The sequence below is a fragment of the Clostridium sp. AM28-20LB genome (assembly GCF_003480665.1).
In the GTDB taxonomy this organism is placed as follows: Bacteria; Bacillota; Clostridia; order Lachnospirales; family Lachnospiraceae; genus Otoolea; species Otoolea fessa.
The window spans coordinates 1-57,671 of sequence record NZ_QUJN01000001.1; the positions used below are offsets into that span (position 1 = coordinate 1).

Annotated in this window: 54 protein-coding genes and 1 riboswitch (1 of these 55 running past the window's edge); of the genes, 50 read left to right on the top strand and 4 right to left on the bottom strand. The window is 49.7% G+C overall.

Annotated features, from left to right (window positions below; all coding sequences use genetic code 11):
* The 3 genes from DW739_RS00005 to DW739_RS00020 form a co-directional block, all read left to right on the top strand.
* A partial coding sequence (locus tag DW739_RS00005) for an IS200/IS605 family accessory protein TnpB-related protein (RefSeq protein ID WP_243023700.1) occupies positions 1-582 on the top strand: 582 nt, incomplete at its 5' end.
* 169 nt (positions 583-751) lie between these two features.
* Positions 752-1,432: a hypothetical protein gene (locus DW739_RS00010; RefSeq protein WP_118522387.1), complete on the top strand. Its 681-nt coding sequence runs from the start codon at positions 752-754 to the stop codon at positions 1,430-1,432.
* A gap of 341 nt (positions 1,433-1,773) precedes the next feature.
* Positions 1,774-3,048, top strand: coding sequence for a hypothetical protein (locus DW739_RS00020; protein ID WP_118467379.1), 1,275 nt, complete (start codon positions 1,774-1,776; stop codon positions 3,046-3,048).
* Between the two features lie 103 nt (positions 3,049-3,151).
* Here DW739_RS00020 and DW739_RS00025 read toward each other — a convergent pair whose 3' ends face one another.
* A complete protein-coding gene (locus tag DW739_RS00025; RefSeq protein ID WP_118684547.1) occupies positions 3,152-4,492 on the bottom strand; it encodes an MATE family efflux transporter in 1,341 nt (446 codons plus the stop codon).
* 300 nt (positions 4,493-4,792) lie between these two features.
* On the opposite strand from DW739_RS00025, the gene DW739_RS00030 reads away from it, so the two are divergent.
* Positions 4,793-5,518, top strand: a complete 726-nt coding sequence (locus DW739_RS00030) for a DUF6198 family protein (RefSeq protein WP_243023701.1) — start codon at positions 4,793-4,795, stop codon at positions 5,516-5,518.
* 89 nt (positions 5,519-5,607) lie between these two features.
* Complete coding sequence (locus DW739_RS00035) at positions 5,608-6,348, top strand: L,D-transpeptidase family protein (protein ID WP_118684549.1); 741 nt, start codon at positions 5,608-5,610, stop codon at positions 6,346-6,348.
* 140 nt (positions 6,349-6,488) lie between these two features.
* A riboswitch (TPP riboswitch) is annotated at positions 6,489-6,594 on the bottom strand.
* Positions 6,595-6,638: 44 nt separating this feature from the next.
* On the opposite strand, the gene DW739_RS15010 is transcribed toward DW739_RS00035, so the two are convergent.
* Positions 6,639-7,439, bottom strand: coding sequence for a hypothetical protein (locus DW739_RS15010; protein WP_243023702.1), 801 nt, complete (start codon positions 7,437-7,439; stop codon positions 6,639-6,641).
* A gap of 185 nt (positions 7,440-7,624) precedes the next feature.
* Here DW739_RS15010 and DW739_RS00045 point away from each other — a divergent pair, with 185 nt between their 5' ends.
* From DW739_RS00045 to thiI, 28 genes are all read left to right on the top strand, one after another.
* On the top strand, positions 7,625-7,807 hold the full coding sequence (locus tag DW739_RS00045; protein WP_107001618.1) for a hypothetical protein: 183 nt from the start codon (positions 7,625-7,627) through the stop codon (positions 7,805-7,807).
* A 174-nt stretch (positions 7,808-7,981) separates the two neighbouring features.
* Positions 7,982-9,610 carry a response regulator gene (locus tag DW739_RS00050; protein WP_107001617.1) on the top strand — a complete coding sequence of 543 codons (1,629 nt, stop codon included), beginning with the start codon at positions 7,982-7,984 and terminating at the stop codon, positions 9,608-9,610.
* Positions 9,610-11,409, top strand: a complete 1,800-nt coding sequence (locus DW739_RS00055; RefSeq protein WP_118742438.1) for a sensor histidine kinase — start codon at positions 9,610-9,612, stop codon at positions 11,407-11,409. Before DW739_RS00050 ends, DW739_RS00055 begins: the two co-directional genes overlap by 1 nt.
* Positions 11,410-11,440: 31 nt before the next feature.
* Positions 11,441-12,415 carry a substrate-binding domain-containing protein gene (locus DW739_RS00060; protein WP_107001676.1) on the top strand — a complete coding sequence of 325 codons (975 nt, stop codon included), beginning with the start codon at positions 11,441-11,443 and terminating at the stop codon, positions 12,413-12,415.
* Between the two features lie 24 nt (positions 12,416-12,439).
* Positions 12,440-13,468, top strand: coding sequence for a galactose ABC transporter substrate-binding protein (locus DW739_RS00065; protein ID WP_118570223.1), 1,029 nt, complete (start codon positions 12,440-12,442; stop codon positions 13,466-13,468).
* Between the two features lie 247 nt (positions 13,469-13,715).
* Entirely contained in the window at positions 13,716-14,807 is a 1,092-nt protein-coding gene (locus DW739_RS00070; RefSeq protein WP_181357250.1) for a substrate-binding domain-containing protein, read from the top strand.
* A 112-nt stretch (positions 14,808-14,919) separates the two neighbouring features.
* A complete protein-coding gene (locus DW739_RS00075) occupies positions 14,920-16,428 on the top strand; it encodes a sugar ABC transporter ATP-binding protein (RefSeq protein ID WP_107001613.1) in 1,509 nt (502 codons plus the stop codon).
* A 14-nt stretch (positions 16,429-16,442) separates the two neighbouring features.
* Positions 16,443-17,435 (top strand): beta-methylgalactoside transporter, encoded by a 993-nt coding sequence (locus DW739_RS00080; protein ID WP_107001612.1) that lies wholly within the window; start codon positions 16,443-16,445, stop codon positions 17,433-17,435.
* 377 nt (positions 17,436-17,812) lie between these two features.
* Positions 17,813-18,100 carry a hypothetical protein gene (locus DW739_RS00085; RefSeq protein ID WP_227589388.1) on the top strand — a complete coding sequence of 96 codons (288 nt, stop codon included), beginning with the start codon at positions 17,813-17,815 and terminating at the stop codon, positions 18,098-18,100.
* 52 nt (positions 18,101-18,152) lie between these two features.
* Positions 18,153-18,425 (top strand): hypothetical protein, encoded by a 273-nt coding sequence (locus DW739_RS00090; protein WP_107001611.1) that lies wholly within the window; start codon positions 18,153-18,155, stop codon positions 18,423-18,425.
* The gene (locus tag DW739_RS00095; protein WP_107001610.1) at positions 18,409-18,687 is read left to right on the top strand and encodes a DUF4160 domain-containing protein; all 279 of its coding nucleotides are present in this window, start codon (positions 18,409-18,411) and stop codon (positions 18,685-18,687) included. Before DW739_RS00090 ends, DW739_RS00095 begins: the two co-directional genes overlap by 17 nt.
* Positions 18,688-18,723: 36 nt before the next feature.
* Positions 18,724-19,197, top strand: a complete 474-nt coding sequence (locus DW739_RS00100; RefSeq protein ID WP_117795066.1) for a CYTH domain-containing protein — start codon at positions 18,724-18,726, stop codon at positions 19,195-19,197.
* Between the two features lie 47 nt (positions 19,198-19,244).
* Positions 19,245-19,907 (top strand): phosphatase PAP2 family protein, encoded by a 663-nt coding sequence (locus DW739_RS00105; RefSeq protein WP_182427913.1) that lies wholly within the window; start codon positions 19,245-19,247, stop codon positions 19,905-19,907.
* A 47-nt stretch (positions 19,908-19,954) separates the two neighbouring features.
* The gene (locus DW739_RS00110; RefSeq protein ID WP_022359228.1) at positions 19,955-20,509 is read left to right on the top strand and encodes a DJ-1 family glyoxalase III; all 555 of its coding nucleotides are present in this window, start codon (positions 19,955-19,957) and stop codon (positions 20,507-20,509) included.
* A 199-nt stretch (positions 20,510-20,708) separates the two neighbouring features.
* Positions 20,709-21,995 (top strand): trigger factor, encoded by a 1,287-nt coding sequence (tig, locus tag DW739_RS00115; RefSeq protein ID WP_022359227.1) that lies wholly within the window; start codon positions 20,709-20,711, stop codon positions 21,993-21,995.
* 249 nt (positions 21,996-22,244) lie between these two features.
* A complete protein-coding gene (clpP, locus tag DW739_RS00120) occupies positions 22,245-22,826 on the top strand; it encodes an ATP-dependent Clp endopeptidase proteolytic subunit ClpP (protein ID WP_022359226.1) in 582 nt (193 codons plus the stop codon).
* 43 nt (positions 22,827-22,869) lie between these two features.
* Complete coding sequence (gene clpX / locus DW739_RS00125) at positions 22,870-24,168, top strand: ATP-dependent Clp protease ATP-binding subunit ClpX (protein WP_117795072.1); 1,299 nt, start codon at positions 22,870-22,872, stop codon at positions 24,166-24,168.
* A 141-nt stretch (positions 24,169-24,309) separates the two neighbouring features.
* Entirely contained in the window at positions 24,310-26,631 is a 2,322-nt protein-coding gene (gene lon, locus DW739_RS00130; protein WP_118472498.1) for an endopeptidase La, read from the top strand.
* Positions 26,632-26,652: 21 nt separating this feature from the next.
* A complete protein-coding gene (gene yihA, locus DW739_RS00135) occupies positions 26,653-27,258 on the top strand; it encodes a ribosome biogenesis GTP-binding protein YihA/YsxC (RefSeq protein ID WP_107001606.1) in 606 nt (201 codons plus the stop codon).
* Positions 27,259-27,833: 575 nt separating this feature from the next.
* The gene (gpr, locus tag DW739_RS00140; protein WP_118472448.1) at positions 27,834-28,835 is read left to right on the top strand and encodes a GPR endopeptidase; all 1,002 of its coding nucleotides are present in this window, start codon (positions 27,834-27,836) and stop codon (positions 28,833-28,835) included.
* A gap of 88 nt (positions 28,836-28,923) precedes the next feature.
* Entirely contained in the window at positions 28,924-30,150 is a 1,227-nt protein-coding gene (gene spoIIP, locus DW739_RS00145; RefSeq protein WP_118742440.1) for a stage II sporulation protein P, read from the top strand.
* A gap of 178 nt (positions 30,151-30,328) precedes the next feature.
* The gene (lepA, locus tag DW739_RS00150; protein ID WP_022359720.1) at positions 30,329-32,143 is read left to right on the top strand and encodes a translation elongation factor 4; all 1,815 of its coding nucleotides are present in this window, start codon (positions 30,329-30,331) and stop codon (positions 32,141-32,143) included.
* The gene (gene hemW, locus DW739_RS00155) at positions 32,143-33,399 is read left to right on the top strand and encodes a radical SAM family heme chaperone HemW (RefSeq protein WP_118684557.1); all 1,257 of its coding nucleotides are present in this window, start codon (positions 32,143-32,145) and stop codon (positions 33,397-33,399) included. Before lepA ends, hemW begins: the two co-directional genes overlap by 1 nt.
* Before the next feature lie 92 nt (positions 33,400-33,491).
* A complete protein-coding gene (locus DW739_RS00160) occupies positions 33,492-34,253 on the top strand; it encodes a TSUP family transporter (RefSeq protein WP_118492080.1) in 762 nt (253 codons plus the stop codon).
* A 131-nt stretch (positions 34,254-34,384) separates the two neighbouring features.
* Positions 34,385-35,341, top strand: a complete 957-nt coding sequence (prmA, locus tag DW739_RS00165; RefSeq protein ID WP_118742441.1) for a 50S ribosomal protein L11 methyltransferase — start codon at positions 34,385-34,387, stop codon at positions 35,339-35,341.
* 2 nt (positions 35,342-35,343) lie between these two features.
* Positions 35,344-36,078, top strand: coding sequence for a 16S rRNA (uracil(1498)-N(3))-methyltransferase (locus DW739_RS00170; protein WP_117795082.1), 735 nt, complete (start codon positions 35,344-35,346; stop codon positions 36,076-36,078).
* Between the two features lie 31 nt (positions 36,079-36,109).
* Entirely contained in the window at positions 36,110-37,264 is a 1,155-nt protein-coding gene (locus tag DW739_RS00175) for a cysteine desulfurase family protein (protein ID WP_117795084.1), read from the top strand.
* A gap of 80 nt (positions 37,265-37,344) precedes the next feature.
* Complete coding sequence (gene thiI, locus DW739_RS00180) at positions 37,345-38,523, top strand: tRNA uracil 4-sulfurtransferase ThiI (protein ID WP_107001598.1); 1,179 nt, start codon at positions 37,345-37,347, stop codon at positions 38,521-38,523.
* 154 nt (positions 38,524-38,677) lie between these two features.
* Here the strand turns inward: thiI and DW739_RS00185 are convergent, their stop codons facing one another.
* Positions 38,678-38,908 (bottom strand): HPr family phosphocarrier protein, encoded by a 231-nt coding sequence (locus DW739_RS00185; protein ID WP_022359725.1) that lies wholly within the window; start codon positions 38,906-38,908, stop codon positions 38,678-38,680.
* Positions 38,909-38,999: 91 nt separating this feature from the next.
* Here DW739_RS00185 and mtaB point away from each other — a divergent pair, with 91 nt between their 5' ends.
* A complete protein-coding gene (mtaB, locus tag DW739_RS00190; protein ID WP_118742442.1) occupies positions 39,000-40,316 on the top strand; it encodes a tRNA (N(6)-L-threonylcarbamoyladenosine(37)-C(2))-methylthiotransferase MtaB in 1,317 nt (438 codons plus the stop codon).
* A 126-nt stretch (positions 40,317-40,442) separates the two neighbouring features.
* Here mtaB and DW739_RS00195 read toward each other — a convergent pair whose 3' ends face one another.
* On the bottom strand, positions 40,443-41,201 hold the full coding sequence (locus DW739_RS00195) for a tRNA threonylcarbamoyladenosine dehydratase (RefSeq protein WP_118467410.1): 759 nt from the start codon (positions 41,199-41,201) through the stop codon (positions 40,443-40,445).
* Between the two features lie 703 nt (positions 41,202-41,904).
* On the opposite strand from DW739_RS00195, the gene cysK reads away from it, so the two are divergent.
* The 16 genes from cysK to DW739_RS00275 all read left to right on the top strand — a co-directional run.
* Entirely contained in the window at positions 41,905-42,840 is a 936-nt protein-coding gene (gene cysK, locus DW739_RS00200) for a cysteine synthase A (RefSeq protein WP_107001595.1), read from the top strand.
* Between the two features lie 272 nt (positions 42,841-43,112).
* The gene (locus DW739_RS00205) at positions 43,113-44,282 is read left to right on the top strand and encodes an ATP-binding protein (RefSeq protein WP_107001594.1); all 1,170 of its coding nucleotides are present in this window, start codon (positions 43,113-43,115) and stop codon (positions 44,280-44,282) included.
* A gap of 110 nt (positions 44,283-44,392) precedes the next feature.
* Positions 44,393-44,656, top strand: coding sequence for an IreB family regulatory phosphoprotein (locus tag DW739_RS00210; protein ID WP_022359731.1), 264 nt, complete (start codon positions 44,393-44,395; stop codon positions 44,654-44,656).
* A 107-nt stretch (positions 44,657-44,763) separates the two neighbouring features.
* Positions 44,764-45,201 (top strand): Holliday junction resolvase RuvX, encoded by a 438-nt coding sequence (gene ruvX, locus DW739_RS00215; RefSeq protein WP_118293431.1) that lies wholly within the window; start codon positions 44,764-44,766, stop codon positions 45,199-45,201.
* Positions 45,202-45,257: 56 nt separating this feature from the next.
* Positions 45,258-45,560 carry a DUF1292 domain-containing protein gene (locus DW739_RS00220; protein WP_107001592.1) on the top strand — a complete coding sequence of 101 codons (303 nt, stop codon included), beginning with the start codon at positions 45,258-45,260 and terminating at the stop codon, positions 45,558-45,560.
* A 34-nt stretch (positions 45,561-45,594) separates the two neighbouring features.
* Positions 45,595-47,262 (top strand): ribonuclease J, encoded by a 1,668-nt coding sequence (locus DW739_RS00225; RefSeq protein ID WP_022359733.1) that lies wholly within the window; start codon positions 45,595-45,597, stop codon positions 47,260-47,262.
* A 30-nt stretch (positions 47,263-47,292) separates the two neighbouring features.
* Positions 47,293-47,706, top strand: a complete 414-nt coding sequence (locus tag DW739_RS00230) for an aminodeoxychorismate lyase (protein WP_117795094.1) — start codon at positions 47,293-47,295, stop codon at positions 47,704-47,706.
* Positions 47,693-48,334: an O-methyltransferase gene (locus DW739_RS00235; protein WP_022359735.1), complete on the top strand. Its 642-nt coding sequence runs from the start codon at positions 47,693-47,695 to the stop codon at positions 48,332-48,334. The genes DW739_RS00230 and DW739_RS00235 overlap by 14 nt, the downstream gene beginning before the upstream one ends.
* 14 nt (positions 48,335-48,348) lie before the next feature.
* A complete protein-coding gene (locus tag DW739_RS00240; RefSeq protein WP_118467416.1) occupies positions 48,349-49,587 on the top strand; it encodes a U32 family peptidase in 1,239 nt (412 codons plus the stop codon).
* A gap of 34 nt (positions 49,588-49,621) precedes the next feature.
* Positions 49,622-50,434, top strand: coding sequence for a YdcF family protein (locus DW739_RS00245; protein WP_107001589.1), 813 nt, complete (start codon positions 49,622-49,624; stop codon positions 50,432-50,434).
* A gap of 113 nt (positions 50,435-50,547) precedes the next feature.
* Positions 50,548-53,466 (top strand): insulinase family protein, encoded by a 2,919-nt coding sequence (locus DW739_RS00250; RefSeq protein WP_118742443.1) that lies wholly within the window; start codon positions 50,548-50,550, stop codon positions 53,464-53,466.
* 26 nt (positions 53,467-53,492) lie between these two features.
* Positions 53,493-54,410, top strand: coding sequence for a GTPase Era (gene era / locus DW739_RS00255; protein ID WP_022359739.1), 918 nt, complete (start codon positions 53,493-53,495; stop codon positions 54,408-54,410).
* A 20-nt stretch (positions 54,411-54,430) separates the two neighbouring features.
* Positions 54,431-55,078, top strand: a complete 648-nt coding sequence (gene recO / locus DW739_RS00260; RefSeq protein ID WP_022359740.1) for a DNA repair protein RecO — start codon at positions 54,431-54,433, stop codon at positions 55,076-55,078.
* 30 nt (positions 55,079-55,108) lie between these two features.
* The gene (locus DW739_RS00265) at positions 55,109-56,134 is read left to right on the top strand and encodes an acyltransferase (protein ID WP_118742444.1); all 1,026 of its coding nucleotides are present in this window, start codon (positions 55,109-55,111) and stop codon (positions 56,132-56,134) included.
* Between the two features lie 155 nt (positions 56,135-56,289).
* On the top strand, positions 56,290-56,949 hold the full coding sequence (locus DW739_RS00270; RefSeq protein WP_107001586.1) for a hypothetical protein: 660 nt from the start codon (positions 56,290-56,292) through the stop codon (positions 56,947-56,949).
* Positions 56,950-57,044: 95 nt separating this feature from the next.
* Positions 57,045-57,671: the 5' portion of a glycine--tRNA ligase gene (locus DW739_RS00275; RefSeq protein ID WP_107001585.1), read on the top strand. The gene runs 762 nt beyond the window's last position; 627 of the gene's 1,389 nt are visible here — the first part of the coding sequence; its start codon is at positions 57,045-57,047; its stop codon lies off the right edge, out of view.

Sequence of the window (57,671 nt, forward strand, 5' to 3'; positions counted from 1 at the left end):
CATGTGCTTGGCAGAATCCGCCGTTTTCAGAGAGAACATTCCTCCAGACAGGTCCAAAGCCGATGGGATTATGCAAAAAGGCTGAATATGGAGCTGTCCCGCAAAATAGCTGCGGAGATCACGAAATATGCCGCAGAGTATCAGGCAGATGTAATTGTTTTTGAGTATCTGGAAATGCAGGGAAAAATATCCGGAAAAAAGAAACAAAAGCTTCATTTATGGAGAAAGCGGGATATTCAGAAACTGTGTGAACATCAGGCACATCGGAACAGAATTCGTGTGTCCAGGGTCAGTGCCCGGAACACCAGCAGGCTGGCCTGTGACGGAAGCGGAGCGGTAGTAAGAAATCAGGAGAACCATAGCCTATGTACCTTCCGGACGGGAAAACAGTACAACTGCGACCTGTCAGCATCCTATAATATTGGAGCGAGATATTTTATACGGGAACTTTTAAAACCCTTGCCGGAAACGGGAAGGTCTTCACTGGAGGCAAAAGTACCTGCAGTGAAGCGTAGAACCTCATGTGTTTATGCAGATTTAAGAAAGCTTTATGTAGAAGTAAACAATTTAAAAGCGGCATAAACGCAGGCAGATATACAGCGGACTACCTGTAATGTGGAAACCAGCCGTATCCGGCATGGGAAAAGTGCGTATCCGCACAAATTCTAAGTTACTGGCGTATCCGCCGATATTTAGTCTTGCCGTTTAAAACGGCTGAGAAGCACGTGACTTTAGCCATGTGAGGTTCACTTTGTATGAACATCAGTCAACCTGGAATCCGAATATGCCGCTGCGTTTTCTGATTTATGTGACGAAAGAATACCAGATGCTCATTCGGAATCAAACGCTGTATGCGTCAACGCTGGTAGAATTGCCGACCCCACACTTTGTTGTATTTTACAATGGAGAAGAGGAGCGGGAAGCGGAAAGTGTTCTGAAACTGTCACATTCATTCTGCCAGAAGGCGGATGAACCAGAGCTGGAATTGATAGTGAAGGTATTGAATATTAATCTGGATAAAAAACAGAGGATTTTGGAAACTTGCTGCCTGTTGAAAGAGTATATGCTTCTGGTTGACAAGATTCGTAAATATGCGGCAGAGTATAAGGACATAAACCGGGCGGCAGAGCAGGCTGTGACGGAATGTATTGAGGAAAATATACTGGCTGATTTCCTGAGAAAGAATCGAACGGAGGCGATAGAGGTGTGTATTTTCGAATATGATGAGAAACGGGAAAAGGAATTGATTCGGAAGGCAGAGTATGCGGAAGGTAAGAAGGAAGGATTAAAGGAAGGTCAGAAGCAGGGTGAAGAACGAGTGTTTGGAATTTATAGATTATATCGAGATAAATATACAGAAAACCAGATTGCAGAACAGATGAAAATAGATGTGGATGAAGTTAGGAATATTTTGGAAAAGTTTAAGGAATAGGTGCGGCGGTTGGTTATACATATGCTAATATTATCATTGAACCGCAAAATCCGGATAATGGCATTATCTTTGAATTTAAGCATTCCAAGGAAGTGTCAGGATTAGATAAGACCTGTGAAAGAGCGCTCAAGCAAATCAGAGATCGAAGGTATTCTGAGTATCTGAAAAATGATGGTCGCCATAATATAATGCTTTATGGCATCGCTTTTTACAAAAAGAGATGTAAAGTAGTGGTTGAGAAACTGAAAGAAGCATAATGTTGATCAGCCCGCTTACTATAATCGTATACGATTTGTAGGTGGGCTTCTTTTTTGATGCTATGTCAATAGTTGGGAGAGAGTATGAAATTTCTAAAGATAAGTGCAAAATTATGTTTGATGCTGCTTGCAAGTCTGTTTGCAGGCATATTTTTACTATGGTGCGTATTTTTGCTGCCGGATCGTTTGACCCAGACGCATGCAGCCCGATCGGCGGAAACATTTTCTTATGAAGGGATAGGTGCGGCGGTTGGTTATACATATGCGGATCAGCTGGATAACTGGACGGATGCGCTTATGATTGGAAATGCCTGTTATCAGAAAGAAGATGCCAGTGCGCTGAACCGCGCGGCTGCAGCCTACCGACCAGATTATCAGAATGGAGATCCGATTACTTCGTTAGATGCATACGTGAAGGCGGAGGAGGACGTTGGCAGTATTGCGTACCCGCGTTATTGGCATGGCTATCTGGTGGCGCTTAGGCCGCTTTTGATGGTAACCGATTATTTGGGTATACGGTCAATTAATACAGTCTTTTTTGCGGTTACAATATTATTACTGGTGTTGGTTATAATAAAAAGAAAACAATATCAGTTGTTCCTGCCGTTGGGGATTACGATTTTATTTTTGCGTCCATTAGCGATTATTCATTCGCTGCAGCTTTCGACGGTATTTTACCCGACGATGCTGTCGGTTATTGTGTGTATTTATTTTCAGAAATGGATGTGCAGGGAGGGACATTTTCTTTATCTGTTTTTGATGAATGGGATTGTGATTGCATACGCGGATTTGCTTACATATCCGGTCGCTTCATTAGGGGTATTACTGACTGTTTTTATGATGATTCAGGAAAAAACGGCGCCTGCAGAGAAGATTCGGCAGATTGTGGCTGGTTCAGTCGTTTGGGGATTTGGCTATTTTGGCATGTGGGCAGGAAAATGGCTGATTTCTTCGATTATTTTACGTCAGAATGTTTTGGCAGATGCCGTTTCGCAGGCACAGGTCCGCGTTTCCAGCAGCTATGGAGAAAATCATTTTTCCAGAGTGATGGTATTTATGCGGAATATAGGTGCCGGATTTATAGGTGTTCTGGTATTAGCGGCGGTTGTCTTTCTTCTGTTGACGATTTTTATGCTGTGGAGAAATAGACAAAGCCTGCATGTTCGGAGTGGCTGGCGGGAGCTCTTCCTATGTATGTTGCCATATCTTATGATTTGCCTGATTCCGTTTGCCTGGTATAGTGTGTTTGTGAATCATTCTTATATCCATATCGTGTTTACATACCGGGCACTGGCAGCAGCGGTGTGCGCGTGGAGTGGAATGTGCATGGTAAAAATGGAGTTTGTGTTTTATAGATAGTAGTGTGCTAAAATTTTAGGAGCGGGTAAAACGCGAAAAAGAGCTTTAAACGAAATAAGGATGGAAGAAATCACCCCCAAAGTAAATTCTTCCATCCTTTTTCTTACTCTTTTACAATTCGAAACTCCCTCCATTTTCCGCTCCGGTAGCGCATCACAACTACGAAGCAGGCGATCAGCCATGCGGGCGGCATGCTCACATAGTAGCAGCGGAAGCCAACCGGGGTGAGCGCCAGCAGGAAGGAGAGCGCGAGGCGGATGCCCAGGTTGATGAAGCCGGAAGCTGCCGGGATCTTGACATCGCCTGCACCCTGCAGAAAACCGCAGGTGATGTTGGTGATCGTGCTGGTCCAGATGAAGAACATCAGGATGTCGAGATGTTCCTTTGCGCGCCGCAGGGACTCTCCGGTGATGTTGAAGATCTGGAGAAGCGGCCGGTCAAAAAGCAGAACTACGATACTGATGGAGATACTGATCAGGACGCCCATCAGGATGGTGGTGCGGTAGCCGCGGCGGGCACGGTCCAGTTTTTCAGCGCCGATATTCTGTCCGGCGAAGCTGGAAATGGCGACGTTAAAGCTCTGGGACGGGATGTGCGCGAGCTGTTCGACCTTCAGCATGGCAGCGTAGCCCTCGATGCTGGGAGCGCCGAAGGAGTTGATGAGACGCTGCAGGATGAGGAAACCGATCGAATTGACGCCCGTCTGCAGCATGATCGGAATACTCAGGCGCATCAGCAGCGCCCCCTGTCCCTTCCAGGCGCAGAGATAACGCCGTTTCGGCAGCAGATCCGGGAAAATATGCCGCAGATACAGGAAACTGGCGATGGCGGAACCTGCCTGTGCGATCACGGTCGCGGCAGCCGCGCCAGAGACGCCCATATGAAAGATGGAGATAAACACACAGTCCAGCACAATGTTCAGGGCGGCGGAGATCATCAGGAAAATGAGCGCGCCGCGCGAATCCCCGTGTGCCCGCAGGATGCCGTAGGTGACATTGTAGAGCAGCTGGAAAATAATTCCGCCGCTGTAGATCAGAAAGTATGCCATACTGTCGAAACGCATTTCTTCCGGTGCCTGCAAAAAGCCGAAAATAACTGGACGGGCTGCCAGAAAGCAGGCGGCAGTTAAAAATATACTTGCGATCACGGCAATCAGATAGGAGACGGAGATGGATTCCTGTATATCCGTCTCTTTTTTGGCACCGAAATACTGGGCGACTGCGATGTTGACGCCGGCACCGATGGAGGTGCAGATGGCGGTCAGAAGCCAGGTCATGGAGCTGGTCAGTCCGACGGCTCCAAGGGCGGTCGCGCTGATGAGGTTTCCGACGATCACGCTGTCAGCGAGGTTGTACAAAACCTGCAGCAGGTTTGCCCCCATGATGGGCAGGGAAAAGAGCAGGATGGAGGACCATTCCCGCCCTTCGGTCATATCTTTTTTCATATGTATAAAACTCCTTTGATACAGCTAAAATCATGAGTTTAGTGTAGCATAGGGGATGGAAAAAGTAAAGAGAACGGAAAGTGCTGTAAGATAATCTGGTGGCAGCAGAAATTTGTCGTGGGTTCAATGGGGCGCAATGGTAAGATGTAGGCTGTGATTGTAGAATGTAGGCAGGCTGGAATATTTATTTCGTAAGAAAATTGGAAGATTTAGAATACAGGAAGCGCTTGTCAAGTGGAAAGAGGAGGATCTATAATAGAATAGGTTTAACAAATATTAAGAAAAAGAGATGAGGAAATCTTGAATCACAACATGGAAATGACGGAGAAACCGACGGGAAGCGGGGCAGCACGGTGGGGCTTTTATCTGATGGGGCTTCTGATTCTGGCGATGGGGCTTACACTCAATACCAAAGCAGGACTCGGAGTGTCGCCGATTATTTCACTTTCGTATGCAGCGTCCGTGATCTGGAACCGGAATTTTGGTGATATGACCTTTGTCCTGTATGGTATCTTTGTCTTGATTCAGGCGGCGATTCATCTGCGGGAGAAAGGAGAAGCAGGACGCAGCTTGCTTATGAAAGATGCTCTGCAGTTTCCATTGAGTATTGCATTTACAAGATTTCTGAATGTATTTTCAGCGTGCATACCGCCGCTGGAAGAATGTGGACCGGCGGCTTCTGGACTTTTAGGACGCCTGGGAGTGCTGATGCTTGCCCTGATTTTTACAGGCATCGGCGCGGCGATGTCCCTGTCAATGCGGCTGGTGCCAAATCCGGGCGATGGTCTGGTGCAGGTGTTTGCAGACACCTTTGGAATCGACACAGGTCTGATGAAGAACTGTGTCGATGCAACCTGTATCGTTTTGTCACTGCTCATGGGGCTTTTGTTTGCGGGAAAACCGGTGGGAATCGGCATTGGAACGGTCTGTGCTGTCATGCTGGTGGGGCGCGTGATTGCGCTGTTTCATCATATTTTTGGAAAGGCGATGCTGCAGGCGGCTGGACTGGAAAGTGGCAGGAACTGACAGAGTGTGTGGAAAAAGGTGTGCGAAAGATAAAAGCAGCCGATTTTTGAGTGAAATTCAGATACATAAAATAATAGGAGATAAATAAGATGAAATTGAGAATGAAGCGGAAAGCAATGGTAGTATTGGCAGCAGGCATGTTGATGAGTGCGGCAGCTCCGGCGGCTGCGATGGCGGCGGAGAAAGCGACAGGACCGGCGCTTACGGCAAGCTACAACGGGGATGTAAATACACTGGAGGCGGCGAAGGATGCAACGCAGCTGATTGTGGTGATTGGCAACCGCCAGGATCCGGCGAAGAGCCGTCTGGACTGGTATAAACGCGATGCAGATGGAAAACTGGTGCAGGTGATGTCGAAAGAAGCGGTCAGCGGCATGAACGGTATCACGATGCAGAAGCAGGAGGGCGATAAGAAGACGCCGGCGGGTGTGTACCGCTTTACGATGGCATTTGGCCTGAAGGCAAATCCGGGAACGATTCTGCCGTATCACCAGATTGTGGACGGCGATTATTATGTGGATGACGGAAACAGCCAGTATTATAACAAGCTGGCAAATACGAAGCAGGTACAGAAGGACTGGAATTCGGCGGAGGATCTGATGGCGCAGGCGCCGCAGTATAATTATGGCCTGGTACTGGATTATAATCCGGAGTGTATACCGGGAAAGGGATCGGCGATCTTTCTGCATTGCCCGAAGAGCTGGAATAATACGGGAACTTCCGGATGCATCAGTATTCCGGAGGAAGATATGAAACAGGTTGTGTGCCAGGTGGATACCGGGACGAAGATTGTGGTGGTGCAGGATGAGAGCGATTTAGCAAATTACTAATTAGATAGGCTGTGAGAGTCAGATCTCATTTGGGGATTTTTATCTGGAAGCAGATAGGAACCCCCAGATGAGTTTTTTTGTTTCATAGGACATAATTTCCTAATGAAACCCAAAAACGCCGGACAATATCCGGCGCTCAGGTGTCTCAAAATATCTGTCCCTACGTTGGCATTATCCAAATCAGGTTTTGGGTCGGAACTTTTGGTTCCCTTTCAGCCTGCATCACAAGCTCCCCATTATCGAAATGAATTGTAGCATGATTTGGAAAAATAGCAGTGGCAACTCTGGTTTTATGATTTATTTGCCCCGCCCATCTGCTGGCTCAGCATCCGCAGCATTTCCGCCTGCCGTTTCTGCGCTGGGGGCATTTGGTCTGTCAGGATCGAAAAAAGAGTGTCCATTTCTGAGGTTGAGAATTGCGGGGAACCGTTGCTGCCCCGGAGACTCATGAGAAGCGGCAGAAGCTTGTCTTGCGGCGTGTTTCTTGCCTGATCGGCTAACTGTTCCATCTGTTTTATTTTGTCTGGATCCATGGAGCGGAGTCTCGGATCCTGTTTCCAGTTTTGAAATTCCATAGTGTGTGCCTCCTGTCTGTTTGAAGTGGATGTGCCAGATGCACGGTCTGTGGGTTTTTTCTGTCTGCGGGAATATTCGGCTTGCGGGTAAAGAACAGATGCCGGAACTGCATCAGAATTGGGTGAATCATTCTGGATATCTTGCGAAGTCGGAAAGGATGCTGTCTGCGGCATATTTTGCCAGTAGGATTCATAGAGGCGGGAACCTTCGATAAAATTTAAGACCAGATCGATCGAACTTTGCTCTTCCTCTGTGCCATACGGCTTGATCGCTTTCAGCATATCAACCGGCGAATCCTTGTCGCGTTCGCCCACCGAGCAGATTCCGATCTCACCGTCGGCCGGATCAGCAAATAGCTGCATCGTCTTTTCTAGTTCGCGGAATTTCACAAACAGGGAGAAAAAACGCTGTTCCGGGATGTGAATATAGGGAAGCGCCGCCTTGACAAGCTGCATATGTGGGAGTGAGGTCAAGCGGTCTAACTCGGTCATTTTGAGAGAAACATCTTGGTTCACGAAAAAAACCTCCCAAATCTTTGTCTCAATATATGCAGATGAGAGGAAAAAAAGACGTTTTGGTTCACGGGTAGGCACTTTTGGAACCGAAAAAGAACGGGAATGTTTAAAGAAAAAAAGCTCCGGGACAGGAAAAACCACATATAGTATATTATAAAAAATAAGAAAGAAAAGGATTCAGAGCTATGAACACCCGGCTGATCATTGATGGAAATGCCGTTTATGAAATAGATGAAGACTGTCTCGCCTGCCGCGGACGGCGGACTGGATGCAGACGCTGTGTGGAACCGGGTTCCCGCACCCGGGGACGAAGCACGCCTTTACAGAAATTGGAACCTGCCAGTGAAAAATCACAAACTCACAAATAAAGAAAGATGTGGTATAATGTAAAGAAAGAAATTCCCCTCATTCCAGCCTGCCCAGCCACTTCCTCATGAGGTGTCAGGGAAAGCTGGAATGGGGATACCGTAGCAGAGCTCCAGAGTCCTAAGACAAACTGGCTCACAACAACATTGCATCAGGAACTGAAAGGACGAATCCATATGAACCCATATAAAATCATGCTGGTAGATGACGAGGAGGAAGTACGGACAAGCATCATACGCAAAATCGACTGGCAGGATGCCGGATTCGAGGTGATCGGGGATGCGGAGAACGGGAAGGAAGCGCTGGAAAAGATCGAGCAGAATGAGCCGGATGTTGTGCTGACAGACATCCGGATGCCATATATGGACGGGCTGGAGATGGCGGAGAATATACGGCAGAGATATCCGTCCATCAAGATCGTGATTTTTTCTGGTTTTGATGAATTTGAGTACGCCAAAAAGGCGATCAAGCTCAATGTGATCGAATATATTTTAAAGCCGGTCAATGTCGAAGAGCTGACGGCGATTTTAAAGAAAATCAAGAAAAATCTCGATGAGGAGATCGAGCAGAAGCGGAATGTTACCCTGCTTCGGGAAAGTTATATCAAGAGTCTTCCGGCGATCCGGGAACATTTTTTGAATGACCTGATTCACGGCGGCATGGAGGAAGCGCAGATTGAGGAAAAACTGAACGAATATGCGATCGACGTTGCGGGTGCGGTCAAATGGGTGATTGCGGCGATCCATCTGGAACCGGATGAGAAGGTGGACAAGGCAGTTTCGCTGCATCAGCAGCGGGAGCTGATTCCGATTTCCGTCCGCAATCTGATTGAGGAAAAACTGGAAGGGCAGTACCGTTTTATTGTGTTCCACTCTTCCTTTGAGACGATCCTTCTGGTGGCGATCGACAAAGACAATACGCAGACCGGACTGATTGCCCTGCTGGGCGATATCTGCAAGGAGACGAAGAAAATTCTGGAGGTATCGGTTACGATCGGCGTGGGTGAGAGCTGCAGTTCGCTGACGGATTTAAGCCGCCCGTGCCACACGGCACTCAATGCGCTCGGTTACCGTGCGATCACAGGTTCCGGCGGTGTGATCTGCATCGGCGATATGGAGCCGTCCGGGCATGAAAAACTCCGGTTCGACAGCCGGATGGAGTCGGAGCTTATAGCGGCAGTCAAGTTTGGACCGAAGGAAAAGATCCGTTCCGTGATAGACGGGATTGTGAGCCGGATGGAGGATGCGCGGGTGCATTACCGCCAGTATCAGGCGTATGTGCTTGCGATCATCAATGTGCTGACACAGCTCTCCCAGCAGTATGATCTGCGGATCAGCGAGATGTTTGGCGTGGAAAATGATTATTTCGAGATTCTGGGGCGCGTCCAGAAGATGGAGAATGTCCGCCCGTACCTGACCGAGGTGGCGCTCAAGATGAATGCCGGAATGGAAGAAGAGCGGAGCAATACGACAAAAAACGTGATCCGCGAGGCGAAGCAGTACATTCAGGACAATTTTCAAGATCCGGATCTGTCGGTGGAGAAGATCTGCCGCCATCTGCATATGAGCCCGGCGTATTTTTCAACGATGTTTAAGAAGGAGACGGGACAGGCGTACATCGCCTATCTGACCGATGTCCGGCTGGGGCGCGCGGTCGAGCTTCTGATGGCAACTGACGACAAGACGTATATCATCGCGGAAAAGGTCGGCTACCCGGAGCAGAACTATTTCAGTTACGTATTTAAGAAAAAATTCGGTGTTTCCCCGACGCGGTACCGCACGGCACACCGGAGCGGGGAGGCATAATGGGTAAAAAAAGGACGATCTGGAAGAAAAAGCTCTTTGACGATGCCAGCATCCGGTCGATGATCTTTATCTATTTTACGATCACGGCGCTGGCGGCGAGTGTACTGATCTCCCTGTCGCTGTACCAGAGAATGTCACGGCAGGTCACGGAAGTAGTACAGGAGGAGAGCCAGAACCTGATCGCGCAGGTGGGGCGCTCTGTGGAGTCGTATCTCCGCACGATCATGAAGCTGTCCGACTCGCTTTATTATGGCACGATCAAGAATGCCGATCTGTCGAGCCAGTCGCTTGGAAGTGAATTTACGCTTCTCTACGATAATAATAAGGATAATGTGGAGAATATTGCCCTGTTTTCGGAGGATGGGGCGCTTCTGGAGGCAGTCCCGGCGGTGCGTCTGAAAAATGAGGTGGATGTGACGCAGGAAGAATGGTTCCGGAGCGCCTTAAACCGGACGGAAAACCAGCATTTTTCCCTGCCGCACGTACAGTATGTGTTTGACAATGCGGAAAATCAATACCGATGGGTCATTTCGCTATCGCGGGCGGTCGAACTGACACACGGAACCTCGACCTCGCAGGGCGTCCTTCTGGTCGATATTCGCTATTCGAGCCTGGAACAGCTCTTTGGCGGCATCACGACGGGGCGCGGCGGTTATTTCTATATGATCAGCGGAAATGGCGAGATTCTTTACCACCCGCAGATGCAGCTTCTGGATTCCGGCTGGGTGCAGGAGAACAATGGACAGGCAGCCGGCTATTCGGACGGAAATCATGAGGAGATATTTGCCGGAAAAAAGCGGATGGCGACGGTCAAGACGATCGGCTACACAGGCTGGAAGGTGGTCGGGGTGACGCCGGAAAATGCCGTGTCGCTCAACACGATCAAAACCCGGCTTTTTATCGTATTTGTCATTGCCCTCATTTTGTGCATTCTGGCTCTGATTAACTCTTATATTTCATCGAGGATCACGAATCCGATCCGCGAGCTGGAAAAATCGGTCGGCGTCCTGGAGGCGGGCAATTTAAGCGCATCGGTGTACATCGGCGGTTCGTATGAGATCCGCCATCTGGGAAAATCGATCAGTGATATGGCGGGTCAGATCCGCCTCCTGATGCAGGATATTGTGCGTGAGCATGAGGCGAAACGCAAGCAGGAGTTTGATACGCTGCAGTCGCAGATCAATCCGCATTTCCTCTATAATACGCTCGATATCATTGTCTGGATGATTGAAAATGAGCAGAAAACGGAGGCGGTCAAGGTGGTGACGGCGCTGGCGCGGTTCTTCCGTATCAGTTTAAGCCGCGGCAAGAGCTTAATTACTGTGAAGGATGAGCTGGAACACGTCCGGAATTACCTGATGATCCAACAGATGCGGTTTAAAAATAAGTTTACTTATACGATCGAGTCAGATGATGAGGTTTTGGAACTTGCAAGTTTAAAACTGATGCTGCAGCCGCTGGTGGAGAATGCGATCTACCATGGCATGGAATATATGGACGGCGACGGCGAGATCTTCGTGCGCGCCTGGCAGGAGGAAAAAGAGCTGTATCTGGAGGTGCGGGACAATGGGCTTGGCATGACGGAGGAACAGGTCGAGAGCCTCTTTACCGATACGGCGCACGTGGCATCCAAGCGCGGATCCGGCATCGGGGTACGCAATGTCAACGAGCGGATCAAGCTGTATTTCGGCGCGGAATATGGTCTTTCGATCGAGTCGGAGCCGGATGAGGGAACCACGGTGAAGATTCATCTTCCGGCAGTGCCTTACGAGAAAGTGCTGGAAGAGAAGAAAGTGTAAAAGTGGGGGCGACAGATCAATGCGATATGGAGTGAGAAAAAAAAAGGAGCTGGTGCTCTGGGGAATCCTGTGTGTGGGACTTATTTTGCTGTATCTCCTTTCCTCCACGGATTGGATCATCAAGGAAAAAGAGGTGGAGGTCTACCCGGTGTCCCTGATTATCAGCGATACTTCGGATGATGATTACGTCAACTTCCGCAAGGGCGTGGATCAGGCGGCGGTTGAGTATAATGTAGATGTCAGCTTTATTACCCTGTATGAAAAGGATAATCTGGCACAGCAGATGGAGCTGGTGCGCCGGGAAGCGGCAGACGGTGCCGGGGCAGTGATACTGGAGCCGGTTGATGAGCTGGAATGCCGCCAATATCTGGAAGAAAATACATATGGAACGCCGATTATCCTGCTGGGTGAATTATCACCGGATGAGGAGGTCAAGGGGGCGGTTCATATGGACTGGACGGCAGCCGGGAGAAAGCTGGGCGAGGCGATTACGGCGGAACAGAGCCCCGATCTTCCTGTTTGGATCTTTGCAGATAACCCATATATCGGCAAGGCGGGGGAGATGAAGCAGGGGCTGACGGAGGTGCTGGAAAAACAGGGCTTTTCCTATACCATTGTGCCGCGCGGCACCGATGATACTTACCGTTCCGTCATTGAAAAAACAGTTTATCCGGGCAGCGGCACGGCGGTGGTGGCGGCACTGGATTTCGCCAGCACAGCGGAGGCGGCGGAGATTGTCGGCGGAAGCAGCGTGTACGGAAAATACATTTCCGGGCTATACGGCGTCGGGATGATGCCGTCCCTGCTGGATCAGCTTGACAAGGGGACAATCCGGGGGCTGGTGGTGACAAACCAGTTTGACGCGGGCTATTTTGCGGTCAAAAAAGCAGTGCAGGCGATTGAAAAAGAGCAGGAGAGAAGCCAGCTTTCATTGGAATCCTACTATATAGAGAAGGATGAGCTGCGCTCGAAGAAATATGAGAAGATGCTGTACCCGATTGATTAAAAATCCGGGAGGGAGTATAGAAAGATGAAAAAAAACGGAAAAAGCATTCAGATGGCGCTGGCACTTCTGGCAGTGGGCACACTTCTTTTAAATGGATGCAGCGCGGCAAAACCGGCAGAAAAAAAGAGCATCCGTATCGGTGTAACGCTGTACCGGGGCGAGGATGCCTTTATCAACAATATCCGTTCCAGCCTGGAGGAAAAGGCGAAGGAATATGAGCAGCAGACGGGCATTAAGGTCAATCTGGAAATCATGGATCCGAAGGGAAACCAAAATACGCAGAACAGCCAGGTAGATCGTTTCCTTTCCCTGGAATACGATGCGATCTGCGTCAATATGGTGGATCGCTCAGCAGCATCGTATGTCATCAACAAGGCGATGGATGCCGGGACGCCGGTCGTATTTTTCAACCGCGAACCGGTCGAGGAGGACATGAAACGGTGGGAGCACCTCTATTATGTAGGGGAGGACGCGCGGGAATCGGCGGTTCTGCAGGGAGAGCTTCTGGTGGATGCGTATCAGGAAAATCCGGGCAGTCTTGATTTAAATGGGGATGGAACCGTGGGATATGTGATGTTGGAGGGCGAGCGCAGCCATCAGGATTCGCTGATCCGGACAGAGTGGTCGGTGCAGACGATGCGCGACGGAGATATTCCGCTGGAAAAACTGACCGGTGGTTCGGCAAACTGGGATCGGAGCCAGGCGGCGGCGCTGATGGAACAGTGGATCCGCCAGTTCGGGGATGCGATCGAGGTGGTGATCGGCAACAACGATGAGATGGCGCTCGGAGCTGCCGAGGCGCTTGAACGCGCCGGTGACACAAGGGGCGTCAAGGTGGTCGGCATCGACGGAACCCCGCAGGGAATCGAGGGGCTTAAGAGCGGAAAACTGTATGGAACAGTCCAGTGTGACAGCGACGAGTATGCAGAAGTGATTTTTGAGATAGCTGCCGCTGAGGCACTTGGTCAAAATGTACAGGAAAAGGTCGAATTAGAGGAAGGAACCTATTATCAATGCAGTCAGAAAGCGTTGACTGTTGCTGATTTACCATAAAATCCCACAGTTTCACACCGGAAAAACAAGAATATGTGAATAAAATCACAAAGGATCTAAAAAAATTTTATATAAGAACCAAGAAAATTATATGGAAAAGTGTACAAACGATCCGTATAATAAAGGTGTCGATAAGAAAAAATGACGAATCGGCGAAACTGTATAATGTGTGTATGCGGAAAATTTAACTGTTCGGTGGATCCGGACAGCGCAAACGGATACGCAAGTTTAAGGGAGGACAAACATTATGAAACTGAAAAAAGTAGCAGCACTTGGTTTGGCAACTGCAATGGCATTTTCCGTAACTGCTTGCTCCAGCAAACCGGCAGAGACAACTGCAGCGGCAGAAGAGACAACAGCAGCAGCTGACGCAGCAGAGACTGTTAAAGAAGCAATCGAAGGAAAAGATCCGGCAGAAGTTAAAGTTGGTATTTCTATTTACCAGTTCGCTGATAACTTCATGACACTGTATAGAAACGAACTTCAGAAATATTTAGTAGATGAGCTTGGCTTAAAGGCAGAGAACATCTCCATCATGGATGGTAAGAATGACCAGTCCGAGCAGATGAACCAGATCCGTAACTTCGTTACTCAGGGATTTGATGTTATGATCATCAACCTGGTTCAGGCTTCTTCTGAGCCGGATGTAACCAACATCTGCAACGAAGCAGGTATCCCGGTTGTTTACATCAACCGTGAGCCGGATGCTGAGAGAGAGCAGGCTTGGGTTGACGACGGCATCAAAGCTACTTATGTAGGTGCTGATGCTAGACAGTCCGGTACATATCAGGGTGAAGAGATCGCTGAGCTTGAGAACAAGGGTGATGCAGACGGCGACGGCGTTGTTCGTTACATCATGGTTCAGGGTGATCCGGAGAACGTAGATGCTCAGTACAGAACTGAGAAATCCGTTGAGGCTTTAAAGGCAGCTGGCGTAGAGGTTGAAGAGCTGACCAAGCAGCGTGGTGATTGGGATCAGACAAAGGGTCAGGAGATCACTGCTAACGCTCTGTCCCAGTACGGCGACAAGATCGATGTTGTATTCTGCAACAACGATGCTATGGCTCTTGGTGCTCTGCAGGCTATCGAGGCAGCTGGAAGAACTGTAAACAAAGATATCTACCTGGTAGGTGTTGATGCTCTGGTTGAGGTTGTTGAGAACGTTATGAACGACAAGATGACCGGTACCGTATTCAACGATTACTTCGGACAGGCTCATACAGCAGCTGACAAAGCTCTTGATTTCGTAAACGGCAAAGATGTTGACAACGTATACATGGTAGACTATGTAAAGGTTACAACTGAGAACGCTGGCGATATTCTGGAAATGATTAAATAATTGTAGCTGTTCAGAGAAGGACGGTTATGAACATATCACTCCCCTGCGGGGGAGTGAATAAAGTGTCGGGTGTGCAGATGGCACACCCGATTTTATGAAAGGAGAGAATGGGATGGCAGAGTACAGATTGGAGATGCGCGGGGTATCGAAAAGCTTCCCTGGCGTAAAAGCTCTGGACAAGATAAACCTCAAAGTACGTCCCGGCACCGTCCATGCACTGATGGGAGAAAACGGCGCTGGTAAATCCACCTTGATGAAATGTCTCTTTGGTATTTATCATATGGATGAAGGTGAGGTATATCTGGATGGAGAAAAAGTGGAGATCCACAATCCGGATGAAGCCCTTCACAGAGGACTGGCCATGGTACATCAGGAGCTGCAGCCGATACCTGAGAGAACGGTAGCAGAGAATATGTACACCGGTCGTTATCCAACCAAGAAATTTGGTCCGATTCAGGTCATCGACCATAAAAAGATGTTTGAAGAGACAGCAAAATGGCTGGACGATGTTAAGATGCCGTATAACCCGAAGGCAAAACTGGGAACCATGTCCATCGCCCAGATGCAGTCTGTCGAGATTGCCAAGGCTGTATCCTTAAATGCCAGAGTTGTAATTCTGGACGAGCCGACTTCCTCCTTGACGGATAATGAGGTAGAGGCGCTTTTCCGCATTGTCCGTGACCTGAAATCACGAGGCGTATCCCTCATCTATATTTCCCATAAGATGGCGGAGATTCGTGAGATTTGTGATGATATTACCATCATGCGAGACGGCACCTATGTTGGTTCCTGGCATATGGACGAGATTTCGGATGATGAGATCGTCAAACAGATGGTTGGTCGTGAGCTGACCAATATCTATCCTCCGAAGAATGATACAAAAGCCGGAGAGGTACTGCTGGATGTCAGAGGATATTCCAGTATCCATGATCGTTCCTTCCAGGATTGCTCCTTCACCCTTAGAAGAGGCGAGATTCTTGGATTCGGCGGTCTGGTAGGTGCTCAGAGAACGGAACTGATGGAAGGTATCTTCGGTATGCGTCATATTAAATCCGGAGAAGTTTATATTAAGGGTAAGAAAATGAACATTAAGCGTCCGCAGGATGCAATCCGGGGCGGTATCGGTATGATTACCGAGGACCGACGCGGAACTGGTATTCTGGGATGTCTGTCCATTGCAGATAATGTATCAATTTCCTCCCTGGATCAGTATTTACACTATGGTATCAAACTGAATAAGAAGAAGATTGAGCAGCTTGTCAAGGATAACGTGGCAAAGCTTTCAATCAAGACGCCGAGCAGTAAGACACTGATTCAGTCACTTTCAGGCGGTAACCAGCAGAAGGTTCTGATTTCCCGCTGGCTGGCCAACAACCCGGATATCCTCATCATGGATGAGCCGACCCGTGGTATCGACGTTGGTGCCAAGTATGAGATCTACCAGATCATGATTGACCTGGCAAAGCAGGGCAAAGGTATCATCATGATTTCATCTGAGATGCCGGAGCTGATTGGTATGTCGAACCGTATCCTTGTCATGTGTAATGGTCACATTACCGGTGAGGTACAGGGTGAGGAAGCAACTCAGGAGCGTATCATGAGCTACGCGACTAAGTTCTAAAGGAGGAAGAGAGAATGGATAAGAAACAACTGAATGTAAAAGATATATTGATCAATAACGGTATCGTTATTCTGATCCTGTTGATGGTTCTCTTTGTTGGTGTGACAAAACAGAACTTCTTCAGCCGTAGCAACTTTAGCAACATTTCCATCAACGTAGCATGCCGTTTCATCATCGCAGTCGGCGTATCCGGCTGTCTGATTACGAAAGGTACCGACCTTTCTGCAGGACGTCTGGTTGGACTTTCTGCCTGCCTGGCAGGTACTCTGCTCCAGAAGAGTGATTACAGCGGACATTTTGAACTTACCAAAGGATTTGGCGAGCAGAACGTATGGCTGATTCTCCTTATCTGTATTGCTATCTGCTGTGTATTTGGTCTTATCAATGGTATCGTAGTTGCTTACCTGAATGTACCGGCTTTCATCGGTACCCTGGGTATGCAGATGATCGTATACGGTATCAACCTGGTTTACACAAAATCCGTTCCGTTAGGCGGTTATCGTCAGGAGTATACCATCATTGCAAATGGTAACTTCTTCGGTATTCCGTACCTGTTCATCATTGCATTTGTCATCGGCGCGATCATGTGGTTCGTATTTAACTACACCCGCCATGGTAAATATATGTATGCAATCGGCGGCAACGAGGCAGCAGCAGAGGTTGCTGGTGTAAATGTTAAGAAAACCAAGATCATCATCTATGTAACAGCTACTGCACTGTATGCTATCGCAGGTTTCCTTCTGGGAGCTAAGTCCGGTGGTGCCGGTGTAAATACCGGTAACGGTTACGAGCTGGAGGCTATTGCAGCTTGTACCATCGGTGGTGTATCTGTAAACGGTGGTATCGGACGTATCTCCGGTGTTATCATCGGTGTACTCGTATTCGAGTTCTTAAAGACCTGTCTGCAGTTCCTTGGCATCGACCCGAACTACCAGTATATCGCACAGGGTATCGTTATCGTTGTTGCGATTGCACTGGATATCCGTAAGTACATTGCGAAGAAGTAATAAGATTAACTGTGTTCTGACGAGAATGTATGTATCATATGAAAAGTCGTCGGGAACCGTACATAAATATTGAAAACAAATCCGAAACTCCCTCTCCATGGATGCATGGCGGGGGAGTTTTTTATATAATGGGAGAATCCGTTGGAATCTCCTATTATATAAACAGCCCTGCCGGGCAGGATTTTTTCTTGTATAAATCTGAAAAGTTGTAATCGGCAGGGGGGATGGTGGAGAAGATGGCGTGCCAGCGCTTGCTTTGACAGTGACGGAAAAATATTTTTGGATTGCCTGAACTTATTTTTATGGATATAATAAGAGAAGAGGCTGTTTCAGAGTGAGCAGCAGAGAAAACAAGCCATATTCTGAAAGGAACAAGGATGAGCGAAAACGAAATGCTGGAAAAGAATGAGACGATAAAAGAAACAGTGAGCGAAAAACTGGAGACGGCGAAAGAAGCGGCAGAGGAGACGGCAGATAAAACTCTGGAGGAACTGGAAGCGGAAAATGAAAAGCTCCGCCGGGAGCTGGAACTCATGAAAGAAAAGACCATCAAAGAGCGCATCTATGACCATGTGCATGTCTCTGTGCGGACGATGGATATTTTTATCGGCGTGATGGTGGTACTGTTTGTGGTGGTTGTGGTGATGGGGATGCTGAATAAGTAGAAAGCAGCCGTGGTTAAAACTGTTTTGAGGATAAATGAGAGGAGGAAGAAAGATGATGTACCCATTTATGACCTTAAATGATGATACGGAAATTACCCATTCTGAAATGCGGGCAGATGGCAGGGTTAAAGTTTATATAGAAACACCCGATGAAAAAGATGGATTTCACAATGCGATATGCTATTTGCCAGATTACAAGTGGGAGAATATAAATGGTTATTCAGATATGGAAATGAGTTATTTCAAGAAACTGATTCGGGAAAATGCACACTTGATTATGGAGTTTTCACAAGAGGGAGGAATTCTGAGTGCCGCAAATTTTTAGGATTGGACCATATATTGTATATTTTTGGTCGAATGAAAATGAGCCGCTGGAACCGGTGCATGTCCATATTGCAGAGGGAAGAGCAACTTCAAATGCGACAAAAGTGTGGATAACCAGTACGGGCAAGGCATTGCTCAGCCACAATTCTTCCAAAATATCAGCCCAAATTTTGAACAGTATGATTCGGGTGATAGAGGCCAACAGTGAAGAAATTATAGAAAAATGGCTTTCTCATTTTGGAGAAATACGGTACTTTTGTTAAGACTTTTTAAGAAATATAAAAAGGACAACTAATTTTATGGAAATCGAACGCAAATATTTAATTAGTCACATTCCATTTGATATAGCCGGATACCCCTTCCACCAGATCGAGCAGGCATATCTAAGCACTGCCCCGGTTGTGCGTGTCCGTCAGGAGGATGACACCTATTATCTGACCTACAAATCCAAAGGACTGATGGCGCGGGAGGAATACAATCTGCCGCTGACGAAGGAATCCTATGAGCATCTCCGCTCGAAGGCTGACGGCAGGATTCTGACGAAAAAGCGTTATCTGATTCCGATGGAAGGAACGGAGTACACGATTGAGCTGGACATTTTTTTAGGTGAATATGAGGGATTGAAGCTGGCGGAGGTTGAATTTCCAAGTGAGGAAGCCGCACTTGCCTTTGTGCCGCCGGAATGGTTCGGGCGCGAGGTGACGTTTACGGGCGAGTACCAGAACAGTCGTCTGGCGCTAGCGGAAAACCTGGTATTAAAAACGAAAGAATAAAAACGAAAGAACAATACAAAGGTATACTATTAATGATAAAACAAGTAATGAATTGGATCAAAACGCACCGCTACTGTCTGGCAGGACTCTATATGCTGGTGTTTCTGTCAGGATTTTTTCTGCTGGAGCTGCATGAACCATCGGATGTTCATATTATACACTGTGCGGTCGATGACCTGATACCGTTTAATGAATGGTTTGTACTGCCGTATTTTCTGTGGTACGCGTGGGTGCCGGTGTTTATGATTTATTTTATGATCAAGGATCGGGAGGCATATCTGAGACTTTGCTTTGTGATGTTTGCAGGAGCAACCTTTTGCTTATTTGTCTACCTGCTGGCACCAAACGGTTTAAATCTGCGGCAGGAGATCACATCACAGAATTTCTGCGCGCAGATTGTGCGGTTTCTGCGGAGGGTGGATCCGCCGAACAATGTCTGCCCGTCGATCCATGTATCGAGCACTGTGGCGGTACATCTGACGATCTGCCACGCGGCAAGTGTGCGGAACAAGAAACCGATCCGTACACTTTCGTGGATTGTCACGATTCTGATTTGTCTTTCAACCATGTTCATCAAACAGCATTCGCTGGTCGATGTGCTTTGTGGCTGGATTTTGAGCCTGATTCTTGACGAGGCGGTGAATGTGTGGGTACTAGTAAAGGCATTTTCAAAAGGAAAAATGATTGCTTTGTGGAAAACAAATAAATAATTTAATATAAAAAGTGTTATAAAAACAAAGAAAAGGAGGAAATAATCATGGCTGTAGTATACGCATTTTTAGCAGATGGACTGGAAGAAGTGGAATGTCTGGCAACGGCGGACGTGCTGATCCGCGCGGGTGTGAAGGTAAAACTGGTTTCGATTACGGGTAAAAAAGAGGTGAAGGGCGCACATGGATTTGGCATTCATGCAGACACCCTGCTGCATGAGATTGATCCGATGAAAGCGGATCTTCTGTTCCTTCCGGGCGGTATGCCGGGAACGAAAAATCTGATGGCGTGCAAACCGCTCTGCGATGCACTGGTGCAGGCAGATGCTGCTGGAAAGCGCCTGGCAGCGATCTGTGCGGCTCCGAGCATTCTGGGGCAGCTGGGGCTTTTGAAGGACAAGAAGGCAACCTGCTATCCGGGCTTTGAGGATGCCCTGACCGGTGCGAAGCTGACGGGTGCGGGCGTTGTGACGGACGGCAATATCACAACGGCGCGTGGACTTGGATATGCGCTGGATCTGGGAATTGAGCTGGCATCGCTCTTAGTCGATCGCCCGGTAGCATTACAGGTCAAAGATTCCATTCAGTATGACCAGGTGTAGTTTCAACTAAAAAACACACAGAAAATACATCAAAAATGGCATAAAACCCACCTAAAACCACTCATAAACCCGCAAAAAGTGAACGCAAAATTATATTTTCCGCTAGTATTTAGCACGCAGATATGCTATAATGCTATCTTGAAGTGTAACGCCCGGTAGAATGGCGGTTCACATATAGAAGCAAGGAGGACCCCTTAAAATGAGTTTACAGGTAGAAAAATTAGAGAAGAACATGGCAAAGCTGACCATCGAAGTTCCGGCTGAAGAGTTTGATGCAGCAATCAAAAATGCGTACAACAAGAACAAAAACAAATTCAGCATCCCGGGATTCCGTAAAGGTAAAGCACCGTTAGCTATGCTGGAGAAGATGTATGGCGCTGGCATTTTCTATGAGGATGCAGCAAACGAAGTGATCGACGCATCTTATCCGAAGGCAGCAGAGGAGAGCAAGGAAGAGATTGTTTCCACTCCGGAGATCAAAGTAACTCAGATCGAAAAAGGTAAGGCATTCATCTACGAGGCAACCGTAGCTCTGAAACCGGAAGTAACTCTGGGCGAGTACAAAGGCGTAGAAGTTAAGAAGGCAGAAGCTGTTGTGACAGACGAGGATGTAGAGAACGAGCTGACTGCAGCACGTAAGAAAAACGGCAGACTGATCGACGTAGAAGACGGCGCAATCGAGGACGGCGACAACACTATCATCGACTTCACCGGCTACATTGATGACAAGACATTTGACGGCGGCGCTGGTACAGATTATCCGCTGGTAATCGGTTCCCATTCCTTCATCGAGGGCTTTGAGGATCAGTTAATCGGCAAGAAAAAAGGCGAGACCTGTGACGTAAACGTTACTTTCCCGGCTGAGTACCATGCAGATGAGCTGGCTGGCAAACCGGCTAAGTTCGTTGTAACCATCAAAGAAGTTAAGAGAAACGAGCTTCCGGAGCTGAACGATGAGTTCGCAAGCGAAGTATCTGATTTCGATACTCTGGATGAGTACAAAGCAGACATCCGCAAGAAACTGCAGGAGAAGAAAGAGCAGGACGCTAAAGTAGAGAACGAGAACAACGTAATCGAAAAAGTAGTTGAGAACGCTCAGATGGAACTGCCGCAGCCGATGGTTGACACTCAGGCAAGAGAGATGGTAGAGAACTACGCTCGCCGTCTGCAGAGCCAGGGCTTAAACATCAACGATTACATGAAATATACCGGCATGACACCGGAGAAGCTGATGGAGCAGATGCGTCCGGAAGCAGAGAAGAGAATCAAGACCAGACTGGTTCTTGAGAAAGTAGTTGAAGTTGAGAACGTAGAAGTTTCCGATGAGAAGCTTGACGAGCAGATCAACGAGATCGCAGCATCCTATAAACTGGAAGGCGCTAAGCTGAAAGAAATGATGGGTGAGCGCGAGAAAGAGCAGATCCGTGAGGACCTGAAAGTTCAGGCAGCGATCGATTTACTGGTAGAGCAGGCAAAGCTTGCTTAATCAAACCGATAAAAGCGAATACTGAAATACGGCAGAATTCTATGGTGTCCTAAGGCATCATAGAATTTTGTATTACTGTTCACAGGCAGGCACTTTTGGAACCGAAAGTGCCGTGCGATAACATAGTGGCAGCAGATTTTGCTGATTTGTAATGCGAAGCATCAGCAAAATCCTGTTACAGTTTGCACGCGTGTGAACTGTAACAATTTTTGCCATAAACATTCATTCTCAATTATAGGAGGAAGAATCATGAGTTTAGTACCTTATGTCCTTGAATCCACCAGCCGCGGCGAGCGGACGTATGACATTTACTCCCGTTTGCTTAAAGATCGTATCATTTTCCTGGGAGAGGAAGTAAATGATGTGACAGCCAGCCTGGTTGTAGCACAGCTTCTGTTCCTGGAGGCAGAGGATCCGAATAAGGATATCAGCTTATATATCAACAGCCCGGGCGGTTCTGTTACCGCAGGTATGGCGATCTATGACACGATGAATTATATCAAATGTGATGTATCTACCATCTGTCTGGGTATGGCAGCCAGCATGGGCGCATTCCTGCTTTCCGGCGGTACCAAAGGAAAGAGATATGCACTTCCGAACGCAGAAGTGATGATTCACCAGCCATCCGGCGGCGCGAGAGGACAGGCAACCGAGATCCAGATTGTAGCGGAGAATATTCTTCGTACCAAGAAGAAATTAAATGAGATTCTGGCAGCCAATACAGGCCAGCCGTATGACGTGATCGTGCGTGATACAGAGCGTGATAATTACATGACAGCAGAGCAGGCGAAAGAGTATGGTCTGATTGATTGTGTCATTACCAACCACTAATTAGATTTCTGGATGGAATAATAGAAAGGAACAAGGTGGAAGTATGCCAGGCAGAACAGACGACAAAATACGCTGCTCATTTTGCGGCAAGACACAGGATCAGGTTAGAAAACTGATCGCTGGCACAGATAATGTATATATCTGCGATGACTGTATCGAACTCTGCTCGGAGATTCTGGAAGAGGAATTTGCCGATCAGGAAAAAGGACCGGATTTCAGCGGAATCAACCTGCTGAAGCCGAAGGAAATCAAAGAATTTCTCGATGAGTATGTCATCGGACAGGACGACGCCAAGAAGGTGCTCTCCGTAGCGGTTTATAACCATTACAAGAGAGTTATGTCCAAGTCCACGCAGGATGTAGAGCTTCAGAAGAGCAACATCCTGATGCTCGGACCGACCGGTTCCGGTAAGACATACCTGGCGCAGACGCTGGCGAAGATCTTAAATGTACCGTTTGCCATCGCGGATGCGACCACTCTGACCGAGGCTGGATATGTCGGCGAGGATGTAGAGAACATTCTCTTGAAGATCATCCAGGCGGCTGATTACGACGTCAGCAAGGCAGAGTACGGCATCATTTATATTGATGAGATTGATAAAATTACGAAGAAGTCTGAAAATGTATCTATCACCCGCGATGTATCGGGCGAGGGTGTACAGCAGGCGCTTTTAAAGATTCTGGAAGGAACCATTGCCAGTGTTCCGCCGCAGGGCGGCAGAAAGCATCCGCAGCAGGAACTGATTCAGATCGATACGACCAACATCCTGTTCATCTGCGGCGGTGCATTTGACGGTCTGGAGAAGATCATCGACAGCCGTTTAGGTGCCGGTTCCATCGGATTTAACTCCGATATTGTGGATCGCAAGCATCAGGATATCGATGAGCTTCTGAAACAGGTAATGCCGCAGGATCTGACGAAGTTTGGTCTGATTCCGGAGTTTATCGGTCGTGTGCCAATCACGGTATCGCTCCAGACGCTCAATGAGGAGGCGCTGGTCCGCATTTTAAGAGAGCCGAAGAATGCCCTGATCAAGCAGTATCAGGCGCTTCTCGATCTGGACGGCGTGAAGCTGGAGTTCACGGATGATGCGCTGATGGCGATCGCCCACATGGCAGTCGAGAGAAAGACGGGAGCCAGAGGACTTCGTTCTATCATGGAGTCCCTGATGATGGATACCATGTATGAGATTCCGTCCGATTCCACGATCGGCATCTGCACGATTACCAAAGACGTAGTCGAGGGAAAGAGTGCGCCGGAGCTGGTATATCGCGACAATACGGTGCCCCGCAAGTCTTTTACAGGACGTTCTAAGAAAGACAGAACCGGCGAGATTGCGTAAATGTAAAGGAAAATAAATGCAGCAGCTTGAGAATGGCGGCTGTTAATGGGGTCTGTGAGATGGCGAACTGCCATAGGCAGACCCCTGTTTTTCTTTTCACAGGAAATAACGATACATTTGATTAAGAAAGATAAAGGTGTTATGGAAGATAAGAAACTGACAATGCCGATGATCGCGCTGCGCGGACTGACCGTGCTGCCGCAGATGACGGTAAATTTCGATATCATCCGGGATAAATCCATCGCGGCGGTGGAGCAGGCGATGGTGGGCGATCAGCGAGTATTTCTGGCGACGCAGAAGCAGCCGGATGAGGTGATCCCGGATATTGACGGGATTTTTCAGGTAGGAACGATTGGCTACGTGAAACAGCTTGTCAAGATGCCGGGCGGCATGGTGCGCGTCACGGTGGAAGGGCAGGAGAGAGCCGAGCTTCTGGAGATGGAGAAGGGCGAGGCATGCTGCACTGCGATCGTGGAGATTCTGGATCCGGTCGAGGACGATCTGGACACGATTCAGAAAGAGGCGATGCTCCGGATTCTGAAAGAAAAGCTGGAAGAATACGGAAAATTAAATGTGGCAGCGGGACGTGAAGTATTAAGTCCGTTGATCGCACAGCCAGATCTGACCGAATTAATGAACCAGATATCAGCCCAGTTCCCGTGGAACTATGAAGCGCGCCAGTCGGTACTGGAATGCCGGACGCTGACGGAGATGTATGAGACAGAGCTGCAGCTTCTGCTGACGGAATTAGAGGTTTACCGCGTGAAACGCGAGTTTCAGACGAAGGTAAAGGCGGCGCTGGATAAAAATCAGCGTGATTATATTCTGCGGGAGCAGCTGCGTGTGATCCGGGAGGAGCTGGGAGAGGAAAATCCGGTTTCTGATGCGGATGAGATGAAGGAACAGTTGAAGAAGATCAAAGCCAGCGTGGAAGTAAAGGAGCGGATCCGCAAGGAGATCAACCGTTTCCAGAATATGCCGGCTGGCAGCCAGGATGCGAATGTGATCCGGACATATCTGGAAACGGTGCTGGAACTGCCGTGGAACAAAATGACGAAGGATAACGCGAGCCTGAAGCATGCGGAAGAGATTCTGGAAGCCGACCATTATGGTCTGGAAAAGGTCAAAGAGCGCGTGCTGGAATACCTGGCAGTCCGCATCCTGACGAAGAAGGGCACCAGCCCGATCCTTTGCCTGGTGGGACCGCCTGGAACCGGTAAAACTTCGATCGCCCGCTCGATTGCGAAGGCGATGGGACGCAAATATGTCCGCATCAGCCTGGGCGGCGTGCGCGACGAGGCGGAGATCCGCGGTCACAGAAAGACCTACGTCGGCGCGATGCCGGGACGCATCGTGGAAGGGCTCAAGCAGGCAGGGGTTGCCAATCCGCTGATGCTGCTGGATGAGATCGACAAAGTCAGCAGCGATTATAAGGGAGATACATCCTCGGCGCTCTTAGAGGTGCTGGACAGCGAGCAGAATGTGAAATTCCGCGACCATTATGTGGAGATCCCGATTGACCTGTCGGAGGTATTATTTATCGCGACGGCGAATACAACGCAGACGATCCCTGGACCGCTGCTGGACCGTATGGAGCTGATTGAAGTCAATAGTTACACGGAAAATGAAAAATATCACATTGCAAAAGACTATCTGATTCCGAAACAGCTGGAGAAGAATGGCCTTTCGAAGGAACAGTTAAATATCACGGGTTCGGCGCTGGAGAAAATGATTCACAGCTACACCAGGGAAGCTGGAGTCAGGAATCTGGAGCGCCGGGTTGGCGATATCTGCCGAAAGGCAGCCAGAGAGGTGCTGGAGAAGAAGAAACCGTCGATCCGCGTGACAGAGCGGAATCTGGATCATTATCTGGGACGCGAGAAAGTCTTCTTCGATGCAGCCGGAAATGAGGCACAGGTCGGTATCGTGCGCGGTCTGGCGTGGACGAGCGTCGGCGGCGATACACTGCAGATCGAGGTCAATGTCATGCCGGGCAAAGGCGTGCTGCAGATGACGGGTCAGATGGGCGATGTCATGAAGGAGTCGGCGCAGATTGCACTGACCTATGTGCGTTCGGTTGCATCTGATTACGGCGTGAAGGAGAACTATTTCGAGAAACACGATATTCACCTGCATATCCCGGAGGGCGCGGTGCCGAAGGATGGTCCATCGGCCGGAATCACGATGGCAACGGCGATGCTGTCGGCGGTGACAGGACGGAAGGTACTGCCGCGTGTGGCGATGACCGGCGAGGTAACGCTGCGCGGTCATGTGCTGATGATCGGCGGTCTGAAAGAAAAACTGCTCGCAGCCCGCATGGCGCAGGTGGAAAAGGTACTGGTACCGGCGAAAAATCAGCCGGATGTCGAGGAGCTTTCGAAGGAAATCACGAAAGGAATGGAGATCGTATACATCAAGGAGATGAACGAAGTCATCCGAGAGGCATTTGTACCGGAGAAATAGCGGTTTAGTAGGAGAAAAAATATGATTATAAAAGATGTAAATCTGGAAACCGTCTGCGGTATCACCAGTAAGCTGCCGGCAAATACACAGCCTGAATTCGCGTTTGCAGGCAAATCAAACGTCGGCAAATCGTCCCTGATCAATGCGCTGATGAACCGCCGATCCTATGCGAGAACATCCTCGCAGCCGGGCAAGACCCAGACGATCAATTTTTACCATATCAACGACGCGTTTTACTACGTCGATCTGCCAGGGTACGGCTACGCGCGCGCGAGCGTCGAGGTCAAGGCAAAGTGGGGCAAGATGATTGAGAATTATCTGCACAAATCGCAGATGCTTCGCTGCGTCTTCCTACTGATTGATATCCGTCATGAGCCATCTTCAAACGACAAGCTCATGTACGACTGGATCGTTTCCCAGGGCTTCCAGCCGATCCTGATTGCGACCAAGGCTGACAAGATCAAGCGCAGCCAGCTCCAGAAACAGTTAAAGATTCTCAGAACAGGTCTGGGAGTCGGCACCGAAGTGATGATGATTCCGTTCTCCGCCGAGACAAAACAGGGCAGAGAAGAGATCTGGAACTATCTGGAGACGGAGATCTGGAAGGTGGAACATCCGGGGGAATAGATGCCGGTGGGTAACTGTTCACAGGTAGGAATTTTCTGAACTGAAAATTCCGTACGATACAGTTCCGGCAGCAGATTTTGCCGATTTGGAATGCGTAGCATCGGCAAAATCCCGTTGCTGAGCACACGTGTGTGAACAGTAACGCCGGTGGAGAGTGCGGACGGCGAGAAATAGAATAGAGTTTTAGAAAAATTCGAAAAATAAACGTATAAACTGCGGTATCTGACCGGATATCAGGCGGCGCCTATCCTTGCGGGCAATGTCAAATATCTGGGCTGGGTGGCGCAGTTTTTTGTTTCACAGGAAATTGCGTCCTATGAAACAAAAAAAGCGTTAGGTTTTTTTGAGAGAATAAAATATATATTTCTGGAAAATATAAAAATTGAGGTAACTGTTCAGTAGGTCTGCGCATTTACTGCGTTTTAATGAATTTTTGCGCGTGACTGTGAAGGTACTGAACAGTTACGAATTGAGAAAAATAATAAGGCTATCTTGAAGTAAAAAGTGATAGGATGGAATTTAAGCCTTATGGTGGTGCGGGTTGTGATTGAGTTGTGAGATAGAAGGGAGCAGCCATGTTTGAAAATCGGACGGATCTGGCGTTGGAGGAGAGAGAAAGTTTTGAGGGGGATGGGGGCGAAATCGGCGGTGTGGCGCTGCGGGAATGGCGCTGTCATGGCAGTTCGATCCGGATGACGGAAGTCTCGATTTTGAACGAAAAAGGTGCGGAATCAATGGGAAAGCCGATGGGAACCTACCTGACGATGGAAGATCCGGGGCTGTCGGAGACAGAGGACGCATACTGTGAGGCGGCTGCCGGGGAGTTAGGACGGCAGCTGGCGTCCCTGATCCGGAAAAACTGTGCTTCAACCATGGCCGGACTTTCGATTCTGGTAGCGGGACTGGGAAACCGGCAGGTGACGCCGGATTCGCTGGGACCGCGCGTGGTGGATGGGCTTTCGATGAACCGCCATCTGCGGACGGAGCCAGGCAGAAGAAATGGCACATACCTCTATACGGCTGAGAAAGCGGGGCGGACGGTGCATCCGGTTCTCAGCGGTATCCATCCAGGGGTGATGGCACAGACAGGGATGGAGACGGCAGAAATTGTCCGCGGCGTCGTGCGGGAGAGCCGCCCGGATCTGGTGATCGCGGTCGACGCGCTGGCGGCGCGAAACGTCCACCGTCTGGCAAGCACCATTCAGCTGACGGATACAGGAATTCATCCGGGTTCCGGCGTCGGCAACCACCGCCGGGGAATGACGCGGGAAAATCTCGGCGTGCCGGTAATCGCGATCGGCGTTCCGACGGTTGTGGGCGCGGCGGCGATCGTTCACGGGACGGTCAATGCGTTAGTGCGGACACTAACCGCCTCAAAAGAGGGCAGCCGGTACGGTGAATACATCCGGGAACTGGATTCGGACAGCCAGTATGAGCTGATCCGGGAACTTCTGGAACCTGAATTTGGAGCGATGTTTGTGACCCCGCAGGACATGGACGAGCGTATCTGCAAGCTGAGCGCAGCAATCGCCGAGGGGATCCGGCGGGCAGTGGAGCGGCTGGAGGAAGAAAGATAACACTGAAAAAAATGCCAGATTGAAAAACAGAACCAAACAGGAAACTACACTTTGCTAATCGCATAGGATAGAACAGGAAAGAAGGGAGATGAATGCGGTGCGGTGGTGGCAGAGGGCAGCCGGGCTCCTGATGGTTCTGTTTTTGCTGACAGTCGGCTGGAAGATGCGTGCATTCATCTGGACAGCTGTGCAGAATGCGGTGGTAAGGTCCTGGTATCCGGTCTGGGGGACTAATTTGCGGGATATACCAGATTCGGAGGAGGGGAAAAGGCATAGACTTGCCGGGTGGAAGAAACAGACGCAGGGAGAAGCCGATCCGTCCTATTATAAATATCTGGAAGAACAGGAAGTCCGGCAGGAGTATATGGATTTCCTGGCACAGTTTTCCGGGAGTAGGCTGGTGGATGGAACTTTACTTGGAAAATGGAACGGGCTTGTTCATGGAAGTGGGAGACAGGGCGGCGGAGAGACAGACGAAGAGAGGCTGTATAGTGCTGGAAAGAATGGAGAAAAGACAGAGAGGGCAAATCCTGCCGCACTGGTGGACAGCCCGCGTCTGCGGAAAAAGCTGGAAGATTATGATTATCTGATCCAGCATTTTTTTACAATCCACCCGACGGCATCGATTGACCGGAGCCTGATGAACGCAGAGACATTTTTATCGATGGATCTGACAATCAGGAAGGACGAGGCGGACGGACCACAGATCTTGATTTATCATACCCATTCGCAGGAAAATTATAGAGATTATGCGGGAAGCGACGGAAAGGGAGCGGTGGTGTCTCTGGGGGAAGAGCTGGCAAAACGGCTGCGGGCGAAAGGATATCAGGTCTGGCACGATACAACTGCCTATGATATGAAGTCGGGGCATCTAGACCGGAGCCGTGCCTATACATATGCCTGCGAGGGTGTCACGAACCTTTTGCAGAAATACCCGTCGATTCAGGTGATTTTAGATGTGCACCGGGACGGTGTCAGCGAGCAGACGCATCTAGTCACGCAGATAGAAGGAAAACCGACGGCGCAGATCATGTTCTTCAACGGTACCAGCGAGACGCCGGACGGACCGATCGAGTATCTGGCAAATCCCTGCAGGAAGGAAAATCTGGCGTTCAGTTTCCAGATGAAGTGGAACGCCGATCAGATATATCCTGGGTTTACGCGGACGATCTATTTAAAGGGGCTTCGTTACAATCTGCATCTACGCCCGCGCTCGGCGCTGATCGAGGTCGGGGCACAGACGAACACATATGAAGAGGCGGTCAATGCGATGGATCCGCTGGCGCAGCTTCTGGATCAGGTGCTGGCAGGTTAATGGCAAGGCTTTTAGTCAAGGCTTTTTCTATTTCAGGACTTGCGGCGTACCTGAAAAAATGGTATATTCATTTAGATCAGGTGTTATTTATTATAAAAGATGATTTTAAATAAAAAATAAGATATCGCAGCAAACATGTTGCTGCCAAACAAAGTGATACAGAGAGAGGAATGAACGGATGGCAATTATAGATCAGAGCAAAATCAGAAATTTCTGCATCATTGCACATATCGATCACGGCAAATCAACGCTGGCAGATCGTATTATTGAGATGACGGGACTTTTAACGAGCCGTGAGATGCAGGCGCAGGTGCTTGATAACATGGATCTGGAGCGGGAGAGAGGTATTACCATCAAGTCGCAGGCAGTCCGCACGGTATATAAGGCGAAAGACGGTCAGGAGTACATTTTTAACCTAATCGACACGCCTGGACATGTGGACTTTAACTACGAGGTTTCCCGAAGCCTGGCGGCGTGCGACGGCGCGATTCTGGTTGTGGATGCGGCACAGGGAATCGAGGCGCAGACGCTGGCGAATGTATATCTGGCGCTGGATCATGATCTGGAGGTCATTCCGGTGTTAAATAAGATCGATCTGCCGAGTGCGGATCCGGAGCGCGTGGCAGCGGAGATCGAGGATGTGATCGGTCTGGAGGCGTCAGATGCACCGCGTATTTCTGCGAAGACCGGCTTAAATGTCGAGGCAGTTCTGGAGGAGATCGTGCAGAAGATCCCGGCACCGGCGGGCGATCCGGAGGCATCGCTGCAGGCGCTTATTTTCGACTCTCTGTATGATTCTTACAAGGGCGTTATCGTATTCTGCCGTGTGAAGAACGGTACGATCAAAAAAGGCACACGCATGAAAATGATGGCGACCGGAGCGGCTGCCGAGGTTGTGGAGGTTGGATATTTTGGCGCAGGTCAGTTTATTCCGTGCGAAGAGCTTTCAGCCGGTATGGTTGGCTATGTGACTGCCAGTATTAAAAATGTGCAGGATACCCGCGTGGGCGATACGATTACCGATCTGGACAACCCATGTGCAGAGCCGCTTCCGGGTTACAAGAAGGTAACGCCGATGGTATACTGCGGTCTTTATCCGGCGGACGGTGCGAAATATCCGGATCTGCGGGATGCGCTGGAGAAGCTGCAGCTCAACGATGCAGCGCTCTATTTTGAGCCGGAGACATCGGTAGCGCTGGGCTTTGGTTTCCGGTGTGGTTTCCTGGGGCTTCTCCATCTGGATATTATCCAGGAACGCCTGGAACGCGAGTACAATCTGGATCTTGTGACAACGGCGCCGGGCGTTGTATACCGGGTGCACAAGACGAACGGCGATATGATTGAGCTGACGAACCCGTCAAACCTGCCGGATCCGTCCGAGATTGCCTATATGGAAGAGCCGATCGTGTCGGCGGAGATCATGGTTACGACCGAGTTTGTCGGTGCGATCATGACGCTGTGCCAGGAGCGCCGCGGCGTTTACCTGGGAATGGAGTATATTGAGGCGAGCCGTGCGCTGCTGAAATATGAACTTCCGTTAAATGAGATTATTTATGATTTCTTCGATGCATTGAAATCGCGCTCCCGCGGTTACGCGTCGTTTGATTATGAGTTAAAGGGCTACGAGGAATCCAAGCTGGTAAAACTGGATATTCTCGTCAACCGCGAGGAAGTGGACGCGCTCTCTTTCATCGTATTCGAAGGTTCGGCATATGAGCGCGGCAGAAAAATGTGCGAGAAGCTCAAGGATGAGATTCCGCGTCATTTATTTGAGATTCCAATCCAGGCGGCGGTCGGTGGAAAGATCATTGCCCGCGAGACGGTCAAGGCAATGCGGAAGGACGTTCTGGCAAAATGCTACGGCGGCGATATTTCCCGAAAGAGAAAACTTCTGGAGAAGCAGAAGGAAGGAAAGAAACGTATGCGTCAGATCGGAAACGTAGAGATTCCGCAGAAAGCATTTATGAGCGTCCTGAAGCTGGACGAGGAATAATGGAATTATATATACACATCCCGTTCTGCGTCCGCAAATGCCGTTACTGTGATTTTCTTTCGTTTGCGTCCGATGCGTGCGTGCGGGAAAAATATGTGGATCAGCTGATCCGGGAGATTGAAAGCATTCCGGAAGAGGATGCAGGGCAGTGTCCTGAAAATGCGGCGCCGCGGCTAAACCTGACAGGGCGGACGGTGGAGACGATCTTTATCGGCGGCGGAACGCCGTCCCTGCTTCCACCATCGGCGATTGAGCGGATTCTGGCAGCCGTCCGGCAGGTCTTTCGGGTAGAGCCGGATGCGGAGATCACGATGGAGGCGAATCCGGGGACATTGACGCCGGATTCGGCAGCCGGTTACCGGAATGCAGGGGTCAACCGCCTGAGTCTGGGGCTGCAGTCGGCTTCGGAGGAGGAATTGCGGCTTTTAGGGCGGATTCATACGCGGGAGCAGTTTTTACAGAGTTTTCGTGCTGCGCGGGACGCTGGATTTGACAATATCAATGTCGATCTGATGTCGGCGCTTCCGGGACAGTCGGAGGAGAGCTGGCAGGAGACTCTGCGGTTCGTCTGCGACCTTGAACCGGAACATATTTCCGCATACAGCCTGATTGTGGAAGAAGGCACGCCGTTATATGAAGAGTACGGGGAGATGTGCGCGGATCTGGAAAAATACGGCGATTACGCCTCTATGCCAAAGCGTTTACAGACGAAGTATGAAGGCTGCAAATGTCTGCCGGATGAGGAGACAGACCGGAATATGTACCACCACACGAAAACAACGCTGGCGAAGCTGGGCTATGAGCGGTATGAGATTTCCAATTATGCCAGACCGGGCTATGCCTGCCGCCACAACATCGGTTACTGGACCGGTGTGGAGTATCTGGGGCTTGGTCTGGGGGCATCCTCGCTGGTGGGCGGGAAGCGCTTTCAGGTGACGGCGGATTTGAACCGTTATCTGGTGTTTACGAAAGAAGAGCTGGCAGCGGGCGCGCAGTATGAGGAAATACACGAATTGAGCCGTCAGGAGCGGATGGAAGAATTTATGTTTCTGGGGCTGCGGCTGACCGGCGGCGTCCGGACGGCAGAGTTTGAACGCCGGTTTGGCGTGGCGATGGAAGCGGTGTACGGTGAGGTGATCGAGAGGCTTTTGAAAGAAGGATTGTTGGAAGCAGCGGTCCAGACAGATAGCCATATCCGCCTGACTGAATATGGCTTGGATGTCAGTACCTATGCACTGGCGGAGTTTTTGCAATAAGAATAGAAATGTATGCCCGGAGTGCTTTTTGATTTCTGTTTTGCGACGGCAGGAGGAATTTGGGCGTGCATGAAAATTTTGGAGGATGTAGCATGGATTGCACGATACTGCAGTTTATAATCGTCTGCCCGATGGTATTTCTGGCAGGCTTTGTGGATGCGATCGCAGGGGGAGGCGGATTGATTTCACTTCCGGCGTACCTGATCGCCGGGGTTCCGACCCATATGGCGCTCGGAACCAACAAAATGAGTTCCATGATGGGAACGGCAATCGCGACCGGGCGGTTTGCCAAAAACGGTTACATACAGTTTAAGAAGGTGGTTTGGTTTATCGTGGCGGCGCTGATCGGTTCTTCGATCGGTTCGAACCTGACTTTGTTAGTCAGCGATAAGATTTTACAGTATATGATGATCGTGATTCTTCCGATTGTAGCATTTTATGTTATGCGGAATAAGAAAATGGGCGATGATTCGCTGGCGGGCACCCTGCCGGAGCGGAAATCGTTCCTGATTGCGCTGGCATCCGCGCTGATCATCGGTATTTATGATGGTTTTTACGGACCGGGAACCGGAACTTTCCTGCTGCTGGTGCTCACAGGAGCGGCGCGCTATACGATGAAAGAGGCGGCGGGTACGACAAAGGCGATCAATCTTTCGTCTAATGTGGCGGCGTTTGTCACATTTGTGATTCACGGCAAGATCATTTACACGCTGGGGCTGGCTGCGGCGATCTGCAGTATTTTAGGAAATTATATCGGTTCCGGTCTGGTAATGGGAAATGGACAGAAGATCGTGCGCCCGCTGATTCTGGTAGTGCTGGCGATCCTGTTTGTGAAGATTTTATTGGGAAATTAGAAAAGAAAATTAAAACGATTAGGCGGATTCTTCGTTTGACACATTTACAGTGAAAATGATGAAAAAATAGCTGCGTGATGAAACGTGAATATTTGGCTGATAAGTCGTTTCAATAAAGAGAGGTAACGAACATGAAATGGAAGAAATTTACGCTGACGACCACCACAGAGGCGGTGGATCTCATCAGCTACACATTGGATGAACTCGGCATCGAGGGCATTGAGATTGAGGACAATATCCCGCTGACCGAGAAAGAGACGAAGGGAATGTTCATCGACATTCTGCCGGAGCTTCCGCCGGATGAGGGCGTGGCGAAGGTAAGTTTTTATCTCGATGAGGATGATGATATCCCGGCGATGATGGCGAAAGTCAAAGAGGCGCTGGAAGAATTGAAGACGTTTACCGATCTGGGCGCCTGCACGTTTGCAGAATCCGAGACGGAGGATAAGGACTGGATCAACAACTGGAAACAGTATTTCAAACCGTTTACGGTCGATCACATCCTTATCAAGCCGACCTGGGAGACAGTGCCGGAGGAGCACAAGGACAAGCTGCTGATTCAGATCGATCCGGGTACGGCGTTTGGTACGGGCATGCATGAGACAACGCAGCTGTGCATCCGCCAGCTCGAGAAATACGTGACACCGGATTCAGAGGTGCTTGATGTCGGAACCGGAAGCGGTATCTTAGGCATCACGGCGTTAAAACTGGGCGCAAAACACGTATTTGGAACGGATCTGGATGAAAATGCGATCACAGCCGTTGGCGAGAATCTGGAAGCAAACGGAATTGCACCGGAGCAGTTCAAGGTCGTACAGGGCAACATCATCGACGACAAGGCAGTGCAGGACGAAGTAAAATACGAGTATTACGACATTGCGGTTGCCAATATTCTGGCAGACGTTATCATCATGCTACAGAAAGAGATCCCGGTTCATATTAAGAAAAATGGTATCTTCATCACATCAGGTATTATTGATATGAAGGAAGAGGCAGTCAAGGCGGCATTTGAGGCGAACGATGCCTTTGAGATTGTAGAGATCACCCATCAGGGCGAGTGGGTTTCTGTGACAGCGAGGAAAAAATAATCATGTACCATTTTTTTGTGGAACCGCACCAGATCGGGGCGGAAGAAATCCGGATTGAGGGCGCGGATGTCAACCATATCCGCAATGTTCTGCGGATGAAGCCGGGCGAGGAGATCCTGATCAGCAGCCGTGAGGGCGGCGACTATTTCTGCCGCGTGGAAGAACTGGAACCAGAGTATGTTTCGGCAAAGATTCTGGAAGAATGGGAAAACAAAGAGCTTCCGGCGCGGATTCACCTGTTCCAGGGGCTTCCGAAGGGCGATAAGATGGAACTGATCATCCAGAAGGCGGTGGAGCTGGGGGCATACCGGGTGGTTCCGGTCAGCATGAAGCGCTCGGTTGTCAAGCTGGATGCGAAAAAAGCGGACGCGAAGAGAAAACGCTGGAATGCGGTTTCTGAGAGCGCCGCGAAGCAGTCCAAGCGCAGCCTTATCCCGGAGGTGGCGCCGCTTATGACCTACAAAGAGGCGGTCAAAGAGGCAGCCGGGTACGATATGGTTCTTCTGCCATATGAGTCGGCGGACGGCATCCGGAAAACGAGGGAACTGCTGGCGTCGGTCAAGCCGGGTACGGATATCGCCGTTTTCATCGGTCCGGAGGGCGGTTTTGAGGACGAAGAAGTCGAGCTTGCCAGGGAAAACGGGGCGGAGATCGTAACGCTTGGAAAGAGAATTTTGCGGACGGAGACGGCAGGCTTGTGTATGCTGTCGGCACTGATGCTGCAGTTGGAAGTGTAATTGGAAAATTACAAAGGAGATAGAGATAAAAATGGAAGCCTATTTTGATAATTCAGCGACCACCAAGGTGCTGGACTGCGTAAAGGATGCAGTCGTTGATGCAATGTGCGTCAACTACGGAAACGCGGCGGCGAAGCACAGAAAAGGTGTGGAAGCAGAAAATTTGATTCGCGAGGCAAAGAAGGCGATCGCGGATACACTGAAAGTGCAGGAGAAGGAGATTCTCTTTACTTCCGGCGGAACAGAGTCGAACAATACGGCGCTGATCGGCACGGCGCTGGCAAACCGCAGAGCCGGAAAACACCTTATCACGACCGGTGTGGAACATCCGTCGATCTACAATACGATGTCATTTCTGGAGGAGATGGGCTTTGAGGTGACCTATCTTCCGGTCGATCATCTGGGGCATATTTCTCTGGAGGATCTGGAAAAAGCTATCCGCGAGGACACGATCCTGGTGTCTGTGATGTACGTCAATAACGAGGTTGGAGCAGTAGAGCCGATCGAGGCGATCAGCCAGTGCATCAAGAAGAAAAATCCGAAGACATTGTTCCATGTCGATGCGATCCAGGCATATGGAAAATATAAGATCCGTCCGAAAAAACAGGGAATTGACCTGCTTTCCGTCAGCGGACACAAGATCCATGCGCCGAAGGGCGTCGGATTCCTCTATATCCGCGACGGTGTCAAGATCCGCCCGATTCTGTTTGGCGGCGGCCAGCAGAAGGGCATGCGTTCCGGTACGGAAAATGTGCCGGGGTGTGTCGGACTCGGCGTGGCAGCACGCGAGGCGTACAAAGATTTTGATGCACGCATCGAAAAGCTGTATACACTCCGGGAGCACCTGATTGCGGGATTGAAACCGCTCGGCGGCGTCACCATCAACGGCAGTGAGGACCGCACCAACGCGCCGCAGATCGTCAGCGCCAGCTTTGAGGGCGTCCGCAGCGAGGTACTTCTCCATGCGCTGGAGGACAAAGGGGTTTATGTATCGTCCGGTTCCGCCTGCTCGTCCAATCATCCGGGCATCAGCGGTACTTTAAAGGGAATCGGCGTGAAAAAAGAACTTCTCGATTCGACGATCCGGTTCAGTCTGGGTGATCTGAATACCGAGGAAGAAGTAGACTATGCGATCGGCGTTCTGGGAGAACTGCTTCCGGTACTGCGCCGTTACCAGATGAAATAAAATGGCTGTTTAAAGAATGGCTGTTCAGTTTTTTTGCGGGAAAGCAGAAGAATGACAGCCTGTTGTAGAAAGGGAATTCCATGTTTCATACATTTTTGATTAAATATGCGGAGATTGGCCTGAAAGGTAAAAACCGCTATGTATTCGAGGACGCGCTGGTGTCCCACATCCATCACTCGTTAAAACGTCTTGATGGAAAATTTACCGTAACCAAGGAGGCAGGGCGTATCTATGCGACCGCAGCGGAAGAATTTGATTACGATGAGGTCATCGACGCACTGAAAAAGGTATTCGGTATTGCGGCGATCTGTCCGATGGTTCAGTTAGAGGACAACGGATATGACGACCTGAAAGCGAAGATTGTTGAGTATGTGGACAAAGCATACCCAGATAAACACTTTACGTTCAAGGTAAACACCCGCCGTGCCAACAAACAGTATCCGCATACCTCCGAGGAAGTCAACCGCGATCTCGGTGAGGTCATCCTGGACACATTCCCGGAGACGAAGGTAGACGTACACAATCCGGATGTTCTTTTAAATGTGGAACTGCGTGCAAAACGTATCAACGTATACTCTCTAGTGATTCCGGGACCGGGCGGTATGCCGGTCGGAACCAATGGACGCGCGATGCTGCTTTTATCCGGCGGTATCGACAGCCCGGTGGCAGGATACATGATCGCAAAACGCGGCGTTACCATCGAGGCAACCTATTTCCATGCGCCGCCATACACCAGCGACCGTGCAAAACAGAAAGTAGTCGATCTGGCAAAACAGGTAGCAAAATACGCAGGTCCGATCAAATTAAACGTAGTCAATTTCACAGATATCCAGCTCTACATCTACGAGCAGTGCCCGCATGAGGAGCTGACGATTATCATGCGCCGCTACATGATGAAGATCGCGGAAGAGCTGGCGAAGAAAGACGACTGTCTCGGACTCATCACCGGCGAGAGCATCGGTCAGGTAGCATCCCAGACGGTTCATTCCCTGGCGGTTACCAATGCAGTCTGCACACTTCCGGTCTTCCGCCCGCTGATCGGTTTCGATAAACAGGATATCGTCGATATTTCCCTGAAAATTGGTACCTACGAGACATCGATCGAGCCGTATGAAGATTGCTGCACCATCTTCGTAGCCAAACACCCGGTTACCAAGCCGGTCCTGCACCTGATTGAAAAATCCGAGCGCAATCTGGAAGAGAAGATAGATGCGCTGGTAAAAGAGGCGATCGATACGGTTGAGGTTATCCGGTGCTAGTCATATAAAATAGAGGATTTGGAGGAACAACGATAATCCAGAGAAGCCGCTGGAGCCGTTCTTCCAAATCTAAAAAAGAACCGCTGCAAAGCGCGTTGCTTAACAGCGGTTTTTTTCGTTTCAAACAGAACCATCTCGATCGTTCTAATGGTTGCTATACAATGTACGGAGCCAGTGTCGTTAAGATCTCGTCAATCTGGTTCTCAGAATGGATGTTTAAATCAATCGGTTTGGACAGATCCAGACTGAAGATACCCATGATGGATTTAGCATCAATCACATAACGTCCGGAAACAAGGTCAAAATCTACGTCGAACTTCGCTAAGTCGTTGACGAAGGATTTAACTTTATCGATCGAGTTTAAAGAAATACGAACTGTTTTCATGAAAAAAACCTCCTCTATCTACAATAATACTTTTATACTACAAAGTAATCTGACAAAAGTCAAGAGAGGATTCAATTTAAAGGAGATAAAAATGAGAAAAGCGGCATTCCACAATCTGGGCTGCAAGGTGAACTCATATGAGACGGAAGCCATGCAGCAGCTCTTAGAGGATGCAGGATATGAGATTGTGCCGTTCCGGGAAGGAGCGGATGTTTATATTATCAACACGTGTTCCGTGACAAATGTCGCCGACCGGAAATCGCGCCAGATGCTGCACCGGGCAAAGAAAATGAACCCGTCGGCGGCTGTTGTGGCGGTCGGCTGTTATGTGCAGGCAGCAGGCGCGGAGCTAAAAAAAGATGAGGCGGTCGATCTGATCGTCGGCAATAACCAGAAAAAAGATCTGGTACAGATTCTGGATGATTATTTTGCAGATCACGAAAATAGCGGTGAGATTCTGGATATCGGACATTCACAGGAATACGAAGAACTCCATATCCGCCGGATTGCTGACCATACGCGTGCCTTTATCAAGGTACAGGACGGCTGCAACCAGTTTTGCAGCTATTGTATTATACCATATACGAGAGGACGCGTCCGCAGCCGCCGCCCGGAGGACATCGAGCGCGAGGTGCGCGGGATTGCGGAAGCCGGATACAAGGAAATTGTCTTGACAGGTATCCATTTAAGCTCCTATGGTGTCGATTTCAAGGATGAGCAGAAAGAAAATCTGCTGACTTTAATCAAACGTCTCGACCAGATTCCGGGCATTGAGCGCCTGCGCCTTGGTTCTCTTGAACCACGTATCGTAACCCGCGAATTTGCCAAAGAGCTGGCGAGTCTGCGGACCATCTGCCCGCACTTCCATCTGTCACTCCAGAGTGGCTGTGACGCGACCTTAAAGCGCATGAACCGCCGCTACAATGCTGCTGAATACCAGGTGTGCTGTGAAATTCTGCGGGAAGAATTTGACAATCCGGCGATCACGACCGATGTCATCGTAGGATTCCCGGGTGAGACCGAAGAAGAATTTGCTGAAACAGAGCGCTTCTTAAAAACGATCCATTTCTACGAGATGCATATATTCAAATACTCCCGCCGCGCAGGCACCCGCGCCGCCGATATGCCGGATCAGGTATCAGAAGGAACCAAATCTGTCCGCAGCGATATCCTGCTGGCACTGGAAAAACAGCAGTCCTTAGAATACCGCGGGCGCTTCCTCGGAACTGAAGAAGAAATCCTTCTCGAAGAACCCATCGAGATCGACGGAACTAAATACATGATGGGACACACCCGCCAGTACGTCAAAGGTGCCGTTCCATACGAAGAAGGATTAAAAAATAAGACGGTGAAGGGAATCTTCACGAAGGCACTGAATGAAGAGGTGCTTTTACTGGAAAGTGAATAGAAGACCGTAAACGAAAAAACCAATGATACCCCCAAGATGGGATTCATTGGTTTTTTACATACATATAAAATTTCAAAAAATGACATAAATAGAATATATCGACTTAATAAATTAACCAGTAAGCAATCAATGAACCCCGACGAGATCCTTAATAACCTCCCCGGCAATAATCAGTCCCACTACTGATGGTACAAACGAGATACTACCCGGAATCTGCCGTCTGTCGGTACATTTACGGGCGGTTCCCGGCGGGCAGACACAGTGGGAACGGCAGGAGATTGCCATATCATCGCCCGGAGTCAAGGGTTTCTCTTTCGAATAAACCACTTTCAGTTTCTTGATTCCGCGTTTTTTTAGCTCACGCCGCATGACCTTCGCGAGGGGGCAGACGGAAGTCTTATAAATGTCAGTTACCTCAAAGGCAGCCGGATCCAGCTTGTTTCCGGCACCCATCGAGCTGATGATCGGCGTGTGGCTTGCCTCTGCCTGTTCTACCAGCATCAGTTTTCCCGTTACGGTGTCGATTGCGTCGATCACGTAGTCATACTGGGAAAAATCAAATTCCTTCGCGGTATCCGGCATGTAGAATGTCTTGTAGGTGTGGACAACCGCATGCGGGTTGATGGATTTGATGCGTTCCTCAGCGACATCGACCTTGTACTTTCCGATGGTGGAGGTGGTTGCGATGATCTGACGGTTGATGTTGGTTAAGCAGACCTTGTCATCGTCGATGAGATCAAGCGTGCCGACGCCGCTGCGCGCGAGCGCCTCCACCGCATAGCCGCCGACACCGCCGATGCCGAAGATGGCAACGCGGGCTTTCGATAAACGCTCCATGGCATCCCTGCCGAGGAGAAGTTCAGTTCTGGAAAATGAATTTAACATATGATACTCCCTTGTAATATATTCTGTCAGTAGCTTCACAGTCACAACTGTGCTATACTAAATAATAGCAGGCTCTGTTTCTGAACGTTTTTTACCCATCAGTTCGGTATTTTATTGTAAAGGTGCGGTCTGCGTTTGTCAAGAAAGACATGAAGAAACGTAACAAAGTGTGCAAATAATCGTTACTGGGCACGTATGCGTGAACAGTAACAAATAATCAAAAAAAGGTTGACAGATATTGCATAAAGTGATAATATGCCTACTAAGCTGATAGGAAAAAGAAAAGGAGTGAAGATCATGAAAGCAGTCAATGGTTTTGGGATGAATATGATGTGTTGCAGCAATGGTTGTATTTGTATGGATCGATGTTGTTGTCGCATTTGTGTACGCGAAAACCAGAAGGCTGGACTTCGGTAAGCGAGGTTTCCGGGAAAAACGGGTTTCGTGAACCTTTTTATTCATAAGGGTTAAGGATATAGAAAGAGCGCATCCGCGTACACAGAAAAACAAGCAGGACAGGCGGCAGAAAAGCTGGATTGGACGGCGGTAAATGTGTATAGAGGATGGGCTCTTTTCGCATTTTAAACTTCTTTTGAAGCGAGTTTTTCAAATTGGAAAAGAGTTCTGGAAAAAAGAAGAATCTATAGAAATATATAAAAATTAAAAAATATAAAAATCATCACAGATACAGGAGGAAATCATCATGGCAAACATTTATAAGGGAACACTGGGACTGGTAGGAAACACACCGTTAGTTGAGGTTGTGAATGTTGAGAAAGCGCTGGGACTGGAAGCAACGGTTCTGGTAAAACTGGAGTATTTAAATCCGGCTGGAAGCGTGAAGGATCGTATTGCAAAAGGCATGATTGAGGATGCAGAGAAGAGAGGTGTCCTGAAAGAGGGTTCCGTCATCATCGAGCCGACTTCCGGCAATACCGGTATCGGTCTGGCGTCCATCGCAGCAGCGAAGGGATATCGCATCATCCTGACGATGCCGGAGACGATGAGCGTGGAGCGCCGCAACATTCTGAAAGCGTACGGTGCAGAGATTGTCCTGACTGAGGGCGCAAAGGGCATGAAGGGCGCGATCGAGAAGGCAGAAGAGCTGGCAAAGGAGACACCGGGCAGCTTCTTAGCCGGTCAGTTTGTCAATCCGGTCAATCCGGCGGTTCACAGAGCAACCACTGGTCCGGAGATCTGGAATGATACCGACGGAAAGGTTGATATCCTGATCGCAGGCGTTGGTACCGGCGGAACTCTGACAGGTACCGGCGAATACTTAAAATCCCAGAACCCGAATGTGAAAGTCGTAGCGCTGGAGCCGGCTTCCTCCCCGGTATTAAAGACAGGCAAGGGCGGCGCACACAAGATTCAGGGTATCGGCGCCGGATTTGTACCGGATGTACTGAACACTAAAATTTATGATGAGATTTTCGAGGCGGAGAATGAGGATGCATTTGCAGCAGCAAAACTTCTGGCACACAAAGAGGGCATCTTAGTCGGCATTTCCTCCGGAGCAGCCCTGCATGGTGCGATTGAGCTGGCAAAGCGGCCGGAAAATAAGGGGAAAACCATTGTAGCGATTCTTCCAGACAGTGGTGACCGCTATTATTCCACACCACTCTTTACAGAGGACTAGGAGTTACTGGGCACGTATGCGTGAACAGTAATGACTAAGAGACTAATTATAGAAATAGGACTTCCCAGAATGCGGGGAGAGTGTTATAATTAATAGAAAATGAGTTACTGGTTACGTGCGCGTGAACGGTAACAAAGCAGCAGAAAACACAGGACCCGTTTGTTTGGCAGAGCACTGTCAGAGCGGATCCTGTGCTTTTGTTTCATTTCATGAGAATTGTGTCTTATTTCTTAAAGAGGATTTTGCAAATAACGGATACAGGAGAATATACAATGAAAACGATTACGATTGAGGAGCTGGAAGCGTTAAAGGATGCGGAGAAGACGATCGTGGACATCCGCCCGCAGGACCAGTATATGCGCGGAACTTTTCCGGGGGCGGTAAGCCTCCCGGCGTCCCGGCTGGAAGAGCAATATGAGGAAGAAACAGCCAGGTTAGACAAAATGCATCCAGTGTACGTGATGTGCCATACCGGTGAGAAGAGTCAGGAGTGGGTGCGTCGTCTGACCGGAGACGGATTTGACGCGGTCAATGTGGAGGGTGGTTACCGTGCGTGGCTGCGCCTCTCCCTGTCCCGCTTCGTAGGCGGAGAATCCGAGGCGGATCGAGAGGAAAAACGGGCGAGAATTGAGCAGAGTATTATAAAAAAATTCCGAAAGCCGATCTGGCGGGCGTTTACGCGGGCGCTCAACACCTACGACCTGATTCAGGAGGGCGACAAGATCGCAGTCTGTATCTCCGGCGGCAAGGATTCCATGCTGATGGCGAAACTTTTCCAGGAATTGAAAAAACATGGAAAATTCCAGTTTGAAACCGTTTTTCTAGTGATGAATCCGGGCTACAATGCGGATAACTGGAAGATCATCCAGGACAATGCGAAACTTCTCGGCATTCCGCTGACGGTATTTGAGAGCGATATTTTCGACACGGTGGCGACGATCGAACAGAATCCGTGCTACCTTTGTGCCAGAATGCGACGCGGTCACCTCTATGCACAGGCGAAAGCGCTGGGCTGCAATAAAATTGCGCTTGGGCATCATTTTGATGATGTGATCGAGACGATCCTCATGGGAATGCTGTACAGCGGCAAGATTGAGACGATGATGCCGAAGCTGCACAGCCAGAATTTCGAGGGCATGGAGCTGATCCGTCCGATGTACCTTATCAAGGAAGATGCGGTCAAGGCGTGGCGCGATTACAACGGACTGCAGTTTATACAGTGCGCGTGCCGTTTTACTGAAAATTGCGTGAGCTGCGGAGGCGGACGCGGTTCCAAGCGTGATGAGATGAAGGAATTGATCGCCCATTTCCGCAAGGAGAGCGACGTGATCGAGAAAAATATCTTTAAGAGTGTCCACAATATCAACTTAAAGACTGTGATCGGTTACCACAAGGACGATTGGACGTACAATTTCCTGGATGATTATAATGATAAAAAATAACTTGCCGAATGGGGTAAAGTAGAGTAAAATAAAAAAGAGTAGTTTACCTGCACGCATGGATCAGCAGAGTGACAGAGCGCGGCGGGTATTTAAAAGGACGTGAAGACAAAATGGGTGATATCAGCAATACACAGTTTTTTAGAGCAGTACAGGAAGAGAAGAAGCTGGAGGCAAGCCAGGTTCTGGAACAGGTATATACAGCGCTGACGGAGAAGGGTTACAACCCGATCAATCAGATTGTAGGATATATTATGTCTGGAGATCCGACCTATATTACCAGCCACAAGAGTGCCAGAAGCCTGATTATGAAGGTAGAGCGTGACGAAATTCTGGAAGAGCTTGTGAAGGTATATATTGAGACGAAGCTTCAGTAAAGAGTGGATGCAGCACGGCAATTAAAAAGCGGAAGAGTAAACAGCTGGCGACAACAGTCCAATATCTGACGGGCTGCCAGCTTGTTTTGTTATGGAGAAAATAGAATATGAGAATTATGGGGCTTGATTTTGGATCGAAGACCACGGGAGTGGCAGTCAGCGATCCGTTAGGCATTACAGCACAGGGGATTGAGACGATCACACGGAAGGATGAGAACAAACTTCGCCAGACCTGCGCCCGGATTGAAGAGCTGATCCGGGAATACGAGGTTGGGACGATTGTTTTGGGGTATCCTAAAAATATGAATAATACGCTGGGAGAGCGCGTTGAAAAGACGCTGGCATTTAAAGAGATGCTGGAACGGCGGACGAACCTTCCGGTCGTTATGTGGGACGAGCGCCTGACGACGAATGCGGCGGAGCAGATTCTGATCGAGAGTGGAGTGCGCCGGGAAAACCGGAAGAGCGTGATTGATAAGATTGCGGCAGTATTGATTTTGCAGGGATATTTGGATTTACAGGCACAAGGAAAAGCGGAAGAATAAATTATCAGTGATAAAAATCAATGATTGAAAATAAAGAATAGAAGGAGAATCGTAGAATGGGAAACCTGGATTCAATGTTAGATGAACTGAATAATATGGAAAACAGCATCACGCTGAGGGATGAGAACGGCGAGGAAGTGAAGCTGTATGTCCTGGAAGAGACAAAGTTAAATGGCGAGTCCTATCTGCTGGCAAGTGATACGAAGGACGGCGATGGAGAGTGCTATCTGTTGAGAGATACATCAAAGCCGGAGGATGCAGAAGCAGCTTACGAATTTGTGGACGATGACGGAGAACTGGAGTATATGTCCAAGGTGTTTGCGGAGCTGATGAGCGATCTGGGCGTTGATATCGAATAAAAATCTAAAAATCGAATTTTTGGAGGTGCATTGATTGAAAAAGGAAACAAATCATAATAAGGTAAAGATCATACCGCTCGGTGGTCTGGAACAGATCGGTATGAATATGACTGCCTTCGAATATGAAGACAGCATTATTGTAGTAGACTGCGGTATGGCATTCCCGAGCGACGATATGCTGGGAATCGATCTGGTTATCCCGGATGTATCCTATTTAAAGAACAACATTGACAAAGTCAAGGGCTTTGTGATCACGCACGGACATGAGGACCATATCGGCGCGCTGCCGTATGTACTCCGCGATGTTCCGGCACCGGTATACGGCACCAAACTGACGATCGGACTGATTGAGAATAAATTAAAAGAGCATAATATGATGAAGACCGTCCGCCGCAAGGTCGTAAAGCACGGACAGTCCATCAATCTCGGATGTTTTCGGATTGAGTTTATCAAGACGAATCACAGTATCGCAGATGCATCGGCGCTTGCGATCTTTTCCCCGGCTGGCATTATCGTCCACACCGGCGACTTCAAGATCGATTACACACCGGTATTCGGCGAACCGGCGGATCTGCAGCGTTTTGCCGAGCTTGGAAAGAAAGGCGTGCTGGCGCTGATGTGCGACAGTACCAACGCGATCCGTCCGGGATTTACGATGTCGGAGCGCACCGTCGGCAAGACCTTTGATTCGATTTTTGCAGAGCACAAGAACAACCGGATCATCGTTGCGACGTTTGCTTCCAACGTAGACCGTGTCCAGCAGATCATCAATACGGCATACCACTATGGACGTAAGGTAGTGGTCGAGGGCCGAAGCATGGTCAATGTCATCGGCACGGCGAGCGAACTTGGATACATTAATATTCCGGAAAATACACTGATCGACATTGAACATCTGAAAAATTATAAGAAAGAGGATACCGTCCTTATCACGACCGGCAGCCAGGGCGAGTCTCTGGCGGCACTGTCCCGTATGGCGGCAGACCTGCACAAGAAGGTTTCGATTATGCCGGGCGACGTGGTTATTTTAAGTTCCACCCCGATTCCGGGCAATGAGAAAGCCGTTGCAAGAGTTATCAACGAGCTGTCGATGAAGGGCGCAGAGGTTATCAACCAGGATACCCACGTATCCGGACATGCCTGCCAGGAGGAGATCAAGCTGATGTACTCCTTAGTTCGTCCGAAATTCTCGATTCCGGTACACGGTGAGTACCGCCACCTGATGGCGCAGCGCAACCTGGCAATCTCAATGGGCATTCCGAAGGAAAATGTCATCCTGATGCGCTCAGGTGATGTGATCGAGATCGGGGACGAGGGCTACCGTGTTGCCGACCACGTACAGGCGGGCGGCATCCTGGTCGATGGTTTGGGCATCGGTGATGTCGGAAATATCGTTCTGCGCGACCGCCAGAACCTGGCACAGAACGGTATCATTATTGTGGTACTGACGTTGGAGAAATACAGCAACCAGCTCTTAGCCGGACCGGATATCGTGTCCCGAGGTTTCGTCTATGTGCGTGAGTCCGAGGATCTGATGGAAGAGGCACAGAGAATCGTGGATGAAGCCGTACAAGGCTGTCTTGAGAAGCACGTGAGCGACTGGGGCAAGATCAAGAACATTATCCGCGACAGCCTGAGTGATTTCCTATGGAAGAAGATGAAGAGAAATCCGATGATTCTTCCGATCATCATGGAAGTGTAGAAGACTGCAAAAGCAGCACGGAGGTGGTATATGAGCCGGACATCTGGGGAACCCCATATCGCAGTATCAATTCTGGACAGTGTGTTCCGGATCGTTTTTCTGGTACTGACACTGTTTCTGCTCTATGAGGGCGCAACGAAGGGCTACTGGCTGGGGCATGAGATATTTAACCCGACCGCAGTTGAGGCAGAGCCGGGAAGAATGAGAACGGTTACCATCGAGGAAAGCGAAAGCACCTCCGAGGCAGGCGAAGCGCTGGAACGCGTCGGTTTGATTAGGAGCCGCGTGGTCTTTGTGCTGCAGGCAAAGATTTATGAATACAAGATATATCCGGGGACCTATCAGTTCAGCACCGCCCAGACTTCTCTGGAGATGCTGAAGGAGATGGATGAGGCGGCAGCTTCTGCCGCCAGCCCGGAGGAGGATAAAAGTGATAGTAAATGACAGAATTACCGCCTATATCCAGTCGTTGGACGCGGGCAACGGACCGCTGCTCGACTCGATAGAGGAAGAAGCGCTGGCTGACTGCGTTCCGATCATCCGCAGGGAGACCTCCGCATTTCTGAAAACACTGATTGCTCTCAAGCGCCCGCAGTCGATTCTGGAGGTAGGAACGGCTGTGGGCTATTCGGCTTTACTGATGAGCCGTGTGATGCCGGAAAACTGCCGGATCACGACGATTGAGAAGTACGAAAAAAGAATACCGATTGCCAAGCGCAATTTTGAAAGGGCAGGAAAAGAGCCGTGCATTACTTTACTGGAAGGCGATGCGGAAGAGATACTGGGGACGCTTTCCGGCCCTTATGATTTTATATTTATGGATGCGGCTAAGGGGCAGTATATGCACTGGCTGCCTCAGATTTTGCGTCTGTTGCCGTCCGGCGGCGTTCTTCTGTCGGACAATGTCTTACAGGACGGCGATATCGTGGAATCCCGCTATGCGGTCGAGCGCCGCAACCGGACGATCCACACGCGGATGCGCGATTATTTATATGAACTGACACACATGAAAGAATTTGAGACGTCTGTCATTCCGATCGGGGATGGCGTGGCGTTAAGTGTAAAGCGATAAAAGAAAGGAAAAACATGAGAAAACTGGAACTTCTAATCCCGGCGGGCAGCCTGGACGTCCTCAAGACGGCGGTCCTTTACGGAGCCGATGCGGTCTATCTGGGCGGCGAGGCGTTTGGTCTGCGGGCAAAGGCGAAGAATTTTACGAACGAAGAGATCAAAGAGGGCATTGCGTTTGCCCATGAGCGCGGCGTCAAAGTATATATTACAGCAAATATTTTTGCACATAATGATGATTTAGCCGGTGTGGAAGAATATTTCACAGAACTGAAAGAAATCAAGCCGGATGCGCTGATTATTTCCGATCCGGGTGTCTTTGAGATTGCCAGACGCATTCTCCCGGAGATGGAGATCCATATCAGCACACAGGCAAATAATACAAACTACGGGACGTTCCTTTTCTGGTATAAACAGGGCGCGAAGCGCGTGGTAACGGCGCGGGAGCTGTCCCTGAAGGAGATTCGCGAGATCCGCGAACATATTCCAGAGGATATGGAGATCGAGAGCTTCATCCACGGAGCGATGTGCATTTCCTATTCAGGACGATGTCTTCTCAGCAATTTTCTGACGGGGCGCGACGCGAACCAGGGCGCCTGTACTCATCCGTGCCGCTGGAAATATGCGGTGGCGGAGGAGACAAGACCGGGCGAGTGGATGCCGGTCTATGAAAATGAGCGCGGCAGCTATATTTTCAACTCCCGCGACCTGTGCATGATTGAGCACATTCCGGAGATGGTCGAAGCAGGAATCGACAGCTTCAAGATCGAGGGACGCATGAAGACAGCACTCTATGTGGCAACCGTGGCGAGAACCTACCGAATCGCAATCGACGATTATCTGGAAAGCCCGGAAAAATACCAGTCCAAGATGGAGTGGTATAAGAGTGAGATCCGCAAATGTACCCACCGGGAATACATCACCGGATTTTATTTCCATAAACCGGGTACCGAGTCGCAGGTATACGGAAGCAATACTTATGTAAAACCGTACACCTATCTGGGAACGGTCGGCGCTGTGCGCGGGGATGGCCTGGTTCATCTGGAGCAGAAGAATAAATTCAGCGTGGGAGAGACGATCGAGATCATGAAGCCGGACGGACGTAACCTGCGTGTGGAAGTGAAAGGCATCTTTACTGAGGATGGAACCGCGCAGGAGAGCGCACCGCACCCGAAGCAGCAGCTCTGGGTAGACTTAGGCGGTATGGCAAAGCCGCAGGATATCCTGCGGCGTGAGGACGAAGCGCTGGATTTGTAAAGGTGCGGCTGGATGGACATCAGGAGGATGACAGATGGTTTGGTTTTTAGGAGGAACGGCGGTCCTGTGCCTGTTATATTATATCATAATTGTTATTTATTCAGGTGTTTCGACTTCGTTTGCCTTGATCTGGCCCTGCTTGGCGATCTTTTTGGGACTTCTGGCGGCTGGATGGTGGTTTGGCAGCCAGCATGAGGGCAGAATCCCCGTGTGGATCGGCGTTTCCGTCGGGACAGTATGTGCGGCGGGATTTCTGATTCTGGTGATCACGGAGGTTTTGATCGGCTGGAGCGCCATTACGGCGACGGGACAGCCGGCGGACTATGTGATCGTGCTGGGAGCACGTGTGCGCGGCACCAAGATCAGCAATTCCCTAAAGCAGCGTCTGGATCGGGCGATCGAGTATTCGGAGGAATATCCGAACACGGTTCTGGTGCTTTCCGGCGGAAAAGGTCCGGGCGAGGAGATCAGCGAGGCGCGGGCGATGTACGAATATTTACAGTACAACGGGATTCCGGAGGATAAGCTGCTGATTGAAGACCAGTCTTCCGACACGGTGCAGAACATCGAGTTCAGCCGGACGGTGATCGACCGGCAGGAATACAACAAGGCGCAGGCGGCGCGGGCACACCTGATGGAGTTTTACCGTGAGCGCCCGGACGGCGATACCATCCGGATCGGGATTCTGACGAGCAATTACCATGTGTTCCGGGCGGAGGCGATCGCGCGCAGACAGGAGATCGAGCCGGTCGGCGTGGCAGCTGCGTGCGACCCGGTGCTGGCGGTGCACCTGTGGCTGCGGGAGGCATTTGCCGTACTAAAAGACAAATTTATGGGAAGACTGTAAAAAAAAGAAAAAAAGGTGCGATTCAACGTTACTGGTCACGTATGCGTGAACAGTAACGATTCAACAGATGTCTGTATGCGCTGTGGAATCGTTTTAGAGAAAGGAAAGACAGCATGACAGTAAAAGATTTGAAGAGCTATCAGATCCTGAATGAAAAACACGTAAAAGAGCTGAATTCCGAGGGGATTCTTCTGGAACATAAGAAGACGGGAGCGAGAGTGTTCCTGCTCTCGAATGACGATGAGAACAAGGTATTCTGCATCGGATTCCGCACCCCGCCATCTGACAGCACGGGTGTGCCGCATATCATGGAGCACAGTGTTTTGTGCGGTTCGGCGAAATTTCCGGTCAAGGATCCGTTTGTAGAGCTGGTGAAGGGCTCCTTAAATACCTTCTTAAACGCGATGACCTACCCGGATAAGACGGTATACCCGGTTGCAAGCTGCAACGACAAGGATTTCCAGAACCTGATGGACGTCTATATGGACGCGGTTCTGCATCCGAATATCTATAAAGAAGAGAAGATTTTCCGCCAGGAGGGCTGGCATTACGAGATGGAGTCGGCGGACAGCCCGATCACGGTAAACGGTGTCGTTTACAATGAGATGAAGGGTGCATTTTCCTCCCCGGAGGGCGTGCTTGATCGCTACACGCAGAACACGCTTTACCCGGATACCTGCTATACGCATGAGTCCGGCGGCGCCCCGGAGGTTATCCCGGAGCTGACCTATGAGGATTTCCTGAATTTCCACCGCAAATTCTACCATCCGTCCAACAGCTTTATCTATCTGTACGGAAATATGGATATGGCAGAGAAGCTGGACTGGCTGGATCGTGAGTATTTAAGCCACTATGACCGTCAGCCGGTGGATTCTGAAATTCACTACCAGAAGCCGTTTGACGCGCCGAAGGACCGTGAGATCTTCTATCCGATCACTGAGGATGAGCCGGAGGATCACGCAACCTACCTGTCGGTTAATACGGTGGTGGGCGACGATCTCGACCCGATTCTCTACATGGCATTTCAGATCCTGGAGTATGTGCTTTTGGATGCGCCGGGCGCCGTTTTAAAGAAAGAACTCATCAGCGCCGGGATTGGCCAGGATATCCTGGGAAGCTATGAAAATGGTATTTTACAGCCATATTTTTCTGTCATTGCGAAAAATGCGGATGGCAGCCAGAAAGAGGCATTTTTAAAGACTGTCAAGGGAACGCTTAAGAAGCTGGCAGATGATGGTATCAACCAGAAGAGCCTGATGGCGGGCATCAACTACTATGAATTCCGCAGCCGTGAGGCGGATTTCGGCAACGCGCCGAAAGGATTGATGTACGGCTTGCAGTGCTTAGATAGCTGGCTGTACGGCGGCGATCCGCTGATGCACCTGGAATATGAGGAGACATTTGCATTCCTCAAAAAAGCAGCAAAGGAAGGATATTTTGAAGAACTGATCCGCAAATATCTCTTAGATAACCCGTTTGAGGCGGTGATCACGGTCAGCCCGAAGCGGGGACTGACGGCGATCGAGGATGAGAAGCTGCGTGAAAAGCTGGAAGCATATAAGAAGAGCCTGGGCGCGGAGGAGATTCAGGCGATCGTGGATGGCACGAAAGAGCTGAAAGAGTATCAGGACACCCCGTCCCCGAAGGAAGATTTAGAGAAGATTCCGCTGTTGAAACGCTCAGATATCCGCAAAGAGGCGGAGAAATTTATCCTGACCGAGCGCGAGATTGGCGGAACCAAGGTGCTGGCACATGAGCTCTTTACCTCAGGCATCGGTTATCTGCGCGTGATGTTCCGTACCGACCATGTACCGTCCAGGGATCTGCCGTATGTGGGACTTTTGAAAGCAGTGCTTGGATTTGTCGATACGACGAAACACACATACAGCGATTTGTCGGATGAGATCAACTTAAATACCGGCGGTATCACGCTCAGCGTCAGCTCCTATGCGGACAGCCGGAAACAGGGCGCGTTTACCGGTATTTTTACCGCGAGTGCCCGGGTGCTGTGCGAGAAGCTGGACTTCGGATTTTCAGCGATCGCGGAGATTCTGCTTGATTCAATCCTTGATGATGAGAAACGTCTCGGCGAGATTGTGGCGGAGACGAAATCGAAGAGCCAGATGCGTTTAAATCAGGCGGCACATTCAGCGGCAGTGATGAGAGCCAGCTCCTATTTTTCGGCAGAATCGGCATTTGACGACTGCACGGGCGGAATCGGATTTTACCAGTTCCTTGAAGAGACGGCAAAGCACTTTGATGAGAAAAAGGGAGAGGTGATCGCGAAATTAAAAGAGACGGCGGCACGCCTGTTTACGAAAGAAAATATGCTGATAAGCTACACGGCAGCAGCTGGCGATCAGGCAGGGCTTGAAGCAGCGCTTCCGCTTTTAAAAGAACGTCTTCCACAGGGCGACGGAACCGTTTATCCGTTTGAGTGGAAAAAAGAGAACTTAAACGAGGGCTTCATGACCTCCTCCCAGGTCAATTATCTGGCGCGCTGCGGCAATTTCGTGGAGAAAGGGCTGGCATACAAGGGCACGCTGCGGACGCTGAAAGTCATTCTCGGATATGATTATCTGTGGATCAATGTCCGTGTCAAGGGCGGCGCTTACGGCGTCATGAATGGAGCCGGACGATTTGGCGACAGCTATTTCGTTTCCTACCGCGATCCGAACCTGCGCGAGACGAATGAGGTTTACGAGGGCATCGTGCCGTATCTGGAGCAGTTTGAGGCAGACGAGCGTGATATGACGAAATTCGTGATTGGAACCATCAGCGACCTTGATGCGCCGCTTCTGCCGCCGTACAAAGGCATTCGCGCCGACGCGGCCTGGTTTACCGGCGTGACGGATGCGATGATCCAGAAAGAGAGAGACGAGATCCTGGCAGTTACCCCGGAGGATATCCGGGAGCTGGCGCCGATTATCAGGGCAGTGCTCAGTGAGCAGAGCATCTGTGCGATTGGAAATGCAGAAAAAGTCAAGGCAAATCAGGATCTGTTTAAGACGGTGAAGAATCTGTTTAACTAAACAAAATGCAAGTGAAAGGAAACAAGATGGCAAATACAGATACAAAAGAGTTTAAATCTGGCTTTGTGACCCTGATCGGGCGTCCGAATGTCGGCAAATCCACGCTGATGAACCACCTGATCGGACAGAAGATCGCGATCACATCTGAGAAGCCGCAGACGACCCGGAACCGTATCCAGACGGTATACACAGACGAGCGCGGACAGATCATTTTTCTGGACACACCGGGTATCCACAAGGCGAAAAACAAGCTGGGCGAGTACATGGTCAATGTCGCAGAGAATACGTTAAAAGAGGTTGACGTGATTCTCTGGCTGGTAGAGCCGACCACCTTCATCGGGGCAGGCGAGCGTCACATTGCAGAGCAGCTTTCGAAGATCAAGACGCCGGTCATTCTGGTTATTAATAAAATTGATACGGTCAAATCGAAGGAAGAGATTCTGACCTTTATCGCGGCATATAAGGATATTTTGAATTTTGCGGAGATTATCCCGGTTTCGGCTCTCAAAGAGATGAATATCGAGGATGTCAAGAGCAGTATTTTTAAATATCTCCCGGCAGGTCCGCAGTTTTACGATGAGGATACCGTCACCGACCAGCCGATGCGCCAGATCGCAGCGGAGCTGATCCGCGAGAAAGCGCTTCGGATGCTGGACGACGAGATCCCGCACGGCATTGCAGTTGTCATCGACCAGATGAAAGAGCGCCCAAACGGCATCATCGACGTGGATGCAACGATCGTGTGCGAGCGCGATTCCCACAAGGGCATCATCATCGGAAAAGGCGGATCGATGTTAAAACGTATCGGAACCGCTGCCCGGATGGAAATTGAAAATCTGATGGACACGAAGGTCAACCTGAAACTCTGGGTTAAAGTGCGCCGGGAGTGGAGAGACAGCGATATGTATATGAAGAATTACGGATATAACCCGAAAGAAATTTAAGTGAGGGAAGGAAGGGCTGCATGCGAGATTTGATACAGACAACCGGAATGGTGCTTTATGCAGCCCCGGTCGGTGAATTTGATAAACGTCTGATTCTCCTGACGGGAGACCGCGGAAAAATCACGGCATTTGCCCGCGGGGCGAAGCGCACTGGAAGTTTGCTGCGTGCGGCAAGCCGGCCTTTCGCATTTGGAACCTTCACACTTTCTGAGACGCGGGATGCCTACAATCTCTATGGCGCGGAGATCGAAAACTATTTCGAAGGACTTGAACAGGACGTTGAGTGCGCCTGCTACGCCTCCTATTTTGCTGAATTCGCCGAATACTTCGGAAGAGAAGGTCTGGAGGCAAGAGAAATGCTGCGATTACTCTACCAGTCCTTCCGCGCCCTCCTAAAACCCGCACTCCCCAACAAACTTGTACAGCGCATCTTCGAATTAAAAATCATGGTCATCAACGGCGAATACACCGAAGATCCACCCCTGCGCGCCGGAGACTCCGCACGCTACGCCTGGCAGTACGTCATCTACGCGCCGATCGAGAAGTTATATACATTTCTTCTGAAAGAAGATGCATTTGCACAATTTGCGGCGAATGTGGAGCGGAATAAGAGGGCGTATGTAGATAAAAGTTTTCACTCATTGGAGATATTGCAGACGATTACATAACATACAACTATCCAGGGAGGAACCATTTATATGCCAGAACCCAAATTCCATCAGAAAATCGCCTGGTTCAATTTCATCTGCTGCCTCATGGTCATCTGGACGCATTCCGGCAACGCGGATCTGTTTTTCCCGGAACTGGGGCAGGACGCACCGTGGTGGCATTTCCAGTACCCGGTCATGCAGGAAATTTTGCGGGTGGACATCCCATGCTTTATCATGCTGTCTGCCTACCTGTTCTACCGGAACTTCACGATGAAGCGGCTGGGAGAAAAATTAAATAAACGTCTGCATTCGCTTCTGGTTCCGTACCTGCTCTGGAATACCATCTACTACGTGGCGTATGTGGCGGCGAGCCGGATTCCGGGACTGCAGACGATCGCCAACCGGACGGATCTGGTGATCACGACGTCCGGGGCATGGCAGGCGATCACCAAGTATACCTTCAATCCGGTGTTCTGGTTCATGTATCAGATCATTCTGCTGGTGCTGCTGGCACCGGTGCTGTATCTGTTTCTGAAAAATATCTGGACCGGCGCGGCATTTCTGCTGGCGCTGCTTGTGGCACTTTTCAAGGGGGTGGCGCTGCCGGAGCTGAATCTGGACGCCCTGATTTATTATTCCTTTGCCGCCTATGCAGCGTTGCACGGGAGAAAATGGGCGGAGGCGGTATGGTCGTGGAAGCGGGCGGCACTGGGGGTGTGCCTGCTGGCAGTGGGAATTGTGCTCAGCAGGAGCTATTATACCCACTATTTTGTGCCGGGAATCGTTCTCTACCAGCTTCTGGCAGTCATCGGTATCTGGATGATGGTAAACGAGCGCTGGTTGGGAGAAGTCAGACCGTTTATGACCTGCACCTTTTTTATCTATGCGACGCACTTTGTGGTGGTCCGTTTCCTCAATAAGGCGGCGGCGCTGCTATTTCCGGGCAGCCAGCTGGTTTCGATGTTTATGTATGTGTGTATGCCGCTGCTTGCAGTGACACTCTGTTATCAGGCGGCGCGCGTGTTGCGGAGGTACCGTCCGGATATCTGGAAGACCCTGAATGGGGGACGCTGACAAAAAGCAGGATTTACGGTTGAAAGGCAGGTATCTCTGGAAACGGAAGTGCGAGTATGCGTTTTTTCAGGTCCAAGTCTTGAAAATACATAGAAAAGCAGGTATACTATAAAAACTTGGTTGTAGGAGCATTTTTGCGCTTGGGAGGAAGAGCAATGAAAAAAAGAGGATTTCTTCTGGCAGCGTGTACCGTGGGTGTGATGCTGTCCGGCTGTGGCTCACGGGAAACCGCCTTTTCCCCTTCGGAGAGCTGCGTATATGTGGCAAAAGACGGAGCGCTGTCGAGTGCTCTGGTGGAGCAGACCGGCGGTATTTCGGTCGATGAGAATGAATTAAAGCAGTATTTAGAGACGGCAGTGATTCATTTTAATGAAGAAAAAGGCGCCGGGGCGCTGGCACAGAACCAGAAAAATGCCGAGAGACTGCCGGCAGCATTGAAAAGTGTGAAGGCGGGAAAAGACACGGTGACTGCGATCTTTGATTATGCTTCCTTTGAAGATCTGAAAGCATTCGGAGAGACGAATGACAACGAGGACACCAGCAACTCCCTGACGGCGCTGGAGGCAAAGCCGCTTTCGGAGGCGATTGCCGATGGATGGTTTTCCGAGGGTGAGCTGGTAAAGGCAGATGGAAGCGAAGCCGGAACGGATACGGTTCAGAATGAAAAAAGCGGCATGGCAGTCCGGAGCGAGGGCGGTGCGACGCTGATGGTCGGCGGAAAAGTGCTTTACCGCAGTTCGAATACCGAGTTAAAAGACGATTCAACCGTCAGTCTGCCGGAAACAGGCACGGCTTATGTGATTTTTAAAAGATAAAAAACAGAATGATTGTTAAATTCGTCCATCTGCCAGATATTGAAAGAAAAGGCGGGGACGGGTACAATGATAAACGAATCAGGAGGACAAGACAAATGGAAAAGACGATGGACAAAATCGTGGCGCTCGCAAAATCAAGAGGATTTGTATATCCGGGTTCTGAGATTTACGGCGGCCTTGCCAATACATGGGACTACGGCAATCTGGGCGTAGAACTGAAAAACAATGTAAAACGTGCATGGTGGCAGAAATTTATTCAGGAAAGCCCGTACAACGTAGGTGTAGACTGTGCGATTCTCATGAACTCCCAGACATGGGTGGCATCCGGACATCTGGGCGGCTTCTCTGACCCGCTGATGGACTGCAAGAGCTGTAAAGAGCGTTTCCGTGCAGATAAGCTCATCGAGGACTATATGGCAGAGCACAACATCGAGATCGAGGGTTCTGTAGACGGCTGGTCCCAGGAGCAGATGAAACAGTACATTGATGACAATAACATCTGCTGTCCGAGCTGCGGCAAGCATGATTTCACCGACATTCGTCAGTTTAACCTGATGTTCAAGACTTTCCAGGGAGTTACCGAGGATGCAAAAAACACCGTATATCTGCGTCCGGAGACTGCACAGGGTATCTTTGTAAACTTCAAGAACGTACAGAGAACCTCCCGCAAGAAGATCCCGTTTGGTATCGGTCAGATCGGTAAATCGTTCCGTAACGAGATC

Coding starts and splice junctions, on each gene's coding strand:
- DW739_RS00020 (WP_118467379.1), top strand. CDS start 1,774: ATGAAATTTCTAAAGATAAGTGCAAAATTATGTTTGATGCTGCTTGCA.
- DW739_RS00025 (WP_118684547.1), bottom strand. CDS start 4,492: ATGAAAAAAGATATGACCGAAGGGCGGGAATGGTCCTCCATCCTGCTC.
- DW739_RS00035 (WP_118684549.1), top strand. CDS start 5,608: ATGAAATTGAGAATGAAGCGGAAAGCAATGGTAGTATTGGCAGCAGGC.
- DW739_RS00045 (WP_107001618.1), top strand. CDS start 7,625: ATGAACACCCGGCTGATCATTGATGGAAATGCCGTTTATGAAATAGAT.
- DW739_RS00050 (WP_107001617.1), top strand. CDS start 7,982: ATGAACCCATATAAAATCATGCTGGTAGATGACGAGGAGGAAGTACGG.
- DW739_RS00055 (WP_118742438.1), top strand. CDS start 9,610: ATGGGTAAAAAAAGGACGATCTGGAAGAAAAAGCTCTTTGACGATGCC.
- DW739_RS00065 (WP_118570223.1), top strand. CDS start 12,440: ATGAAAAAAAACGGAAAAAGCATTCAGATGGCGCTGGCACTTCTGGCA.
- DW739_RS00070 (WP_181357250.1), top strand. CDS start 13,716: ATGAAACTGAAAAAAGTAGCAGCACTTGGTTTGGCAACTGCAATGGCA.
- DW739_RS00075 (WP_107001613.1), top strand. CDS start 14,920: ATGGCAGAGTACAGATTGGAGATGCGCGGGGTATCGAAAAGCTTCCCT.
- DW739_RS00080 (WP_107001612.1), top strand. CDS start 16,443: ATGGATAAGAAACAACTGAATGTAAAAGATATATTGATCAATAACGGT.
- DW739_RS00085 (WP_227589388.1), top strand. CDS start 17,813: ATGAGCGAAAACGAAATGCTGGAAAAGAATGAGACGATAAAAGAAACA.
- DW739_RS00090 (WP_107001611.1), top strand. CDS start 18,153: ATGATGTACCCATTTATGACCTTAAATGATGATACGGAAATTACCCAT.
- DW739_RS00100 (WP_117795066.1), top strand. CDS start 18,724: ATGGAAATCGAACGCAAATATTTAATTAGTCACATTCCATTTGATATA.
- DW739_RS00105 (WP_182427913.1), top strand. CDS start 19,245: ATGAATTGGATCAAAACGCACCGCTACTGTCTGGCAGGACTCTATATG.
- DW739_RS00110 (WP_022359228.1), top strand. CDS start 19,955: ATGGCTGTAGTATACGCATTTTTAGCAGATGGACTGGAAGAAGTGGAA.
- tig (WP_022359227.1), top strand. CDS start 20,709: ATGAGTTTACAGGTAGAAAAATTAGAGAAGAACATGGCAAAGCTGACC.
- clpP (WP_022359226.1), top strand. CDS start 22,245: ATGAGTTTAGTACCTTATGTCCTTGAATCCACCAGCCGCGGCGAGCGG.
- clpX (WP_117795072.1), top strand. CDS start 22,870: ATGCCAGGCAGAACAGACGACAAAATACGCTGCTCATTTTGCGGCAAG.
- lon (WP_118472498.1), top strand. CDS start 24,310: ATGGAAGATAAGAAACTGACAATGCCGATGATCGCGCTGCGCGGACTG.
- yihA (WP_107001606.1), top strand. CDS start 26,653: ATGATTATAAAAGATGTAAATCTGGAAACCGTCTGCGGTATCACCAGT.
- gpr (WP_118472448.1), top strand. CDS start 27,834: ATGTTTGAAAATCGGACGGATCTGGCGTTGGAGGAGAGAGAAAGTTTT.
- spoIIP (WP_118742440.1), top strand. CDS start 28,924: ATGAATGCGGTGCGGTGGTGGCAGAGGGCAGCCGGGCTCCTGATGGTT.
- lepA (WP_022359720.1), top strand. CDS start 30,329: ATGGCAATTATAGATCAGAGCAAAATCAGAAATTTCTGCATCATTGCA.
- hemW (WP_118684557.1), top strand. CDS start 32,143: ATGGAATTATATATACACATCCCGTTCTGCGTCCGCAAATGCCGTTAC.
- DW739_RS00160 (WP_118492080.1), top strand. CDS start 33,492: ATGGATTGCACGATACTGCAGTTTATAATCGTCTGCCCGATGGTATTT.
- prmA (WP_118742441.1), top strand. CDS start 34,385: ATGAAATGGAAGAAATTTACGCTGACGACCACCACAGAGGCGGTGGAT.
- DW739_RS00170 (WP_117795082.1), top strand. CDS start 35,344: ATGTACCATTTTTTTGTGGAACCGCACCAGATCGGGGCGGAAGAAATC.
- DW739_RS00175 (WP_117795084.1), top strand. CDS start 36,110: ATGGAAGCCTATTTTGATAATTCAGCGACCACCAAGGTGCTGGACTGC.
- thiI (WP_107001598.1), top strand. CDS start 37,345: ATGTTTCATACATTTTTGATTAAATATGCGGAGATTGGCCTGAAAGGT.
- DW739_RS00185 (WP_022359725.1), bottom strand. CDS start 38,908: ATGAAAACAGTTCGTATTTCTTTAAACTCGATCGATAAAGTTAAATCC.
- mtaB (WP_118742442.1), top strand. CDS start 39,000: ATGAGAAAAGCGGCATTCCACAATCTGGGCTGCAAGGTGAACTCATAT.
- DW739_RS00195 (WP_118467410.1), bottom strand. CDS start 41,201: ATGTTAAATTCATTTTCCAGAACTGAACTTCTCCTCGGCAGGGATGCC.
- cysK (WP_107001595.1), top strand. CDS start 41,905: ATGGCAAACATTTATAAGGGAACACTGGGACTGGTAGGAAACACACCG.
- DW739_RS00205 (WP_107001594.1), top strand. CDS start 43,113: ATGAAAACGATTACGATTGAGGAGCTGGAAGCGTTAAAGGATGCGGAG.
- DW739_RS00210 (WP_022359731.1), top strand. CDS start 44,393: ATGGGTGATATCAGCAATACACAGTTTTTTAGAGCAGTACAGGAAGAG.
- ruvX (WP_118293431.1), top strand. CDS start 44,764: ATGAGAATTATGGGGCTTGATTTTGGATCGAAGACCACGGGAGTGGCA.
- DW739_RS00220 (WP_107001592.1), top strand. CDS start 45,258: ATGGGAAACCTGGATTCAATGTTAGATGAACTGAATAATATGGAAAAC.
- DW739_RS00230 (WP_117795094.1), top strand. CDS start 47,293: ATGAGCCGGACATCTGGGGAACCCCATATCGCAGTATCAATTCTGGAC.
- DW739_RS00240 (WP_118467416.1), top strand. CDS start 48,349: ATGAGAAAACTGGAACTTCTAATCCCGGCGGGCAGCCTGGACGTCCTC.
- DW739_RS00245 (WP_107001589.1), top strand. CDS start 49,622: ATGGTTTGGTTTTTAGGAGGAACGGCGGTCCTGTGCCTGTTATATTAT.
- DW739_RS00250 (WP_118742443.1), top strand. CDS start 50,548: ATGACAGTAAAAGATTTGAAGAGCTATCAGATCCTGAATGAAAAACAC.
- era (WP_022359739.1), top strand. CDS start 53,493: ATGGCAAATACAGATACAAAAGAGTTTAAATCTGGCTTTGTGACCCTG.
- recO (WP_022359740.1), top strand. CDS start 54,431: ATGCGAGATTTGATACAGACAACCGGAATGGTGCTTTATGCAGCCCCG.
- DW739_RS00265 (WP_118742444.1), top strand. CDS start 55,109: ATGCCAGAACCCAAATTCCATCAGAAAATCGCCTGGTTCAATTTCATC.
- DW739_RS00270 (WP_107001586.1), top strand. CDS start 56,290: ATGAAAAAAAGAGGATTTCTTCTGGCAGCGTGTACCGTGGGTGTGATG.